The 57,671-nt window shown below is 60.1% G+C and carries 51 protein-coding genes (3 of these 51 cut by a window edge); 23 read left to right on the forward strand and 28 right to left on the reverse strand.

The features are described from left to right. Positions 1-645 carry the 5' end (the start) of a SulP family inorganic anion transporter gene (locus IB254_RS04365; protein WP_192416535.1) on the reverse strand. 1,017 nt of this gene lie to the left of the window's left edge, so only the first 645 of its 1,662 coding nucleotides appear in the window; it begins with the start codon at positions 643-645; its stop codon lies off the left edge, out of view. Between the two features lie 1,109 nt (positions 646-1,754). Next, positions 1,755-3,035 (reverse strand): HAAAP family serine/threonine permease, encoded by a 1,281-nt coding sequence (locus tag IB254_RS04370; RefSeq protein ID WP_008036815.1) that lies wholly within the window; start codon positions 3,033-3,035, stop codon positions 1,755-1,757. A gap of 374 nt (positions 3,036-3,409) precedes the next feature. On the opposite strand from IB254_RS04370, the gene IB254_RS04375 reads away from it, so the two are divergent. The 5 genes from IB254_RS04375 to IB254_RS04395 all read left to right on the forward strand — a co-directional run bounded on the left by IB254_RS04375 (position 3,410) and on the right by IB254_RS04395 (position 7,665). Beyond that, positions 3,410-3,793 carry a tautomerase family protein gene (locus tag IB254_RS04375; RefSeq protein ID WP_192416536.1) on the forward strand — a complete coding sequence of 128 codons (384 nt, stop codon included), beginning with the start codon at positions 3,410-3,412 and terminating at the stop codon, positions 3,791-3,793. Between the two features lie 29 nt (positions 3,794-3,822). Next, positions 3,823-4,407 carry a TetR/AcrR family transcriptional regulator gene (locus tag IB254_RS04380; RefSeq protein WP_192416537.1) on the forward strand — a complete coding sequence of 195 codons (585 nt, stop codon included), beginning with the start codon at positions 3,823-3,825 and terminating at the stop codon, positions 4,405-4,407. A gap of 111 nt (positions 4,408-4,518) precedes the next feature. Next, on the forward strand, positions 4,519-5,484 hold the full coding sequence (locus IB254_RS04385; protein WP_192416538.1) for a 2-hydroxyacid dehydrogenase: 966 nt from the start codon (positions 4,519-4,521) through the stop codon (positions 5,482-5,484). A gap of 143 nt (positions 5,485-5,627) precedes the next feature. After that, entirely contained in the window at positions 5,628-6,695 is a 1,068-nt protein-coding gene (locus IB254_RS04390; protein WP_008024825.1) for a phosphotransferase family protein, read from the forward strand. Positions 6,696-6,897: 202 nt separating this feature from the next. After that, positions 6,898-7,665 carry an SDR family oxidoreductase gene (locus IB254_RS04395; protein WP_008036792.1) on the forward strand — a complete coding sequence of 256 codons (768 nt, stop codon included), beginning with the start codon at positions 6,898-6,900 and terminating at the stop codon, positions 7,663-7,665. Between the two features lie 556 nt (positions 7,666-8,221). On the opposite strand, the gene IB254_RS04400 is transcribed toward IB254_RS04395, so the two are convergent. Beyond that, positions 8,222-10,744 (reverse strand): Ig-like domain-containing protein, encoded by a 2,523-nt coding sequence (locus tag IB254_RS04400; RefSeq protein WP_192416539.1) that lies wholly within the window; start codon positions 10,742-10,744, stop codon positions 8,222-8,224. Between IB254_RS04400 and IB254_RS04405 the strand changes: the two genes are divergently transcribed. After that, the gene (locus IB254_RS04405) at positions 10,743-11,246 is read left to right on the forward strand and encodes an SDR family oxidoreductase (RefSeq protein ID WP_263863960.1); all 504 of its coding nucleotides are present in this window, start codon (positions 10,743-10,745) and stop codon (positions 11,244-11,246) included. The two genes, IB254_RS04400 and IB254_RS04405, sit on opposite strands and share 2 nt — an antisense overlap. Positions 11,247-11,455: 209 nt before the next feature. Here IB254_RS04405 and IB254_RS04410 read toward each other — a convergent pair whose 3' ends face one another. The 5 genes from IB254_RS04410 to IB254_RS04430 form a co-directional block, all read right to left on the reverse strand. After that, a complete protein-coding gene (locus IB254_RS04410) occupies positions 11,456-13,120 on the reverse strand; it encodes a hypothetical protein (protein ID WP_192416540.1) in 1,665 nt (554 codons plus the stop codon). Positions 13,121-13,631: 511 nt separating this feature from the next. Then, on the reverse strand, positions 13,632-13,883 hold the full coding sequence (locus IB254_RS04415; RefSeq protein ID WP_192416541.1) for a DUF1652 domain-containing protein: 252 nt from the start codon (positions 13,881-13,883) through the stop codon (positions 13,632-13,634). Positions 13,884-14,059: 176 nt separating this feature from the next. Then, positions 14,060-15,556, reverse strand: coding sequence for a helix-turn-helix transcriptional regulator (locus IB254_RS04420; protein ID WP_192416542.1), 1,497 nt, complete (start codon positions 15,554-15,556; stop codon positions 14,060-14,062). A gap of 208 nt (positions 15,557-15,764) precedes the next feature. Beyond that, positions 15,765-17,048: a Zn-dependent hydrolase gene (locus IB254_RS04425; RefSeq protein ID WP_008036779.1), complete on the reverse strand. Its 1,284-nt coding sequence runs from the start codon at positions 17,046-17,048 to the stop codon at positions 15,765-15,767. A gap of 156 nt (positions 17,049-17,204) precedes the next feature. Further along, positions 17,205-18,689, reverse strand: coding sequence for an NCS1 family nucleobase:cation symporter-1 (locus IB254_RS04430; protein WP_192416543.1), 1,485 nt, complete (start codon positions 18,687-18,689; stop codon positions 17,205-17,207). A gap of 552 nt (positions 18,690-19,241) precedes the next feature. Here IB254_RS04430 and hydA point away from each other — a divergent pair. From hydA to preA, 3 genes are all read left to right on the forward strand, one after another. Then, entirely contained in the window at positions 19,242-20,681 is a 1,440-nt protein-coding gene (hydA, locus tag IB254_RS04435) for a dihydropyrimidinase (protein ID WP_192416544.1), read from the forward strand. A 154-nt stretch (positions 20,682-20,835) separates the two neighbouring features. After that, positions 20,836-22,203 (forward strand): NAD(P)-dependent oxidoreductase, encoded by a 1,368-nt coding sequence (locus IB254_RS04440; protein WP_192416545.1) that lies wholly within the window; start codon positions 20,836-20,838, stop codon positions 22,201-22,203. Further along, the gene (gene preA, locus IB254_RS04445; protein WP_192227454.1) at positions 22,204-23,478 is read left to right on the forward strand and encodes an NAD-dependent dihydropyrimidine dehydrogenase subunit PreA; all 1,275 of its coding nucleotides are present in this window, start codon (positions 22,204-22,206) and stop codon (positions 23,476-23,478) included. It abuts the gene before it with no gap. A gap of 116 nt (positions 23,479-23,594) precedes the next feature. On the opposite strand, the gene IB254_RS04450 is transcribed toward preA, so the two are convergent. Continuing rightward, a complete protein-coding gene (locus IB254_RS04450; RefSeq protein WP_008024841.1) occupies positions 23,595-24,215 on the reverse strand; it encodes a TetR/AcrR family transcriptional regulator in 621 nt (206 codons plus the stop codon). 146 nt (positions 24,216-24,361) lie between these two features. On the opposite strand from IB254_RS04450, the gene copC reads away from it, so the two are divergent. From copC to IB254_RS04480, 6 genes are all read left to right on the forward strand, one after another. Further along, positions 24,362-24,727: a copper homeostasis periplasmic binding protein CopC gene (copC, locus tag IB254_RS04455; protein ID WP_192416546.1), complete on the forward strand. Its 366-nt coding sequence runs from the start codon at positions 24,362-24,364 to the stop codon at positions 24,725-24,727. A 3-nt stretch (positions 24,728-24,730) separates the two neighbouring features. Beyond that, positions 24,731-25,588, forward strand: coding sequence for a copper homeostasis membrane protein CopD (gene copD, locus IB254_RS04460; RefSeq protein ID WP_192416547.1), 858 nt, complete (start codon positions 24,731-24,733; stop codon positions 25,586-25,588). A gap of 233 nt (positions 25,589-25,821) precedes the next feature. Further along, entirely contained in the window at positions 25,822-27,120 is a 1,299-nt protein-coding gene (locus IB254_RS04465) for an OprD family porin (protein WP_192416548.1), read from the forward strand. A gap of 259 nt (positions 27,121-27,379) precedes the next feature. Beyond that, the gene (locus IB254_RS04470; protein ID WP_192416549.1) at positions 27,380-28,198 is read left to right on the forward strand and encodes an NAD-dependent epimerase/dehydratase family protein; all 819 of its coding nucleotides are present in this window, start codon (positions 27,380-27,382) and stop codon (positions 28,196-28,198) included. Positions 28,199-28,250: 52 nt separating this feature from the next. Continuing rightward, positions 28,251-29,138, forward strand: a complete 888-nt coding sequence (locus IB254_RS04475; protein WP_192416550.1) for an SMP-30/gluconolactonase/LRE family protein — start codon at positions 28,251-28,253, stop codon at positions 29,136-29,138. Positions 29,139-29,255: 117 nt separating this feature from the next. Then, entirely contained in the window at positions 29,256-30,134 is an 879-nt protein-coding gene (locus tag IB254_RS04480) for an aldose 1-epimerase (RefSeq protein ID WP_192416551.1), read from the forward strand. Here IB254_RS04480 and IB254_RS04485 read toward each other — a convergent pair. The 13 genes from IB254_RS04485 to pedF all read right to left on the reverse strand — a co-directional run bounded on the left by IB254_RS04485 (position 30,119) and on the right by pedF (position 43,820). Further along, on the reverse strand, positions 30,119-31,846 hold the full coding sequence (locus IB254_RS04485; protein WP_008036767.1) for a NahK/ErcS family hybrid sensor histidine kinase/response regulator: 1,728 nt from the start codon (positions 31,844-31,846) through the stop codon (positions 30,119-30,121). The two genes, IB254_RS04480 and IB254_RS04485, sit on opposite strands and share 16 nt — an antisense overlap. Continuing rightward, complete coding sequence (gene ercA / locus IB254_RS04490) at positions 31,830-32,993, reverse strand: alcohol dehydrogenase-like regulatory protein ErcA (protein ID WP_008024858.1); 1,164 nt, start codon at positions 32,991-32,993, stop codon at positions 31,830-31,832. The genes IB254_RS04485 and ercA overlap by 17 nt, the downstream gene beginning before the upstream one ends. A 196-nt stretch (positions 32,994-33,189) precedes the next feature. Next, entirely contained in the window at positions 33,190-34,332 is a 1,143-nt protein-coding gene (pqqE, locus tag IB254_RS04495; RefSeq protein WP_192416552.1) for a pyrroloquinoline quinone biosynthesis protein PqqE, read from the reverse strand. Next, a complete protein-coding gene (pqqD, locus tag IB254_RS04500; protein WP_008036762.1) occupies positions 34,310-34,582 on the reverse strand; it encodes a pyrroloquinoline quinone biosynthesis peptide chaperone PqqD in 273 nt (90 codons plus the stop codon). The genes pqqE and pqqD overlap by 23 nt, the downstream gene beginning before the upstream one ends. Then, complete coding sequence (gene pqqC, locus IB254_RS04505; RefSeq protein WP_192416553.1) at positions 34,579-35,331, reverse strand: pyrroloquinoline-quinone synthase PqqC; 753 nt, start codon at positions 35,329-35,331, stop codon at positions 34,579-34,581. Before pqqC ends, pqqD begins: the two co-directional genes overlap by 4 nt. Positions 35,332-35,464: 133 nt before the next feature. Beyond that, positions 35,465-36,379: a pyrroloquinoline quinone biosynthesis protein PqqB gene (pqqB, locus tag IB254_RS04510; RefSeq protein WP_192416554.1), complete on the reverse strand. Its 915-nt coding sequence runs from the start codon at positions 36,377-36,379 to the stop codon at positions 35,465-35,467. Positions 36,380-36,434: 55 nt separating this feature from the next. Further along, positions 36,435-36,506, reverse strand: a complete 72-nt coding sequence (gene pqqA / locus IB254_RS04515) for a pyrroloquinoline quinone precursor peptide PqqA (RefSeq protein ID WP_003253598.1) — start codon at positions 36,504-36,506, stop codon at positions 36,435-36,437. Between the two features lie 260 nt (positions 36,507-36,766). Further along, on the reverse strand, positions 36,767-38,287 hold the full coding sequence (locus IB254_RS04520) for an aldehyde dehydrogenase family protein (RefSeq protein WP_008024867.1): 1,521 nt from the start codon (positions 38,285-38,287) through the stop codon (positions 36,767-36,769). A 252-nt stretch (positions 38,288-38,539) separates the two neighbouring features. Further along, positions 38,540-40,315 carry a PQQ-dependent methanol/ethanol family dehydrogenase gene (locus IB254_RS04525; RefSeq protein ID WP_008024869.1) on the reverse strand — a complete coding sequence of 592 codons (1,776 nt, stop codon included), beginning with the start codon at positions 40,313-40,315 and terminating at the stop codon, positions 38,540-38,542. Positions 40,316-40,769: 454 nt separating this feature from the next. After that, the gene (locus tag IB254_RS04530) at positions 40,770-41,702 is read right to left on the reverse strand and encodes a quinoprotein relay system zinc metallohydrolase 1 (protein ID WP_192416555.1); all 933 of its coding nucleotides are present in this window, start codon (positions 41,700-41,702) and stop codon (positions 40,770-40,772) included. A gap of 16 nt (positions 41,703-41,718) precedes the next feature. Continuing rightward, positions 41,719-42,480, reverse strand: a complete 762-nt coding sequence (locus IB254_RS04535; protein WP_192416556.1) for a quinoprotein dehydrogenase-associated SoxYZ-like carrier — start codon at positions 42,478-42,480, stop codon at positions 41,719-41,721. Beyond that, entirely contained in the window at positions 42,477-43,355 is an 879-nt protein-coding gene (locus tag IB254_RS04540; RefSeq protein WP_192416557.1) for a substrate-binding periplasmic protein, read from the reverse strand. Before IB254_RS04540 ends, IB254_RS04535 begins: the two co-directional genes overlap by 4 nt. A 3-nt stretch (positions 43,356-43,358) precedes the next feature. Beyond that, positions 43,359-43,820 (reverse strand): cytochrome c-550 PedF, encoded by a 462-nt coding sequence (pedF, locus tag IB254_RS04545; protein ID WP_192227441.1) that lies wholly within the window; start codon positions 43,818-43,820, stop codon positions 43,359-43,361. A gap of 254 nt (positions 43,821-44,074) precedes the next feature. On the opposite strand from pedF, the gene exaA reads away from it, so the two are divergent. Further along, entirely contained in the window at positions 44,075-45,967 is a 1,893-nt protein-coding gene (gene exaA, locus IB254_RS04550) for a quinoprotein ethanol dehydrogenase (protein WP_192416558.1), read from the forward strand. Between the two features lie 98 nt (positions 45,968-46,065). Continuing rightward, on the forward strand, positions 46,066-46,698 hold the full coding sequence (locus IB254_RS04555; RefSeq protein ID WP_192416559.1) for a pentapeptide repeat-containing protein: 633 nt from the start codon (positions 46,066-46,068) through the stop codon (positions 46,696-46,698). Between the two features lie 119 nt (positions 46,699-46,817). On the opposite strand, the gene IB254_RS04560 is transcribed toward IB254_RS04555, so the two are convergent. Genes IB254_RS04560 through IB254_RS29645 form a run of 3 tightly spaced genes read right to left on the reverse strand, consistent with a single transcriptional unit; the run spans position 46,818 to position 48,840 of the window. Further along, positions 46,818-47,456 carry a response regulator transcription factor gene (locus tag IB254_RS04560; RefSeq protein WP_192416560.1) on the reverse strand — a complete coding sequence of 213 codons (639 nt, stop codon included), beginning with the start codon at positions 47,454-47,456 and terminating at the stop codon, positions 46,818-46,820. Further along, positions 47,453-48,715, reverse strand: a complete 1,263-nt coding sequence (locus IB254_RS04565; protein WP_192416561.1) for a histidine kinase — start codon at positions 48,713-48,715, stop codon at positions 47,453-47,455. Before IB254_RS04565 ends, IB254_RS04560 begins: the two co-directional genes overlap by 4 nt. Before the next feature lie 2 nt (positions 48,716-48,717). Further along, on the reverse strand, positions 48,718-48,840 hold the full coding sequence (locus IB254_RS29645) for a hypothetical protein (protein ID WP_008024888.1): 123 nt from the start codon (positions 48,838-48,840) through the stop codon (positions 48,718-48,720). Between the two features lie 157 nt (positions 48,841-48,997). Between IB254_RS29645 and IB254_RS04570 the strand changes: the two genes are divergently transcribed. The 6 genes from IB254_RS04570 to IB254_RS04595 all read left to right on the forward strand — a co-directional run bounded on the left by IB254_RS04570 (position 48,998) and on the right by IB254_RS04595 (position 54,187). Next, the gene (locus tag IB254_RS04570) at positions 48,998-50,182 is read left to right on the forward strand and encodes an ABC transporter substrate-binding protein (RefSeq protein WP_192416562.1); all 1,185 of its coding nucleotides are present in this window, start codon (positions 48,998-49,000) and stop codon (positions 50,180-50,182) included. Positions 50,183-50,211: 29 nt separating this feature from the next. Next, positions 50,212-51,171 carry a YVTN family beta-propeller repeat protein gene (locus IB254_RS04575; RefSeq protein WP_192416563.1) on the forward strand — a complete coding sequence of 320 codons (960 nt, stop codon included), beginning with the start codon at positions 50,212-50,214 and terminating at the stop codon, positions 51,169-51,171. Next, a complete protein-coding gene (locus tag IB254_RS04580; RefSeq protein WP_192416564.1) occupies positions 51,168-51,899 on the forward strand; it encodes an ABC transporter ATP-binding protein in 732 nt (243 codons plus the stop codon). Before IB254_RS04575 ends, IB254_RS04580 begins: the two co-directional genes overlap by 4 nt. Further along, positions 51,896-52,705, forward strand: coding sequence for an ABC transporter permease (locus IB254_RS04585; protein WP_192416565.1), 810 nt, complete (start codon positions 51,896-51,898; stop codon positions 52,703-52,705). The genes IB254_RS04580 and IB254_RS04585 overlap by 4 nt, the downstream gene beginning before the upstream one ends. 202 nt (positions 52,706-52,907) lie before the next feature. Next, the gene (locus IB254_RS04590; protein WP_192416566.1) at positions 52,908-53,465 is read left to right on the forward strand and encodes a PQQ-dependent catabolism-associated CXXCW motif protein; all 558 of its coding nucleotides are present in this window, start codon (positions 52,908-52,910) and stop codon (positions 53,463-53,465) included. Between the two features lie 56 nt (positions 53,466-53,521). After that, complete coding sequence (locus IB254_RS04595; RefSeq protein WP_084320911.1) at positions 53,522-54,187, forward strand: response regulator transcription factor; 666 nt, start codon at positions 53,522-53,524, stop codon at positions 54,185-54,187. Here IB254_RS04595 and IB254_RS04600 read toward each other — a convergent pair. Next, positions 54,184-54,966, reverse strand: a complete 783-nt coding sequence (locus tag IB254_RS04600; RefSeq protein WP_192416567.1) for a hypothetical protein — start codon at positions 54,964-54,966, stop codon at positions 54,184-54,186. The two genes, IB254_RS04595 and IB254_RS04600, sit on opposite strands and share 4 nt — an antisense overlap. Before the next feature lie 79 nt (positions 54,967-55,045). Next, on the reverse strand, positions 55,046-57,671 hold the 3' portion of the coding sequence (gene nahK / locus IB254_RS04605) for a hybrid sensor histidine kinase/response regulator NahK/ErcS' (RefSeq protein ID WP_192416568.1). The gene runs 8 nt beyond the window's last position; 2,626 of the gene's 2,634 nt are visible here — the last part of the coding sequence; the start codon falls outside the window, past its right edge — the gene reads right to left on this strand; the stop codon is at positions 55,046-55,048. After that, positions 57,609-57,671, reverse strand: partial view of a nitric oxide-sensing protein NosP gene (gene nosP, locus IB254_RS04610; protein ID WP_192416569.1) — the 3' portion only. The gene runs 1,101 nt beyond the window's last position; only the last 63 of its 1,164 coding nucleotides appear in the window; its start codon lies beyond the right edge, outside the window; the stop codon is at positions 57,609-57,611. Before nosP ends, nahK begins: the two co-directional genes overlap by 71 nt.

The raw sequence follows: 57,671 nt of genomic DNA on the forward strand, positions 1-57,671 counted from the left end.
CCATTGGCCCGCCGCGATGCCGAGCGCCACTACCAGCAAACCGCCAGGCAAACGCCTGACCCGCGCGCACAGCCACAACACCAGCAACGCCACCGCCCCGACCAATGCACCGACTTTATTCCACTGCGGCCACTGCTCCAGCAGTTGCGGCAGGAAACGGATCAGGTTGCCGGTGCTCAAGTGGACGTCGACGATGCTCGCCACTTGCTTGAGGATGATGGTCACGGCCAGCCCCACTGCAAAGCCGCGCAATACCGGTTTGGCGATAAATGAAGTGACGCTGCCGAGTTTGAATACCCCGGCCAACAGGAAGAAACCTCCGGTCATCAGCACCAGGCCGATCGCCAGACTCATGCGCAAGGCCGGATCGCCATTGGCCAGCGTGACGGTGGCGGCAGCCAGAACGGCCGCTGACGACGAGGTCGCGGACACGATGGCAAACCGGCTGGTGCCGAAAAGTCCGTAACACAGCAGCCCGGCAAACAAGGCAATCACCCCGGCCTGTGGTGGCAACGCGGCAATGCTGGAATAGGCGACCGCCTCGGGCAGCAACAAACCCGCAATCGACAGGCCGGCCAGTACGTCCAGCCAACGGTCAGGTGTATTGGCACGGGGTTGCGCCGATGCGCCGGGGGCACGAGCCATGTTGCGTCTCCAGAGACGGCGCTTTACGGCGCGCCGATGCAGCCGCAGCTTAGCTGTTTATCCTTGGGGACAGGTGTTCTGGATCAGGTGCCATGTCATAAAAACGCTGGCCGTGTGCATATCCGTTTTTTGGGTTGCGGCGGCTGGCGGTTTCGCCCTTACGGCGAGTCACTTTGGAAAAGCCCCAAAGTAACCAAAGGGCTCTTGCCCCTTTCGTTCGGTGCCTCGCTAATGCTCGGCATGCCCTCGCTCCGGTCCTGCTCCGTGGGCCCGCCGCCATCGGCCATCCATGGCCGGGGGCGGCTAACCCGGCATCCATGCCGGGTTGCCCACTGCGCAGAACCTCCAATCGGCCTCTCGAGGGGGCGACTACCGCCACAGCCGCCGAGGCGGCCTGAAAGCCGACCTGGCTCATTTTGTGTACGCGTTGTCCTTCTCTGATGCGCTCACTCATTCCGGACATGTACACCGATCCCCTGTAGGAGCCGGCTTGCTGGCGATGGCGGTGGGTCAGTCGACGCATTTATTGACTGGGCGGACGCTATCGCCAGCAAGCCGGCTCCTACAAGGGATTGGGTTCACACGATTCAAAATTGTAGGAGCGGGCTTGCCAGCGATGGACGTTAACGATAACGCGTGCTGTCTGAATGAACGCGTCGCCCAGACGCTTTTCGCCGGCAAGCCAGCTCCTACAGGGAATCCCATACGCTTTTGATTCCCACCACTCATCAGGCCGAGCGTTAGCTCGCCTTCAGCTTTTGATCTTGAGGCACACGCCCCCTCGAGAGGCCGAGCGCAGGTTCTGCGCAGTGGGCAACCCGGCATGGATGCCGGGTTAGCCGCCCCCGGCCATGGATGGCCGATGGCGGCGGGCCCACGGAGCAGGACCGGAACGAGGGCATGCCGAGCATTAGCGAGGCACCGAACGAAAGGGGCAAGAGCCCTTGGTTACTTGGGGCTTTTCCAAGTGACTCGCCGTAAGGGCGAAACCAATAGCCGCCGCTACCGCAGCAACGGATATGCCCCCCTCAAAAAACCAACGCACAAAAAAAAACGGCCAACCCGCAAAGCGGATCAGCCGTCATCTCAACCAATCAAGCAAACAACAATCAAGCACTCAGCGAATAAATCAACGCCGAAATAGCCACCAGACCAACCGCCGTCACAAACACATTGGACGCTTGACCACGAAAGCGTGCCATCGCCGGCACCTTGCGGATCGCATACATCGGCATCAGGAACAGAATCGCCGCAATGATCGGGCCACCGAGAGTCTCGATCATCCCCAGAATGCTCGGATTCAGCGTCGCCACAATCCAGCACACCACCAGCATGAACGCCGCGGTCATACGGTCCAGCGTCTTGGCTGCCGGACGCTTGCCACTCTTCACGATCAGACCTTTCAGACCTTCACTGGCACCGATGTAATGCCCGAGGAACGACTTGGAAATCGCCACAAACGCAATCAACGGCGCCGCAAACGCGATGGTCGGATTACTGAAGTGGTTGGCCAGGTACGACAAGATCGACAGGTTCTGCGCCTTCGCTTCCGCCAGTTGCGCCGGCGACAGGGTCAGCACGCAGCTGAACACAAAGAACAGCACCATCACCACCATCAACACATGGGCGCGGGACAGGATCTGCGAGCTGCGCTCTTCCGCGTGGTCGCCGTAGCGACGCTTCTGGTCCACCGCGAACGCCGAGATGATCGGCGAGTGGTTGAACGAGAAGACCATAACAGGGATCGCCAGCCACAAGGTGTGCAGCAGCGCCGACGGCTCAGGCAGCGTCGATGCCGTGGTGAGGATGCCGCCGTTCCAGTGCGGAATCAGGAACACCGCCAGAAACAGCAACGCCACGATAAACGGATACACCATCAGGCTCATCGCCTTGACGATCACCTGCTCGCCACAACGCACCACCGCCAGCAGGCCGAGGATCAGCACAAACGACAGCACGGCGCGCGGTGGCGGCATGATGTGCAGTTGATGCTCAAGGAAACTGCCCACGGTGTTGGTCAGGGCCACGCTGTAGATCAGCAGGATCGGGAAGATCGCGAAGAAGTACAGCAAGGTGATCAGCGCACCGGCCTTGATGCCGAAATGCTCTTCCACCACTTCTGTGATGTCCGCGCCTTCACGACCGGACAACACGAAGCGGGTCAGGCCACGGTGCGCGTAAAACGTCATCGGGAACGCCAGCAGCGCCAGGACCAGCAACGGCCAGAAACCGCCCAGACCCGCGTTGATCGGCAAAAACAGGGTACCGGCCCCGATGGCCGTGCCAAACAGGCCGAGCATCCAGGTGGTGTCATGACGATTCCAGCCCTCAAGGCTGACGGGGTTCGCTGCTACATAGCGTTCGTTAACGCTATTGGCCTGATCATTCATCCGGTGGGATCTCCACATTCCGGTCAGTTGCTACCCGGCCAGGACGAGTCGGAAAAATCCGACAGGCAGCGCCCTGGCCGAAACAGGGGCGCGATTCTCCGGGATTAATGAACAGAAGCAAAGACTTAGCTGAGGAATGGTTGTGCGGATCAGCAAATCTGGAGCGAACACAACCCTGTAGGAGCTGGTTTGCCAGCGATGGCGGTCGGAAGAACACCGCAATATCCGAAATCTTTCGCCGGCAAGCCGGCTCCTACAATTTCGGTTGAGCCTCAATCACGCACAAACGCTTCATCGCCAAAGCCAGCTTCGACTTGATAAAGGTTTGCCATCATGTATTTTAAGTAAACCCGCATCCCTTCCGGAGACCTTCCATGCCACTGGTTCGCATCGACATCAAAAAGCATCAGGACCCCACCCACGCCAAACGCATCGGGCAGTTGATCTACGCCGCCATGCACAGCGCCATCGGCGTGCCGGAAAACGATAATTTCCAGATCCTCGCCGAACACGACGAGCAGCACTTCATCTTTGACCCGCAATACCTGGGGATCAACCGCAGCGACAAGCTGGTGGTGATTCAGATCACCCTGAGCGAAGGCCGCACCGTCGAGCAGAAGAAACTGCTCTACAAAACCATCGCCGAGAGCCTCAACGCTGAACTGGCGGTGCGCCTTGAGGATATTTTCATTAACCTCGTCGAAGTGAAAAAAGAGAACTGGTCGTTCGGCAACGGAATTGCTCAGTACGCCCTTTGATCGCCATCCTTTATCTATGTGAGCCGCCAATGCCCCGTGTTTCCCGCAAACAAGCCGAACTCAACCGCGAGATTATCGTCGAGGCGGCCACGCGGCTGTTTCGCGAACGGGGCGTGCATGGCATCAGCGTCATCGACGTCATGGCGGCAGCAGGCCTGACCCATGGCGGCTTCTATGGGCATTTCGAGTCCAAGGAAGCCTTGGCCCAGGAGGCCAGTGGCCGTGCATTCCAGCAATCGGCAGACCGCTGGAAAGACTGGATCGCCGCCAATGAAGACAAGAACGCCGCCCGTCAGGCCTTGATCAAACCCTACCTGTCGGCAGCCAGCCGCGACAATCCGGGCGACAGCTGCCCGGTGACGGCGTTTGCCGGTGACATGTGCCACGAAGCCGCCGAAAGCGGCCTGCGCCAAACGTTCATGGGAGGTCTCGACTCGCTGCTCGGCACGTTCGCCCCCCTGATGGATACCGGCGATGACGCCCGCGATCGACAGCAGGCGCTGGTGCAGTTCTCCTTGATGGTCGGCGCCCTGACGCTGGCCCGCGCGACCCGTGGCGAACCGTTGTCCGATGAGATTCTGGACGCGGCGCGCAGCTTTTTGACAGCGCCATAACCTCTCCCTCCTGTTCCGCTATGATCATCTGGTAGCGCTGCGACCTTGATCGTTGCCAATGCACTTTGAAGCCAGCAATCTCTAGGGATTTTCAAGTCACAGGAGCCCAGCATGCCCGCAACCGTTCTGGTACTGGTTGAAACAATCAATGATTACTTGCCGATTCTGGAGCATCAGGGGTTTCACCTGATTCTGGCACCTACCCCCGCCGAGCGCGCCGAGGCCATTGCCACCCACGGCGCCCGGATCGATGCGGTCCTGACCCGCGGCCCGTTAGGTTTGTACGCTGACGAAATAGCCGCGCTGCCGGCGCTGAAGATCATTTGCGTGATCGGTGCCGGCTACGAACACGTCGACCTGCAAGCCGCCGCCGACCGCGGCCTGACCGTCACCAACGGCGCCGGCGTCAACGCGTCTTCGGTCGCCGACCACGCGATGGCGATGCTGCTCTCGCTAGTGCGTGATATCCCGCGCTGCGACGCCGCCGTAAGACGGGGCGAGTGGCCGAAGATCATGCGCCCTTCCCTCGCCGGCAAACGCCTGGGCATCCTCGGCCTCGGCGCCGTCGGCATGGCCATCGCCAGGCGCGCGGCCAACGGTTTCGACATGACGGTCAGCTACCACAACCGCCAGCATCGCAGCGATGTGCCGTACAGCTTCTGTTCGACGCCTACCGAACTGGCCCGCGGCTCGGACTTCCTGGTGGTGGCCACGCCCGGCGGACTAGGCACCAGAAACCTGATCAATCGCCCGGTGCTGGACGCGCTGGGTCCCAACGGTTTTCTCGTCAACATCGCTCGGGCCAGTGTCGTGGTAACCGCCGATCTGATCGGCGCACTGGAACAGCGACGCATTGCCGGCGCGGCACTGGATGTCTTCGACCACGAACCTCAGGTGCCTGAGGCCTTGAAAGCCTTGAGCAATGTCATCCTCACGCCGCACGTCGCGGGACTGTCTCCGGAAGCGACCCAGGGCACGGTCGAACTGGTCGGGCGTAACCTGGTGGCGTTCTTTTCCGGCGAACCGGTGCTCACCCCCGTCGCCCTGCCGAGCAACGCGGATCAGGCAGCGTTGTGACAACATTCAAACAGGTGTATCAAAAGCAATGATTGCCCGGCAACACGCTCACCTATAAGGGCTGATCGTGGTTGTCGGTGCCGGGTGTGCACATTAGATTAGCCAATAGTCTCAGGCCTCCAGAATAAGCAGAAGGGATAAGCATGGCGCTTACTGACCAGTCCACCCGTATCCGCTCCGGCGAAGAACTCGATGCCAGCCTGATCGATCCGTACCTCAAGGCCCACATTCCGGGCCTCAGCGGTTTGCCGCAAATCAGCCAGTTTCCCGGCGGTGCGTCGAACCTCACCTACCTGCTGGAATACCCCGAGCAGGAATTTGTCCTGCGCCGGCCGCCGTTTGGCCACAAAGCCAAGTCCGCCCATGACATGGGCCGCGAATTCCGCATCCTCAATCAACTGCGCGACGGTTTTCCGTACTGCCCAAAAGCCTACGTGCACTGCACCGACGAATCGGTGATCGGTGCCGAGTTCTATGTGATGGAACGGGTCAACGGGATCATCCTGCGCTCCGAACTGCCGCCGGAACTGGGCCTGGATTCGGCGAAAACCGAAGCCCTGTGCAAGAGCTTCATCGACAAGTTCGTTGAACTGCACCAGGTCGACTACAAGGCCTATGGCCTCGGTGATCTGGGCAAACCCGAAGGTTATGTGGCGCGGCAGATCAAAGGCTGGAGCGACCGCTACGAAAAAGCCCTGACCCCGGACGCCCCGCAATGGGACGTGGTCAAAGCCTGGCTCAACGACAAGATGCCGGCCGATCACCCGACCTCAAGCATCGTGCATAACGACTACCGCTTCGACAACGTGATCCTCGACCCGAACAACCCAATGCAGATCATCGGCGTGCTCGATTGGGAACTCACCACCCTCGGCGATCCGCTGATGGACCTGGGCAACACCCTCGCCTACTGGATCGAAGCCGGCGACCCGGCCCCGGTGCAAATGATGCGCCGCCAGCCGAGCCACGCACCGGGCATGCTGACCCGCCGCGAATTCGTCGATTACTACGCCCAGCGTTCGGGCATCCAGATCGACAACTTCGACTTCTACTACACCTACGGCCTGTTCCGTCTTGCCGGCATCGTGCAGCAGATCTACTACCGCTTCTTCCATGGTCAGACCCAGGACAAACGCTTCGCGCAGTTCATTCACATGAACAAACTGCTGGAGCAGATGAGTTTGCAGGTCATCCAGAAATCCAGCCTCTGATTGGCCCCCTGTAGGAGCGAGCCGGCTCCGGGCGGCGTTCCGACGATGGTCGTTAACGATAACGCGTGTTTACTGGTTAAACGCGGCGCCCTTGGGCCCATCGTCGGAACGCCGCCCGGAGCCGGCTCGCTCCTACAGGGACCTTATTCGCTTAAGTGAACAGAATTAGCCTCTGATCCAGATCTCCAATAAGGAAAATCACATGTCCAAGACCCAGTTGTTCGACCTCGACGGCAAGATCGCTTTCGTCTCCGGCGCCAGCCGCGGTATCGGTGAAGCCATCGCCAAACTCCTGGCCCAGCAAGGCGCCCACGTCATCGTCTCGAGTCGTAAACTCGAAGGCTGCCAGCACGTCGCTGACGCCATCATCGCTGCGGGCGGCAAAGCCACCGCCGTCGCGTGCCACATCGGTGAAATGGAACAGATCAGCCAGGTCTTCGCCGGCATCCGCGAACAATTCGGCCGCCTGGACATCCTGGTCAACAACGCCGCGACCAACCCGCAGTTCTGCAACGTGCTGGACACCGACCTCAGCGCCTTCCAGAAAACCGTCGACGTCAACATCCGCGGCTACTTCTTCATGTCCGTGGAAGCGGGCAAACTGATGCGCGACAACGGTGGTGGCAGCATCATCAACGTCGCGTCTATCAACGGCATCTCGCCGGGGATTTTCCAGGGCATCTACTCGGTGACCAAGGCAGCCGTGATCAACATGACCAAGGTGTTCGCCAAGGAATGTGCGCAGTTCGGGATTCGCTGCAACGCCCTGCTGCCGGGCCTGACCGACACCAAATTTGCGTCGGCGCTGGTGAAGAATGATGCGATTTTGAAGACTGCATTGGCGCAGATCCCGCTCAAGCGCGTGGCGGATCCGAGTGAAATGGCGGGGGCGGTGTTGTATCTGGCGAGTGATGCTTCCAGTTATACGACCGGGGTTTCGTTGAATGTGGATGGGGGGTTCTTGTCCTGATGTTGAGTACCTTCGCCGCAGGCGGCGATGATGAAGGTCTGACTGAACAAGCGAAACTTATTCCAACAACCAACCGTTTGAAGGCAGCGCGTTAGTGCCTGCCTTCAAATACGGACTCAAACAAAACGAAGTTTGGGGACAAACAATCGGCAGCCAGGCTAACCCTGCCCCTCTTCATCAGGGTTAGCTTGAACCTAATGATCGTTTTCCGTTCTTCGGTCCCCCTCCAACTTTTAACAATACTGTTGCCGTAAGCCGTGTTCCGCCAGTCCTTGTAAGCCAGCATCAGCGTGTGTAACCGCCTCTGAAATAGAGTGTCCCGGCGACCACAACTTTTTCGCCCGTCTGCACCTTTGCCTCACCCGACAGACTATGCGTCAGCGCCCTGCTGACTGGTAGCGTTAAGCCCTTAATTGCCCTCTCTGCACTCAAACCAGGCTCAACGAGGCTCAACGAGGCTCAAACGAACCACCGCGATTGGAGGCCGTGACCGTCCACTCAAGTGGTCTGGTTTTAATCACAACCACGTCTCCAAGTTTCAGCGCTTGCTTGGATTCTAAGTGGGCAGCACAACTTTCAATCGAATCGTTTCCTTGTAGTCCGTGCCGCCCCGTGTCGCAACCGCAGAATAGTCATATGTGCCTGGTGCAAATCCCGTAATAACAGTCATGATGCCATTGCCGTTGGTCACTCCCGTAGTACCGCTATCAAGCGTCACTGACACGCCCTCAATGGGTGAATTATCCAACTCAGTCACTCGAACGGTTGCGGCAAAGACACCTGCCACCATTCTTGTCTCGACCGGAGAAGAAGGTAACTCCACATATCCCCCTGGCAACTCCAGCGCCAAAAACCTGATCTTATAGCCTGAAGTGCTGAGTCTGTTCGTCGGAGTAAGCATCGTCGCCATCTCTGCATCGGTGAAGAACTTCAGCTTGAACGCCCCCGACTTGTTCAGTGCACCTATGAGCTTCCATTGGTGTGTTAGGGTGAATTCGCTATAACGCGGTTGACTGAGCAAATCACTTGCTACAAGTCCCGTGACAGGCACGAAGGCCACGGCCAATGGAACGTCAATCAACACATTTGGAGTTTTGTAACTCAACGTGAGCGTCTTGGTTTGCCCCCCAGTGAAATCTGCACCGCTTGACGGTATCGCCACGCCATCCAGCAAAACCGTTACCTCATCGCCCAAATCCCGCGATAACAGTTTGTTGGCATCAAATTTTATATTACCCCCGCCGAAATGCTCGCCCGCGAGTTCAAAATGAAACAGACCGCTTTTGTCCGTCGCAAGCATGACTTTCCAAGTATGCACCCCCGTAAACGTTTCCGCCGGAGGGTCGCAGGTCACGAGCGGTGAGCCGCCCAGAAACAACCCGACGCGATGCGCCGCAATCGGGCTATCAGGTTTGGGAACCAACGTCAGCGTATGCTCCTCACTTCTGAAGTAAGTGCTGCCGGCCACCGCATCCTTTCCGTCAATCTGAACCGTGACCTCATCCGCCAAGCTGCGCGACAGCAGTTTGTTGGCCTCTATTTTTATGTTTCCCCCGCCGAAATGCTCGGCCGCGAGTTCAAAATGAAACAGACCGCTTGTGTCCGTCGCGAGTGTGATTGTCCAAGTATGTCGCTCGGTGAAGGTCTCTGGTGGAGGATTGCAAATCACGAGCGGTGAGCGCCCCAGCCACAACCCGATCATGTAACCCGCAATCGGACTATCGGGTTTGGGAACCAGCGTCAGCGTATGCACCCCTCCTCTGAAGTAAGTGCTGCCCGCCACCGCATCCTGTCCGTCAATCTGAACTGTGACCTCGTCCGCCAGAATGCGCGACAACACCTTGCTGACGGGCAGCGTAATGCCTTGGGCAAAGCCCACTCCTTCCAACTCCAGCTTGAATGTCCCGCTACGGTTGGAGGCCGCGACCGACCACGTATGACCGTTGCCCGGAGTCACCACCAGGTCGCCTGGTTGCACACCAGTGAGCGGCGTGCCTGTCAGCTTCAACGGGTAGCTTTGCAGGGGGCTGCCTGGCTTGTAGGTCACGGTGACGGTCTGCGGCTCATTCCTGAAGAACACGACACCATCGGACGGAGAAACGACACCACCAACAAGAATCTCGTCCACCTCATCAGCCAAGTCTGCCGACATCACCCAGCACGGAAGCTCCCAGGGGCGCTCCACATCCGGGCTGAAAATAACCAACGTAACAAGACCGCTTAGCCCATCGTCCGGCGTGACTGTCCAGGTGAACGTTTCGCCGACCGGACTAACGGAACTATCGAAAGGCGGGTTTGATACAAGGTTCAAGCCTCCATCCTCACCCACCCCCAGACGCAATACCTTCGCAATCTCCGGCGCTACGTCCACTCTTACAGCGTTTGCACTTCCGCGAGTCAGTACAATGGGATCACCCCACTTCACTTCTGCTTCATTGACGAACAACTTGGCCTCTTTCCAAGGGCTCGTCTCATAAACGTTGATCTCAAAAGACTCTTTCACTGTTTTATCGTCATACGGGCTGTGGAATTCCGCCGTGATCGTTTGCTCACCCAATGTTTGGACGGTATGGGTGAAATGGCTTACGCCCGACGCTGTTGTCGGTACTGTCACTGTCGTCCCATCAATCGACCACTTGACCTCAATGCCTTCCAGCACCTGTTTTGTGTAGTACGAGCAGACCTTGATTTCGGCCTTCACCGTATCTCCTTTCACCGGTGCACTGATCGGACCAAGGCTGCCCAGAATCTCACGACGATAATGTCCCAACCGCATCGGGATCTTGCAAGGCTCGGCGGTAAACTCACTTTGAAACCAGTATTCGAAGTCGCGGTCCATGCCATTGGCCGGGCAGATGAGCTTCCATTCCGCACCCTCGGCTCTAAGCGTCTGAAGTTCGCCATATCCGGGTTCGGCGGTGACCAACGATAAATCACCGGCCGCGTGATTGAGGCTCGCACCATGGCCGACCCAAGGACTTTCCTCAGCGCTTTTTATCCTGAGGGTATGGCTAGGGGCGCCGTAGCAGATGTATACGGGCTGAATTCCGGATAATCCGGATTTGATCTGGATGGTCATGGCGTTTCCTCGAACATCGACGGAGGTAGTGAAAAAAACCATTCGACTATCCAAAAGAAACTGGACTTGGGTAACTGTCAGAACTGACAGTCTTATAGAGCAATTTGCGATAAAGGCAGTTACATTGTTGCCGCCCGGACACCTGAACAGCAGCGGCAACAGCATGAACGTCGCGGCGATCAACGACATCTCGCCGGAAGTTTTCCAGGGCATCTACTCGGTGACCAAGGCAGCCGTAATCAACATGACCAAGGTGTTCGCCAAGGAATGTGCGCAGTTCGGGATTCGCTGCAAGGCCCTGCTGCCGGGCCTGACCGACACCAGGTTTGCCTCGGCGCTGGTGAAGAACGATGCCATTTTGAAAACCGCACTGGCACAGATTCCACTGAAGCGCGTGGCGGACCCGAGCGAGATGGCGGGAGCGGTATTGTATCTGGCGAGTGATGCTTCCAGTTATACGACTGGGGTTTCGTTGAATGTGGATGGGGGGTTCTTGTCCTGATGTTAAGTACCTTCGCCGCAGGCGGCGATGATTAAGGTCTGACTGAACAAGCGAAACTTATTCCAACAACCAACCGTTTGAAGGCAGCGCATTAGTGCCTGCCTTCAAATACGGACTCAAACAAAACGACATTTTGGGACAAGGAATCAGGTAACCAAACTAACCCCACACCTCTTCATCAGGGTTAGCTTGAACCTAATGATCGCTTGCTATTCTTCTGCCCCCTTTCCGACTTCAAGCAATACTGTTGCCGTAAGCCGTGTTCCGCCAGGCAGCGTGGCTTCTGCAGTGACCGTCTTCACCCCTGCCGTGAAAAACGTCATGTAAGGTGTACTGAAGAATCCATTAGGGCTGCCGGTTTTACCTGAGTAGGTACCTTTGTCAGGAACCACAATTGTTGCAGGCATTCCGACCACCGGGGCGCCCCCCGGAAATTGGAGCCTTACAACAATGGAGATCGGAAGGCCGATATTAACGAATGTCGTCTGAGGGGGCACAGGGGCTGGTTGGCTACCTGCTTGGAATTTTAGCGTGGTGCCCGTGAAATCCGGAGCCAACAATCGATTAACCGGCGTAAGCATTGCCCCGTCATTGGAATCGACGGCGGTGGATATCTTCAGCCTGAAGGTTCCCGACCCGTGCTTAGCGCTTTTAATCTTCCAGTTGTGCGACGTGGAGAGTTGGCTAAAGGACGGGGTGCAATCAAGGTCATTCTGTACGACCCCCGAGCCACTATCCCATTTGAGGGCTATGGGAACGCCATTCAACAAGCCTGCATTCTTGTAATCGAGGCTGAGTGTATTGATTTTCCACCCATCGAAGTCTGCTCCGGTTGGCGGAATCGCAACGTCATCCAACAGAAAGGATGTCACCTCATCCGCCAAATCCCGCGACAACAGTTTATTGGCATCAATTTTTATGTTGCCCCTGCCGAAATGCTCGGCCGCAAACTCAAAATGAAACAGACCGCTTCTGTCCGTCGCGAGTGTGATTTTCCAGCTGTGCACCCCGGTAAACGTCTCCGCCGGAGGGTCGCAAGTCACGAGCGGCGAGCGCCCCAGCCACAACCCGATCATGTAACCCGCAATCGGACTGCCTGCTGTGGGAACAAGCGTCAGCGTGTGCACCCCACCTCTGAAATACACCATGCCGCTTTCTGCATCCTGCCCGTCAATCTGAACCCTGGCTTCATCCGCCAGGTTGCGTGACAGCACCTTGCTGACAGGAACAGAAATACCTGAAGTAAAACCCGTCCCCGTCAAATCGAGCTTGAACGTGCCACTGTTGTTGGAGGCCGTGATCGTCCACCTATGCGGCCCGACCAAAGTCACCACCAGGTCACCCTCCTTCAATCCGCTGAGCAGGGTAGCCTTCAACTCCAGAGGCCAGTCTTGCACGGGGCTGCCTGGCTTATAGATCAGGGTGATGGTCCGAGGTTCGTCCCTGAACAACACAACATCGTCTGGATAAGCGACGCCGTCCACCCGAACGCTGTCCACTTCGTCCGACAGATCGGTTGCCATCACGCGGCAAGAGAGCTCCCACGGCAAATTCACTTCCCGACTAATAAATACCAAGGTGAGATGACCACTGTCGCCATCGTCCGGTGTAATCGTCCAGCTAAATTTGCCATCGACTGGATGCACCCATTCGCCAAAAACCGGCGATGCCACAGGATTTAGGTCGTTGTCTTCCGCCAATTCCACGCGTACTTGCTGCGCGATATCCGATGACACTTCGATCGTCACTTGATTTGGCTGACCTCGGAGCAAGAAAAACGCCTCACCTTGGCGGTACTCCTGTCCATTGATGAACAACCTGGCCTCATCCCAGAAGATTGGTAACGTAAATCCGGCTTGGAGATTTATGGTCATGGTGTACCCCCGAGAATCAGCAGTGCTATTGAAAACGTGTCTGCTCGACTATCGGGAAAAATCCGGGCTAATAGAACTGTCATAACTGACAGTTCTATTAGAAGAAGTGGCGATAAAAAATCAACCTGACATAGCAAAATGGATTTCAGGCCGAACCCGCATTGAGATCGATCCGAAATCAAATAGAGGTTTATTGAGTTATGCAGCGAGTCAAAGTGGTCTCCCTTGTCACCTGCCCTTCGGCTCTTGCGTCACCCAACACATCGGTTTTTTCAGAGGTGTCACACGTGCGTTGAGGTATAGGAGGCGGGGCGGCGGGAGGTGGCGGCGGTGGACTGGCGCAACCGCTGAGTATCGTTATGCAGAATGCAAGCGACAAAGACGCAAACGTGTATTTCCCAAGACTGTTCATAGGTTGACCCACGATAAGTGATCGACATATTCCGCGATAAACAGCAAACCCTACAAAAGGGTGGACCGATCACGGGAAACAAACGTTCACTTTTCCTGCCTATCGGACAGGATCGGAGCGATTCAGGGTGTTGCACTCAAGTTCGTAACGCAGTTCTTCGATCAATGCTTCTAGCGTTTGCGGGGGGCCGAGCGATGCCACGTTCAACCCGCTGACCACCAGGTCGACCTGCCCGGAAACCGGATGATAGAGCTTCACTGTGAGCGAATGATCTCCGGTAAGCGTGCACTCACAGGCCAGCGGCGAAAAACTGCGTTCCAGTTGCAGACGTAATTGCGCCAGGGAAATCATTGCGATTCACCTTGGCGACGGCGCATAAACCCGTGCGCTCTGAACGTGACCATGTGACGGTTCCTTTTCCTGTATCGAGGGGGACGCGAAGGCTCGTATCTCACCCTTACAGCCTAAAAACCGCCGAGCCCGATCAGAACATCCATTTGCACTGCCTCAACTAGTGCATTTGCACCTTACCTCTGCCCCTTCGGTCGGCGTTCGCTGGAAAACAATCCCCGCTCGCGTGCCCAGACAATCGCTTCGCTGCGACTGTGCACATCGAGCTTGGAGTAAACCGTCGATACGTGATTGCGCACCGTATTGGGGGCCAGTTTCAGGCGCGCGGCGATTTCCTTGTCGGCGAGGCCTTCGCAGATCAGGCCGAGTACATCGCGCTCCCGGGCCGTCAGGTCGGTAAACGACACACTGGGCAATTTCGGCGAATTGGCGCTTTTCACATTGGCGAGTTTTTCGATCAGCGTACGGCTGAACCAGGACGCGTCTTGCATCACTTCTTCGATGGCCGCCACCAATTCCAGCTCGGTGCGTTTGCGCTCGGTAATGTCCATCAACACCAGCAGGTAACAAGGGTTGTCCTGAATGTTCACGGTGTCGGCGCAAATCGCGCAATCGATCAGTTGAGCGTCTTTTTTTCGGATACGCACATCGATGCGATCCAGGCGGCCGGTTTTCTCCAGCGCCGCAAACAGCCGAGTACGGGCGCCTTGGTCGTGGATGAAATCGATCTCCGCGAGGGTCTTGCCCAATACGTCTTCGCTGGGGTACGCGAGCGTATCGAGGAAGGCTTCGTTGACGTCGATCACCACCTGATCGCCAGCCCCGCACACGAGGGTGGGCACCGGGGTCAATCGAAAGGCCTTGGCGAAACGTTCCTCGCTCTGGCGCAGGGCAACTTCAGCCTTGTGCCGTGGCTCCATGTCGACGAAGGAAAACAGCATGCAGTCTTCATCGTTCAGTTCCAGCGGCTGCCCCGCGACGATGACCTGTTTGCTGCTGCCATCGGCCAACTTCAGCTCGGCCTGCATTTGGGGAATGGTGGTGTGTTCGCGCAAACGCTCGATCGCCAGGTCTTTCTTCTCGGCGCCTTCAAGGATGTCCAGCTCATAGGTCGAAACACCGATGACTTGATCGCGGGCATACCCGGTCATTTCCAGAAAACCCGAGTTGACCTTTATGTAGCGCAAATCGCTGAGGCGGCAGATCACTGCCGGAGCCGGGTTGGCGTTGAAAGTCTTTTCGAAGCGCTGCTCGGCGCTGGCCCATTCGGTGACATCGTCCATGATCAGCACCAGCGACTCCGGCGCCCCTGCACTGTCGGCCAGGACCATGCTGCGCACGTTGTGAACCCAGGTGCGCTCCTCGTCGGCAGTCGGCGTCACCTCCACCAACACATCGCTGAAGGTCTCGCCCCGGGCAACCCGGCTGATCGGGTAATTGTCGGCTGTCACCGGGTGGTTATTGCGATAGCGCAAAGCGAAACGCCGGGCATACTCCCTGGCGTTGGCGCCCAACTCGCTGATCCGGCTGACGCCGTGCATGGCCAGCGCAGCATCATTAGCCCACACAATGGTCTGGTCGAGATCCAGCAGAATCACCCCGTCGGACAAACCGGCGATGATCTGCTGTAACTGGCGGCGATTGGTTTCGGTGGTCAGGACGTCCTGGCTCATTGGATCTCCACAATGGCGGCCGCGCCAACGTGTGGCGCTCTGTGAAGATTACGACCGCGAGGGGTAGGGATCGTGCGGCAAACATCCGAATCCGTAGGAGCGAAGCTTGCTCGCGAAGGGGCCATCGACTTCACTATCATTGTCGATTGAACGGGCGCCTTCGCGAGCAAGCTTCGCTCCTACATGGGCTTACGCGAATTTCTGACGTTTATGCCGCGAGCTGCCCCCCGGCAATCGCCGCCGAAGCCGCCAGCATCGCCCGCAACAACACCGCACACCCCGCCGCCAGGTCATCCGGCGCGGCGTTTTCGATTTCGTTGTGGCTGATGCCGCCTTCGCACGGGACGAAGATCATCCCGGCCGGGCCGAGTTCCGCGAGGAAGATTGCGTCGTGCCCTGCTCCGCTGACGATGTCCATGTGCGACAAGCCAAGCCCTTGCGCCGCACCGCGTACCGCTTCGACGCAGCCCTTGTCGAAGTACAGCGGCGGGAAGTCGGCGGTCGGGGTCAGTTCGTAGGTCAGGCCGTGTTCTTCGCAAGTGGTTTCGATCACCTCGCGGACTTCAGCGATCATCGAGTCCAGCCTCGCCGGTTCCAGGTGACGGAAATCGAGGGTCATGCGTACTTCACCGGGGATGACGTTGCGTGAGCCGGGATAGGCTTGCAGACAACCGACGGTGCCACACGCGTGGGGTTGATGGCCGAGGGCGGCGCGGTTGACCGCACCGACGATCACCGCAGCGCCGACCAGTGCATCCTTGCGCAGATGCATCGGAGTCGGGCCGGCGTGGGCTTCGACGCCGCGCAGTTTCAGGTCGAACCATTTCTGCCCGAGGGCGCCCATCACCACACCGATGGTTTTGTGTTCGTCCTCAAGGATCGGGCCTTGCTCGATGTGGGCTTCGAAATACGCGCCGACTGCGTGACCGCTGACTTTTCGTGGCCCGGCATAGCCGATGGCGTTCAGCGCTTCACCGACGGTAATGCCTTCGGCGTCGACCTTGGCGAGGGTTTCTTCGAGGGTGAATTTTTCCGCAAACACGCCAGAGCCCATCATGCACGGGGCGAAACGCGAGCCTTCTTCGTTGGTCCAGACCACCACTTCCAGCGGCGCCTCGGTTTCCACGCCGAGGTCATTGAGGGTGCGCAACACCTCGACGCCGGCGAGCACACCGAAGCAGCCGTCGAACTTGCCGCCGGTGGGTTGGGTATCGATGTGGCTGCCGGTCATCACCGGCGGCAGGTTCGGGTTGCGGCCGGGGCGACGGGCGAAGATGTTGCCGACGGCGTCGATGCTGACGGTGCACCCAGCCTCCTCGCACCACCTGACGAAAATGTCCCGGGCCTGGCGATCGAGGTCGGTCAGGGCCAGGCGACAGACGCCGCCCTTGACCGTGGCGCCAAGCCGGGCCAGGTCCATGAGCGACTGCCACAGGCGGTCGCGGTTGATGTGCTGATGGGTGGATTGCAGAACGTCTACGGCCGCGTTCATGGTGATCTCCTCAGGCAGTTGTTATTGGTTTTTTTCAGGCATTTTTTCGGTGTTTTTTAGGCCGCTATCGTCGGAACGCCGCCCGCAGCAAGCCGGCTCCTACAGTTGAAATGCGTTCCCCTGTAGGAGCCGGCTTGCTGGCGATGAGGCCCTCCGCTACACCGGAGATTTCGCGATGGACGGGCTGGGCCGCATCGAGCACAACCCGTAATAAATCAACCCGCCCAGCGCCGAGCCAGTGAACCAGCCATAACTGTAAAACCAGCTGAACGCATCGCTGCCCAACGACAGCAACGTCAGCACCACCGGCACGCCGAACGCGATAAATCCATACCAGTTCCACGCCGGGTACACGTCATCGCGATACAACCCGGCCAGGTCCAGTTGCTGTTTTTTGATCAGGAAATAGTCCACCACCATGATCCCGGCGATAGGCCCGAGCAGGCTCGAATAACCCAGCAGCCAGTTCGAATAGACCGTTTCCAGGCTCAGGTCCGAGACAATCAGCCCAAGCTTCTTCAGCAATTCATGGCCCATTAGCAACAACCCCACCAGACCGGTAAGCAACACCGCTTTGGTGCGGTTGATCACCTTTGGCGCGATGTTCTGGAAGTCGTTGGTCGGCGACACGATGTTGGCCGCGGTGTTGGTGGACAACGTGGCGATGATGATCAACGCCATGGCCAGCGCCACCCAGACCGGGCTCTGGATATGTCCGATCAACGTCACGGGATCGGAGACGGTCACGCCCACCAGTTTCACCGACGCGGCAGTCATCACCACGCCCAGCGAGGCGAACAGGAACATAGTCAGCGGCAAGCCGATGATCTGCCCGACAATCTGGTCTTTCTGGCTCTTCGCATAGCGGCTGAAGTCGGGAATATTCAGCGACAACGTCGCCCAGAACCCGACCATCGCGGTCAGCCCGGCGGCGAAATAGCTGACCACACTGGCGCCTTCCGGACGCTTGGCCGGGATCGCCAGCAACTCGGTCATCGACACATTCGGCATCGCCCACACCAGCAGACCGACACCCACCAGCACCAGCAGCGGCGCGGACAGCGTTTCAAGCCATTTGATCGAGTCGGCGCCGCGAATCACCACCCACAGGTTCAGCGCCCAGAAGACCATGAAACCGATGACTTCACCGGTGCCTCCGAGGGATTTCCAGCCCTCGAACACCGAGCCCAGAAACAGGTGAATCGCCAGCCCACCGAACATCGTCTGGATGCCGAACCAGCCACACGCCACCAGCGCACGGATCAGGCAGGGAATATTGGAACCGAGGATGCCGAAGGACGAACGCAACAACACCGGAAACGGAATGCCGTATTTGGTGCCCGGGAAAGCATTCAGGGTCAGCGGGATCAACACGATGATGTTGGCGAGCAAAATCGCCACCAGCGCTTCGCCCACCGTCAGGCCGAAATACGCGGTCAGCACACCGCCGAGGGTGTAGGTCGGCACGCAGATCGCCATACCGACCCACAGCGCGGTGATGTGCCATTTGTTCCAGGTTCGTTCGCGCACCTTGGTCGGTGCCATGTCGTGGTTGTATCGGGGACTGTCGAGGACATCGCTGCCGGCTTCGAGCTCGAACAAGCCGTCGCGTTCGGTCACTTGCGATCTGATCTGTTGCATGGCCGCTCCACTGTTCTTTGAATTATTTTTTGCTCATCGGGGGCTGGCGGCATCAATAAACGTGCCGGGCACTCCGAATACGCATCGGGCAGTTCCATAAAAATTTTGCAACTAACTGATGTTGATCAGTTTTATATCTATCTCCAGTGAGTACTCGGCGACTTGTCTGATCTCTCAGGCTAAAGGCCAGGCAAGTTGTCCGAACCGTCAGGTCTCAATCTGGTGCATCGATCTTTTTTTCAAAGTTGCGCATCAACCATAGACCATTCTCAAGCGGCTGATTTCACATAAGAAATCTCGTCTATTTTTGGAACCTGTCAAGTGCGTCAAAATGGTGAGAGGCCTCACCATTTTGGTGATTAATCGATTTAGTTATTATTTATCAATGAGTTAAAACGGTTATATGCTTATAAAAAATATTCTTGCTCAATCCTTGAACTCATACTAGCTTCTAATCCTGACAGCGTTGACAGGAATACGAACGTTGACGCCAGCTGCATATAAAACAGTTAGAACTGACACCAGTCAGTCATTGCCTGCGAGGAACTCGGAATGTCTCTGTTGATCCGTGGCGCCACCGTTATTACCCATGATGAAAGTTATCGCGCCGACGTCTATTGCGCCGACGGCGTGATCAAAGCCATCGGTGACAATCTTGATATTCCGGCGGGTGCCGAAGTGCTCGACGGTAGCGGCCAATACCTGATGCCCGGCGGCATCGACCCGCACACTCACATGCAACTGCCCTTCATGGGCACCGTGGCCAGTGAAGACTTTTTCAGTGGCACGGCGGCGGGACTTGCCGGTGGCACCACGTCGATCATCGACTTCGTGATTCCCAACCCGCAGCAGTCGTTGATGGAAGCGTTTCATCAGTGGCGCGGCTGGGCGGAAAAATCAGCGTCGGACTATGGCTTCCACGTGGCGATCACCTGGTGGAGCGAGCAGGTCCGTGAGGAAATGGCCGAGCTGGTCAGCCATCACGGGGTCAACAGCTTCAAGCACTTCATGGCCTACAAGAACGCGATCATGGCGGCCGATGACACCCTCGTGGCGAGTTTCGAGCGCTGCCTGGAATTGGGCGCCGTGCCGACCGTGCACGCGGAAAACGGCGAACTGGTTTATCACCTGCAACGCAAGTTGATGGCCCAAGGCATTACCGGCCCTGAAGCGCATCCGCTGTCGCGCCCTTCGCAAGTCGAAGGTGAAGCGGCGAGCCGGGCGATTCGTATCGCCGAAACCCTGGGCACGCCGCTGTACCTGGTTCACGTGTCGACCAAGGAGGCCCTCGACGAAATCACCTATGCCCGCAGCAAGGGGCAGCCTGTCTACGGTGAAGTGCTGGCCGGGCATTTGCTGCTGGATGACAGCGTCTACCAACATCCGGACTGGCAGACCGCCGCCGGTTATGTGATGAGCCCGCCCTTCCGTCCTCGCGGCCATCAAGAAGCGCTTTGGCATGGCTTGCAGTCTGGCAACCTGCACACCACCGCCACCGACCACTGCTGTTTCTGCGCCGAGCAAAAAGCCGCGGGGCGTGACGACTTCAGCAAAATCCCGAATGGCACCGCCGGTATCGAAGACCGCATGGCCGTGCTGTGGGATGAAGGGGTGAACACCGGGCGTTTTTCGATGCAGCACTTTGTGGCGCTCACCTCCACCAACACCGCGAAGATCTTCAACCTCTACCCGCGTAAGGGTGCGATTCGCGTGGGTGCCGATGCGGATCTGGTGCTGTGGGATCCCGAGGGCACACGCACGATTTCGGCGAAGACTCATCACCAGCAGGTCGACTTCAACATCTTCGAAGGCAAGACCGTGCGCGGTGTGCCGAGCCACACGATCAGCCAGGGCCGGGTGGTCTGGGCGGACGGTGATTTGCGCGCCGAGCGTGGAGCCGGGCGCTACGTCGAACGGCCGGCGTATCCGGCGGTGTTTGATTTGCTGAGCAAGCGGGCGGAGTTGAATCAGCCTGTGGCAGTGAAACGCTGAGAGCGGCCTTCGGCCTATCGCCAGCAAGCCGGCTCCTACAGTTGAAATGCATTCCCCTGTAGGAGCCGGCTTGCTGGCGATGGCGTCGGCCCAGGCGACAAAAAACCAATGCCCATCAGAGGCAGTTACCTCAAATAACCGTGAGGCCAACACCGTGATCAAGACCCTGACCCACCTCCCGCATCCCGTTGAGAATGCGGCCGCCCTCGCCGGCCACTTCACCGATCTGGCGCCGCCGCTCAACGACCGCCAGGCGCACCTGGAAGCCTCGCGTTGCCTGTATTGCTACGACGCGCCGTGCGTGAATGCCTGTCCGAGCGACATCGACATTCCCTCGTTCATCCGCAATATCCATCAGGACAACGTGCAAGGCGCGGCGCAAAAAATCCTCTCGGCGAACATCCTCGGTGGCAGTTGCGCCCGGGTCTGCCCGACCGAAGTCCTCTGCCAGCAAGCGTGTGTGCGCAACAACGAGCATGAATGCGCGCCCGTCTTGATCGGCCTCTTGCAACGGTACGCCGTGGACAACGCGCACTTTAGCGAACACCCCTTCCCGCGCGCGGCTGTAACCGGCAAACGCATCGCGGTGGTAGGGGCCGGTCCGGCCGGTTTGTCCTGCGCTCATCGCAGTGCCATGCATGGGCACGACGTGGTGATTTTCGAAGCGCGGGAAAAGGCTGGCGGCCTCAACGAGTACGGAATCGCCAAGTACAAACTGGTGGACGATTACGCACAGAAGGAGCTGGATTTCCTGTTGCAGATCGGTGGCATCGAAATCCGTCACGGGCAAAAGCTCGGTGAAAACCTGACCTTGAGCGACCTGCATCAGCAATTCGACGCGGTGTTTCTCGGCCTCGGCCTCAATGCCAGCAAACAGCTGGGACTGAATCACGAGGACGCACCCGGCCTGCTCGCCGCCACCGAGTACATCCGCGAGTTACGCCAGGCCGATGACCTGACACAACTGCCTTTGGCCGACCACTGCATCGTCCTCGGTGCCGGCAACACCGCCATCGACATGGCCGTGCAAATGGCCCGCCTCGGCGCGCATGACGTGAATCTGGTGTACCGCCGCGGTGTCGAGGACATGGGCGCCACCCACCACGAACAAGACATCGCCAAAGCCAATCAGGTGCGCTTACTGACGTGGGCGCAACCCGAAGAAGTGTTGCTCGATGATCAAGGCCACGTGCGCGGCATGCGCTTCGCCCGCACACACTTGGTAGAAGGTCGCCTGCAAACCACCGGTGAAACCTTCGAATTGGTCGCCGATGCGATCTTCAAAGCCATCGGCCAGGCCTTTGACTCAAGCGCCCTCAGCGATCCGCTGGCCCGTGAACTCAAGCGTCAGGGCGATCGGATTGCCGTCGATGAACAGCTGCGCACCAGCATCCCCGGCGTGTATGCCGGCGGCGACTGCACCAGCCTCGATCAGGACCTCACCGTGCAAGCCGTGCAGCACGGCAAGCTGGCTGCCGAGGCGATCAACGCTCAATTGATGCTCAACGTGGAGGCTGCGTAAATGGCCGATCTTTCGATTGTCTTCGCCGGCATCAAATCCCCCAACCCGTTCTGGCTGGCCTCTGCGCCGCCGACTGACAAGGCTTACAACGTGGTCCGCGCCTTTGAGGCCGGCTGGGGTGGCGTGGTCTGGAAAACCCTGGGTGAAGACCCGGCGGCGGTCAACGTGTCGTCGCGCTACTCGGCGCATTTCGGCGCCAACCGTGAAGTGCTGGGCTTCAATAACATCGAGCTGATCACCGACCGCTCGCTGGAGATCAACCTGCGGGAAATCACTCAGGTGAAAAAGGATTGGCCGGACCGCGCCTTGATCGTGTCGCTGATGGTGCCCTGCGTCGAAGAATCCTGGAAACACATCCTGCCGCTGGTGGAAGCCACCGGTGCCGACGGCATCGAGCTGAACTTCGGCTGCCCTCACGGCATGCCGGAACGGGGCATGGGCGCGGCGGTCGGGCAAGTGCCGGAGTATGTCGAGCAGGTCACCCGCTGGTGCAAGACGTATTGCTCGCTGCCGGTAATCGTCAAACTCACACCGAACATCACCGACATCCGCGTCGCCGCCCGCGCGGCCCATCGCGGTGGCGCCGATGCGGTGTCGCTGATCAACACGATCAATTCGATCACCAGCGTTAACCTGGAACGCATGGTCGCCAATCCCATCGTCGGTAGCCAAAGCACTCACGGCGGTTATTGCGGCTCGGCAGTGAAGCCGATTGCGTTGAACATGGTCGCCGAAATTGCACGCGACCCGCAGACTCAAGGCTTGCCGATCTCTGGTATTGGCGGCATCGGAAACTGGCGCGACGCGGCGGAATTCATCGCGCTGGGCAGCGGCTCGGTGCAGGTGTGTACGGCGGCGATGCTGCACGGTTTCCGGATTGTCGAGGACATGAAGGACGGCTTGTCACGCTGGATGGACAGTCAGGGTTACGCCAGCGTGTCGGAATTTTCCGGGCGAGCGGTGGGCAATACCACGGACTGGAAGTACTTGGACATCAACTATCAGGTGATCGCGAAAATTGACCAGGAGGCGTGTATCGGTTGCGGTCGCTGCCATATCGCTTGCGAAGACACCTCGCACCAGGCGGTGGCCAGCCTCAGGCAGGCGGATGGGACGCACAAATATGAAGTGATCGATGACGAGTGTGTGGGCTGCAATTTGTGCCAGATCACTTGCCCGGTGCAGGACTGCATCGAGATGGTGCCGATGGAGAACGGCAAGCCGTTTCTGGATTGGAATCATGATCCGAGGAATCCGTATCATGTCGCCGTTTGAGTGATGCGTTGTCTGGTCTGACGCCTTCGCGGGCAAGCCTCGCTCCTACAGGTACAGCACGGTACCTGTAGGAGCGAGGCTTGCCCGCGAAGAGGCCATCAGCAACACCCGAGATATCAGGGCTCCAACCCGATCCCCCGCAAAATCACGCTCGTCACCGTCTGCACCGCCCGCTCGAACTGCATGTCCGACAGCGGCTGGTGATCGTTCAGAATATTCACCTGATGATCAAAGTCAGCGTAATGCTGAGTCGACGCCCAGATCATGTACAGCAGGCTGGAAGGCTCCACCGGCAGGATGCGTTTGTCGTCCACCCACTGGCGAATTTTCGCTTCTTTCATCTTGGCCCAGTCGTACAGGCTGGCGTCGAGTTTCTCACCCAGCGTCGGCGCGCCGTGGATGATTTCGTTGGCCCAGACTTTCGAACCGTAAGGCCGGCTGCGCGAGTGGTTCATCTTGGCGCGGATGTAACTGCTGAGCACCACGCGCGGGTCATCGAACATCTCGAAGCACAGCGCATCCTGCTTCCACACTTCCAGCAAATCGAACAGCACGGCGCTGTAGAGCTCGGTCTTGGTGCTGAAGTAGTAATGCAGATTGGAGCGCGGCAGTTGCACTTCGGCGGCGATATCCGCCATGGCGGTGCCGCCGAAACCTTTTTCGGCGAAGACCTTTTCGGCCCCGAGCAGAATTTTTTCGACGTTACTGCGGCGAATCTCGATCTTGTGATTGCCCATGAGGGCTCCCTGACAACAGCGTTGCTCAAGACTAGCATCCGCCCTACATCGCGGCGACAGCGGAAAACGAAACTTCGTACACCCGCCCGCTCGCGCTCGCAGTTAAACTGTCGCCCTTCTTCGAACCTGCCTCTGAGGTATCCACGATGCTTTTCAAGAAAACCCTGACCGCCGCCGCCCTGCTCGGCTCGCTGCTCGCCACTTCGTCGGTGTTTGCCCATGCCCATCTGAAAAGCCAGACGCCGGCTGCCGACAGCACCGTGAGTGCACCGTCGGAATTGCGCCTGGTGTTCTCCGAAGGTGTCGAAGCGGCATTCACCAAAGTCACGATCAGCAAGGACGGCGCCAACGTTGCGGTGAAAAGCCTGGCCACCGAAGGCAGCGATAAAAAGACCCTGGTCGTGACCCCGGCTGCGCCACTGGCGGCGGGCGCCTACAAAGTCGAATGGCATGCGGTGTCGGTCGATACCCACAAAAGCGAAGGCGCCTACAGCTTCAAGGTTGGCCAGTAATTCATGACGAGCGCGATGGTGCTGTGCCGCTTCCTGCATTTCACCGTGGTGCTGATGCTGTTCGGGGTCTGGGTATTCAGGCCGCTGCTGTTGGGTCATGAGGCGTTGCTGGACAAAACGCTGGCGCGAGTCAGCCGCTGGCTCGCCTCGGTCGCATTGGTCAGCGGCATCGCCTGGCTACTGCTGATCACCGTCAGCATGGCCGGTGCGTGGGAGGCGGCGTTCGATCCGTCGACCTTGCGCCTGGTGCTGGGCAATACGTTTTTCGGCCAGGTCTGGCGCTGGCATCTGCTGCTCAATGGCTTGCTGATGGTTGTGCTGCTGACGCCGCTTCACGCCAGCCTGCCCTTGCGCCTGGTCCTCGGCGGCCTGCTGCTGGCGACGTTGGCGCCGGTCGGTCACGGCGCGATGCTCGATGGCCTCAGCGGCCAGTTGCTGATCCTCAATCAAATCATTCACCTGACCTGCGTCGGGGCCTGGCTCGGTGGGTTGTTGCTGCTGGTGATGATCCTGCGGCAACCGGCTGGCCATGCTGTCCGCGAAATACTGCAACGCTTCAGCGGTGTCGGTTATGCGCTGGTGGCGGGACTGGTGATTACCGGGCTGATCAATGTGCGGGTGTTGACCGGGCAGTTCTGGCCGACCCCGTTGCTGTCCGGGTTTGCGTTGATTCTGCTGATCAAGGTGCTGCTGGTGAGTGCGATGCTGGGGTTGGCGCTGTTCAATCGGCAGCGGATCACGGATTGCGAGCAGCGCATGGCGCCGCTCAAAACCAGCGTGATTATGGAGTGGCTGCTGGGCATTGGCGCTGTGGCGGCAGTCTCCCTCCTGGGCACCATGCCCCCGATGATTACCGGATAAACACCATTTTTGTAGGAGCCGGCTTGCTGGCGATCCGGGCGACGCGGTCTTCCTGATACACCGCGGTGCCTGCATCGCCAGCAAGCCGGCTCCTACAAGGATCGTGTGGGGCCATTCAAGTCATCGTATAACTTCTGATTGACATACCCTGAAACACTCGCAAATAATCGCCCCGATGTTGTACGACGACGTATGACAAAAATAAAAACAACAAATACCCAGGGAACGTCACAGTGAGCAAACTCGCCCGCAATTCCTCCAGCCGCACTTCTCGCCCTGTCTTCGCACGCCGGCATACCCTGAGCCTGATCAGTTGCAGCAGCCTGGCCGTACTCGCCATGCCTGTGATCGGCCACGCCGAAGGTTTCGTCGATGACGCCAAGGCCACGCTGAACCTGCGCAACTTCTACATCAACCGCAACTTCACCAACCCGACCTACCCACAAGGCAAGGCTGAAGAGTGGACGCAAAACTTCATCCTCGACGCCAAGTCAGGATTCACGCCAGGCCCGGTCGGTTTTGGTGTGGATGTGCTGGGCCTGTACTCGCAAAAGCTCGATGGCGGCAAAGGTACCGGCGGTACGCAACTGCTGCCGATCCACGATGACGGTCGCCCTGCCGACAACTTCGGCCGGATGGGGGTGGCGCTCAAAGGCAAAATCTCGAAAACCGAATTGAAGGTCGGCGAATGGATGCCGATACTGCCGATCCTGCGTTCGGATGACGGTCGCTCCCTGCCGCAAACCTTCCGCGGTGGCCAGGTGACCTCAACCGAGATCAGCGGCCTGACGCTCTACGGCGGCCAGTTCCGCCAGAACAGCCCGCGCAACGATGCGAGCATGGAAGACATGTCCATGAACGGCAAAGCGGCGTTCACCTCGGACCGTTTCAACTTCGGTGGTGGTGAATACCTGTTCAACGAGAAGCGCACGCAGGTCGGCGTCTGGTACGCAGAACTCAGCGACATTTATCATCAGCAGTACTTCAACCTGAGCCACAGCCAACCCATCGGTGACTGGACCCTCGGCGCCAACCTCGGCTTCTTCAACGGCAAGGAAGATGGCAGTGCCCTCGCCGGTGACCTGGACAACAAAACCACGTTCGCCATGCTGTCTGCCAAATACGGCGGCAACACCTTTTACGTCGGCCTGCAAAAGCTCACCGGCGACAATGCCTGGATGCGCGTCAACGGCACCAGTGGCGGCACCCTGGCCAACGACAGCTACAACTCCAGCTACGACAACGCCAGGGAAAAATCCTGGCAACTGCGTCATGACTACAACTTCGTCGCCCTGGGCATTCCCGGCCTGACGATGATGAACCGCTACATCAGCGGCGATAACGTGCACACCGGCGCTATCACCGACGGCAAGGAATGGGGCCGCGAATCGGAACTGGCCTACACCATACAGAGCGGAGTGCTGAAGAACCTCAACGTCAAATGGCGCAACGCGAGCATTCGCAAAGACTTCAGCAACAACGAGTTCGATGAAAACCGCATTATCATCAACTACCCGATTTCGTTGTTGTAATACGTTTCCCGACTGCTCCAAAACCTGTAGGAGCCGGCTTGCTGGCGATCCAGACGACGCGGTCTTGCTGATACACCGCGGTGCCTGCATCGCCAGCAAGCCGGCTCCTACAGGGGATAGCGTTCTTGCCAGGTAACCCTCCGTCTTTTTTGACCAAAGTTGCGTTGACAAGACCCGGAAACCCTAACGATACTTCGACACAGTCGTACGACAACCTACAACGAACTCAACAACAATAATTTCGCGCCCAGGAACTTCCATGACCACCACTTCCCAAGCCCCTTTCAATCGCCTGCTGCTGACCGGTGCCGCCGGTGGCCTCGGTAAAGTGCTGCGCGAACGCCTGCGGCCTTACGCCAAGGTCATTCGCCTGTCGGACATCGCCGACATCGCCCCCGCCATTGATGACCGCGAAGAAGTCGTGACCTGCGACCTCGCGGACAAGCAAGCCGTGCATCACCTGGTCGAAGGCGTGGACGCGATCCTGCACTTCGGCGGCGTGTCGACAGAGCATTCGTTCGAAGACATCCTCGGCGCCAACATCTGCGGCGTGTTCCACATCTACGAAGCCGCTCGCCGTCATGGCGTCAAGCGGGTGATTTTCGCCAGTTCCAACCACGTCATCGGTTTCTACAAACAGGATGAAGTGATTGACGGCCGATCCCCTCGCCGCCCGGACAGCTACTACGGTTTGTCCAAGTCCTACGGCGAAGACATGGCCAGCTTCTACTTCGATCGCTACGGCATCGAGACCGTCAGCATCCGTATCGGTTCGTCGTTCCCGGAACCGCTAAACCGCCGAATGATGAGCACCTGGCTGAGCTTTGGCGACCTGACCCAACTGATCGAACGCTCCCTGTACGCGCCGAACGTCGGCCACACCGTGGTCTATGGCGCTTCCGACAACAAGAACACTTGGTGGGACAACCACTACGCCACCGCGCTGGGTTACGCACCGCAGGACACCTCTGAAGTGTTCCGTGCAAAAATCGACGCCCAGCCGATGCCGGCCGCTGATGACCCGGCGATGGTTTACCAGGGTGGCGCGTTTGTCGCGTCCGGTCCGTTCGGCGATTGAGTCAGCGCTGTTCACTTGATCCCCACAACAAAAACCCAGGGAATGAGTTGCCATGCAAGCCGAATTGATTGTCGATGCCCGCAACACGGTCGGTGAAAGCCCGGTCTGGGTCCCGGAAGAAAACGCCCTGTACTGGGTCGATATTCCCGCCGGGGGCCTGCAACGCTGGAGCGCCGAAACCGGGCATGTCGAGGCCTGGACGGCGCCGGAGATGCTCGCTTGCATCGCGCGTCACCGCGATGGCAGCTGGGTCGCCGGGATGGAAAGCGGATTCTTCCGCCTCCAGCCGCACAATGACGGCAGCCTCGACAGTGAGTTGCTGGCCCACGTCGATCACCCGCGCACCGACATGCGCCTCAACGATGGTCGCTGCGACCGTCAGGGGCGTTTCTGGGCCGGCAGCATGGTGTTGAACATGGGCGCCAACGCGGCCGACGGTGCGCTGTATCGTTACGCCGACGGTCAGCGCGGGCCGCTCGACGCGCTACTTTCAGGATTCATCGTCCCCAACGGCCTGGGCTTCAGCCCGGACGGGCGCACGATGTACCTGTCTGACTCGCATCCCTCGGCCCAGCAAATCTGGGCCTTCGATTACGACATCCACAGCGGTACGCCGACAAACCGCCGGCTGTTCGTCGACATGAATCACTTCTGCGGTCGCCCCGATGGCGCTGCCGTGGATGCCGAAGGCTGCTATTGGATTTGCGCCAACGATGCCGGGCTGATTCACCGTTTCACCCCCGACGGACGCCTGGACCGCTCCCTCACCGTACCGGTGAAAAAGCCGACCATGTGCGCCTTTGGTGGCAGTCGACTGGACACCCTGTTCGTGACCTCGATCCGCCCCGGCGACGACCATGACGAACAGTCACTGGCGGGCGGTGTGTTCGCCCTTGATCCGGGCGTTAAAGGTTTGCCGGAACCCCTTTTCAGCCACTGATTGAAAACGCGTTACCTGTAGGAGCCGGCTTGCTGGCGATGGCTTACTTGAGACCGCCATCGCCAGCAAGCCGGCTCCTACAAATTATCCCCGTACTCATTCCTATCGCGGGTCACCATGACGCCAACACTGCTCGAACTCGAAGACGAATTCACCCACCTCACCCTCGCCCCCGAAACCGGTGGCAGCATCGTCAACTGGACCGTCAACAGTTCGGGCCAGCCGCTGTTGCGCCACAGTGACGCGCACGCGCTGAACACCGGTCTACCGGGCAAGCTCGGCTGTTTTCCGCTGGTGCCATGGTCCAACCGCATTTCCGACGGTGGTTTCGATCGCCCGGACGGCTGGCTCGCGCTCGAGCCAAACAGCCTCACCGATCCCCTGCCGATTCACGGCAGCGCCTGGCAACAACCGTGGCAGGTGGTTTCGCAGACCCGTGATGAAGTCGTCCTGCAACTCGACAGCATCAGGCCGTTCGCCTATCGCGCCCGGCAGCGTTTTCATTTGAGCCAGGGCAAACTGAGCATCGGGTTGCACGTCACGCATCTGGCCGAGCGCGCCGCGTGGCATGGTTTGGGGCTGCATCCGTACTTGCCGCGTACCGCCGGCACTCGGTTGCAGGCAAAGGCTGAGCAGGTGTGGTGGTGCGACGCCTCGAAACTGCCGACCCGACTCGGTTCGTTGCCTGCCGAGTGGGATTTTCGCCAGCTCAAGGCCCTGCCCGACACGCTGGTCGACAACGGTTTCTGCCAATGGGATGGCCATTGCCTGATCCAGCAACCCGACCTCGGTTATGAACTGGAATGCCAGGCCAGCGGCAGCGATTACTTCCTGCTGTACTGCCCGGTGGACCTGGGTTTTTTCTGCATCGAACCGGTGAGCCATCCCGTCAATGCGCACCACTTGCCCGGTCGGCCGGGACTGGTGTTGCTGGAACAAGGTCAATCCGCCGAGCTGGGTTTCAGCCTGCAATACCGCGCCTATCCCAACAACTGACTCAGCACCGCACGCAACTTGCCGGGTTTCACCGGCTTGTTCAGCAACGGCGCATCCAGTCGCTGCAAGGAGCGTCGGCACTGATCGGTGCGGTCGGCGGTGATGATCACCGCCGGAATCGTCTGGCTGAAATGCTCGCGCAAATGCCGGACCACCTCGCACCCCACCACCCCATGATCGAGGTGGTAATCCGCCAGAATCAGCTCCGGCGCATGCCCCTGCAACGCGGCCAGCGCCGAGGCTTCGTCGGTGGCGGTGACCACTTCGCAGCCCCATTGCCCGAGCAGCGCGCTCATGCTTTGCAGAATGCTGACCTCGTTATCCAGCACCAGCAAACGCCGGCCCGGCAGCGGGTTACCCGTGCCCGGCTGCGGCGCCGCGAGGCTGATGGGTAACGGAACCTCACGGGAAATCGGCACCTCAATGCTGAACATCGAGCCGCGTCCCGGCAGCGAATGCACCTGGACCCGGTAGTCGAGAATCTTGGCGATGCGCTCGACGATCGCCAACCCCAGCCCCACACCTTTGCGGTCGGCGGCGCGGCCGACGTCCAGTTGATTGAATTCAAGGAAGATCGAGTCGAGGCGATCCGCCGGGATCCCGCGCCCGGTGTCCCAGACTTCCAGACGCAACCTGTCACCGCGACGCCGGGCGCCGAGCAGGATGCTGCCCTCGTCGGTATAGCGACAGGCGTTGCTGAGGAAATTGCGCAGGATGCGCGTCATCAGGCGCAGGTCGGTGCGAATGGCGTAATCGCCCATGTGCACGCGCAAGCGCAGCCCGGCCGCGTCGGCCACTGACTGGAATTCCGACACCAGCGGCCCGAGCAATTCATCGAGGCGGTACAACGCGACATCCGGTTTGACCGCCGCTTGATCGAGCCGGGAGATGTCCAGCAAATCGGTGAGCAAATCTTCCGCCCCTTCCAGGGCCTGATGCGTACGTTCGACCAGTACCTGCTCGACGTCCGGGAGTTTGCGTTCACGCAAGGTCGAAATCAGCAAACGCGCGGCGTTGAGCGGTTGCAGCAGGTCATGACTGGCGGCGGCGAGGTATTTGTCCTTGCTGCGATTGGCGGCCTCGGCGGCATCGCGGGCATCGCGCAAGGCTTCGGCGATCTGTTTACGCTGGGTGATCTGTTGCTGCAGGTTGCGGTTGGCTTCAAGCAATTCGTCGGTGCGCGCGGTGACGCGTTGTTCCAGTTCGTCATTGAGCTGTTGCAGCCGTTGCTGGGCCTGTTTGCGCTCGGTGATGTCGGCGACAAAACCCTCCACCAGTTGTTCCTTATCGGGCCTGAGCAACAGGTTCATCAGCACATCGACGCTGCTGCCGTCCTGGCGGCGCAACTGGGTTTCGTAGCCGTGCAGGCTGCCTTGATGCCGAAGGATCTCGCCGATGTTTTCCAGCTCCTGCTCACCGCCGACGAACAGCTGGCTGGCCAGGTCTGCCTTGGAAAACATCACGTCTTGCGGGTCCTGATAGCCGAGCATGCGTGCCAGCGCCGTGTTGGCTGCCCGCATGCCGCCGTCGAGGCTGGCCTGGAAAATCCCGTAGACCGCGTGCTCGAACAACCACTTGTAGCGATTGCGCTCGGTTTCCAGGTCTTCCAGGCGGGCGGCCAGTTCCGGGTAATGGCTCTTGCGCGCCGAATGGCTGCCCAATCCGAGCAAGCCGGCCAGCGCCGCCTGTTGCTCGTCAGAGGGCTTCGCCATAGACGACCTCGACATCACGCTGACTGGATTCACGCGGGTTGGTCAGGATGCACGGGTCGTGCATGGCATGTTGCGACAGGAACGGGATGTCCGCCGTGCTGACGCCGTGCAAGCCAAGGGTTTCGTGGAAGCCGATGGCGTGTTTCAACGCGATCAGATGTTCAACCAGCCGCCCGCAGATCTGCCGGTGATTGAGGCCACGGCAATCGATGCCGAACGTCTCGGCAATCACCTTGAAGCGTTCCGGCGCAGAGCTGTAATTGAAGGCCACCACGTGCTCCACCAACACCGCGTTGCACAGGCCATGGGGCAAATCGAGGAAGCCACCGAGGCTGTGAGACATGGCGTGCACCGCGCCGAGGATCGCATTGGAGAACGCCAGCCCGGCCTGCATGCTGCCGAGCATGATTTTCTCGCGCAGGGCGATGTCCGTCGGGTTGGCGATCATCTGCACCAGGTTGCCGTTGATCAGGCGCATGGCTTCCAGCGCGTGGGGGTCGGTCAACGGCCCGTGGCCCGTGGAGACAAAGGCTTCGATGGCATGCACCAACGCGTCGATGCCGGTACAGGCCGACAGGAACGGGTCCATGCTCAGGGTGGTTTCCGGGTCGATCAGCGACACGTCCGGCACCACCGCTTTACTGACGATGGAGAATTTCATGCGTTCTTGCTGGTTGGAGATGATCACGAATTGCGAGACGTCCGCCGAGGTGCCGGCGGTGGTCGGGATCAGGATCAATGGCGGGCTGGGCACGCTGATGGTGTCCACCCCTTCGAACTCGAGGATGCTGCGCCCGTGAGCGACGACAATGCCGATACCCTTGCCGCAGTCCATCGGGCTGCCGCCACCGACGGCGACGATCACGTCGCAGTGGTTTTCCCGGTACAACTCGGCACCGAGCATGACTTCCTCGACACGCGGGTTGGGCGAAACGTCGCTATACAAAAAGTAATCGATGCCTTGGGCCTGCAGGCTGGCCTCGACATCGGCAACCCAACCGGCGGCAATGACGCCGGGGTCGCTGACCACCAGGACCTTGCGCGCGCCAAAGGTCTTGGCATAGTTGCCGACGTTGTGCCGGCAACCGGCACCGAAGATGATTTCAGGCGAAACGAATTTACGCAGCTGGCTGAGACTCTGGCTCATTGGAAAGCCTGTTTTTATTGTTTTGGAAGGTAAGAACCACACTAACCCATCCGGCTGTGAATGCAATCAGACCAATGGGTAGTCAGATTCCCTGTAGGAGCCGGCTTGCTGGCGATGAGGCCCGCGAGTTATGCGTCGCCAGTGCGGCCGCCATCGCCAGCAAGCCGGCTCCTACAGGGGGTGTGTGCAGGGTGGGTTATCCGCGGTAGATCAAGCGGGAGGCCTTCTCATTGCGCAAGGTCAGGTGCTCCATGCCCTGCCCCGGCGCATCGGCTTCCTCGCGAGCCTTGAGAATCACGCCATGGTGCGGTGACTTGCTGCACACCGGGTCGGCATTGGCGGCATCGCCGGTCAGCATGAACGCCTGGCAGCGGCAGCCACCCAGGTCCTTGTGTTTTTCATCGCAGGAGCGGCACGGCTCCTTCATCCAGTCGTCGCCACGGAAGCGGTTGAAACCGAAGGAGTCGTTCCAGATGTGCTCGATGCTGTGTTCGCGCACATTGGGGAATGTCACCGGCAGTTGCCGGGCGCTATGACAGGGCAACGCCGTGCCGTCCGGGGTGATGTCGAGAAACAGATTGGCCCAGCCGTTCATGCAGGTCTTGGGGCGTTCTTCGTAGTAATCCGGGGTGACGAAGATCAACTTGCACGGATGCCCCTGCGCCTCAAGCCGTTCGCGATATTCATTGGTGATGCGTTCGGCGCGCTGTAATTGCTCGCGGGTCGGCAACAGGCCCACGCGATTGAGCTCGGCCCACCCATAAAACTGACACGTGGCCAGCTCGACAAAATCCGCTTCCAGCTCCAGGCACAAGTCGATGATGCGGTCGATGCGGTCGATGTTGTGCCGATGGGTGACGAAATTCAGCACCATCGGATAACCCTGGGCTTTCACCGCGCGGGCCATGTCGAGCTTCTGCGCGAACGCCTTGCGCGAGCCGGCGAGCATGTTGTTGACCGCTTCGTCGGCCGCCTGGAAGCTGATCTGGATATGGTCGAGCCCGGCGACCTTGAAATCATGGACTTTCTGCTCGGTCAGGCCGATGCCCGAGGTGATCAGGTTGGTGTAGTAACCCATGTCCCGTGCGGCTTTGATCAGCTCCGCCAGGTCCTGGCGCACCAACGGCTCACCGCCGGAAAACCCCAGTTGCGCAGCGCCCATCGCACGCGCCTCGCGGAACACGCGAATCCATTCTTCAGTGCTCAGCTCTGCGCCTTGTTGGGCGAAATCCAGTGGATTGGAGCAATAGGGGCATTGCAACGGGCAGCGATAAGTCAGCTCCGCCAACAACCACAGCGGTGGCCCCGGCGGCGCATCATTCGATCCAGAATTGAGCATGGGCCACCTCCAGAAACGCCAGCACATCCTCGTCGATCCCCGGCACACCGGGAAAACTCGCGGAGAGCAAATCAATGATCGCCGCCACACTGCGTTGACCGTCCAGCAGGTCGAGAATCTGCCCGGCACTGGCGTTGAGTTTGATCATGCCTTCGGGGTACAGCAGCACATGGCAGTCCTGACGAGGTTCCCACTGCAGGCGAAAACCCTGTCTTAAGGACGGTGATTTTTCGCGATTAATCAAACTCACAGGGCGATCCCCCGATGCCAGACGCGTTCGGTGGTCACCGTGTGATACGGCGGGCGTTCCAGCTCGTAGGCCATGCTCATGGCGTCGAGCATGCTCCACAGCACGTCGAGCTTGAACTGGAGGATTTCCAGCATGCGCTGCTGGGCTTCGACGGTGACGTAGTGCGCCAGGGTAATGCGCAAACCGTGCTCGACATCGCGCCGTGCCTGACTCAGGCGTGTGCGGAAATAGTCGTAACCGGCGACGTCGATCCACGGGTAATGCGCTGGCCAGGCGTCCAGCCGAGACTGGTGGATCTGCGGGGCGAACAGCTCGGTCAGCGAGCTGCTGGCCGCTTCCTGCCAGCAGGCGCGCCGGGCGAAATTGACGTAGGCGTCCACGGCGAAACGTACACCGGGCAATACCAGTTCCTGGGACAGAATTTGCTCACGATCCAGGCCCACTGCTTCACCGAGGCGCAGCCAGGCTTCGATACCGCCTTCGCTGCCAGGCACGCCGTCGTGGTCGAGAATCCGTTGCAGCCATTCGCGACGCACGTCGCGGTCCGGGCAGTTGGCGAGGATGGCGGCGTCCTTGAGCGGAATGTTGATCTGGTAGTAGAAGCGGTTGGCGACCCAGCCTTGAATCTGCTCGCGACTGGCACGACCGGCGTACATGGCTTGGTGGAACGGGTGATGGATGTGGTAGTACGCGCCTTTGGCGCGCAGGGCCTGTTCGAATTCAGTGGGGGTCATCGCTGTATCAGTCATTGCAGGTCTCCTGGAGGATTTGCGGTGTCTGGTCTGGCGCCTTCGCGGGCGAGCCTCGCTCCTACAGGCGATGCGCGAACCTTGTAGGAGCGAGCGGTGCGGCGATCCGACTTGCCCGCGAAGGCGTCATCCGCTACAGCACAATGTCCATGCCGTCATAAGCCACCTCGATCACCCGCCGCTCCAGCAACGCCCGCTCAGCCGAGTCTTCGTCGAGGATCGGGTTGGTGTTGTTAATGTGGATCAGCACCTTGCGCTGACGAGTAAAACCCTCCAACACCTCCAGCATCCCGCCTGCCCCACTCTGCGGCAGATGCCCCATCTCGCTGCCCAGGCTCTGGCCGACTTCACAGACGCGCATTTCGTCATCGCGCCACAACGTGCCATCCAGCAACAGGCAATCGGCACGCTGCATCCAGCTCAACACCTCGTCATCGATTTGCCCGAGGCCCGGCGCATAGAACAACGAAGCGCCCGTGCGCCGGTCTTCGATGAACAAGCCAATGGTGTCGCCTGGCTGTGGGTTGCCCCGATTCGGTGAATACGGCGGAGCATTGCTGACCAGCGGAATGGCCCGAAACTGCAACTTTTCGCAGGCCGCGATGCTGAACGGCTGGCGATCGAGTCCGATCAGTTGCCACTGCAAACCGCCGTTCCAGTGCTTGAGCATGGTGAACAATGGAAAGCCGCTGCTCAGGTCTTCATGAACCCGCTCGGTGCACCACACCGAATGCGGGCAGCCTTCGCGCAGGCTCAACAGGCCGGTGCAATGGTCGATCTGGCTGTCCATCAGGACCACGCCGGCAATGGCCGTGTCGCGCAAGCGGCGTGCCGGTTGCAACGGCGCGAAACTCTCGAGTTGCGCGCGAATATCCGGGGAAGCGTTGCACAGCACCCAGTCCACACCGTTGTCGCTCAGGGCAATGGAAGATTGCGTGCGACGTTGCGCGCGCAGGCTGCCATTGCGCATACCGGCGCACTGGCGACAGTTGCAGTTCCACTGCGGAAAACCACCGCCAGCGGCGGAACCGAGAACGCGAATGTGCATGGGCGATGCTCCAGAAGGCAGGCCCGGCCAACGCAGCGGCTGGCCGGGTGGACGATCAGCGGTTGGCGAAATACATCGTCACTTCGAAGCCAATGCGCAGATCGGTAAACGCGGGTTTAGTCCACATGGGTCATTCCTCTTCTTGTGCCGGACGATTCCGGTAAAGCCATTAATGCACGGAGCAGCAGGCGCCCGAATGCTACTTTCGAAGGAGGTTGTGGGGTGCGTTGGTAGGGGGTATGGCGCGGTCGTCAGGCACACAAAAATCCAATGTGGGAGCGAGCCTGCTCGCGATGGCGGCGTTACAGTCAACATCAATGTTGAATGTAATGGCCTCATCGCGAGCAGGCTCGCTCCCACAGGGGGATTGTGGTGATTTTGCGGGGGTTAGAAGAACCCCAGCGGATTGATGTCGTAGCTCACCAGCAGGTTTTTGGTCTGCTGATAATGGTCGAGCATCATCTTGTGGTTCTCACGGCCGACACCGGATTTCTTGTAGCCACCGAACGCGGCGTGCGCCGGGTACAGGTGGTAGCAGTTGGTCCAGACGCGCCCGGCCTTGATCGCCCGGCCCATGCGGTACGCGCGGTTGATGTCGCGGGTCCACAGGCCGGCACCGAGGCCGAACTCGCTGTCGTTGGCAATCGCCAGGGCTTCGGCTTCGTCCTTGAACGTGGTGATGCCCACCACCGGACCGAAGATTTCTTCCTGGAACACGCGCATCTTGTTGTGGCCCTTGAGCAAGGTCGGCTGAATGTAATAGCCGCTCGACAAGTCGCCTTCAAGACGTTCCGCCGCACCACCGGTGAGCAGCTCGGCGCCCTCCTCCTGGGCAATTTTCAGGTACGAGAGAATCTTGTCGTATTGCTGCTCGGACGCCTGGGCGCCGACCATGGTGTCGGTGTCCAGCGGGTTGCCGCGTTTGATCTTGACGATCTTCTTCATCACCTCGGCCATGAACGGTTCGTAGATCGACTCTTGCACCAGCGCACGCGACGGGCAGGTGCAGACTTCGCCCTGGTTGAAGAAGGCGAGCACCAGGCCTTCAGCGGCTTTCTCGATGAACTGTGGCTCGGCGTTCATGATGTCTTCGAAGAAGATGTTCGGCGACTTGCCGCCCAGTTCGACGGTGCTCGGAATAATGTTCTCGGCGGCGCAATGCATGATGTGCGCGCCCACCGGAGTGGAGCCGGTGAAGGCGATCTTGGCGATGCGTTTGCTGGTGGCCAGTGCCTCACCGGCTTCGCGACCGAAACCTTGCACGATGTTGAGCACACCGGCCGGCAGCAAGTCGGCGATCAGTTCGGCGAAGACCATGATCGACAACGGAGTCTGCTCGGCAGGCTTGAGCACGATGCAGTTGCCGGCCGCCAGGGCCGGGGCGAGTTTCCACGCGGCCATCAGCAGCGGGAAGTTCCACGGGATGATCTGCCCGACCACGCCCAATGGCTCGTGAAAATGATAGGCGGTGGTCAGCTCATTGATTTCGGCGGCGCCACCTTCCTGTGCACGGATGCAACCGGCGAAGTAACGGAAGTGGTCGGCGGCCAGCGGCACGTCGGCATTGAGGGTTTCGCGCACAGCTTTGCCGTTGTCCCAGGTTTCGGTGACGGCAAGGATTTCGAGGTTTTGTTCGATGCGATCGGCGATTTTCAACAGCACCAGCGAGCGGTCCTGCGCCGAGGTTTTGCCCCAGGCATCGGCAGCGGCGTGGGCGGCGTCGAGCGCCCTTTCGATGTCGGCGGCGCTGGAGCGCGGGAACTCGGCGATCACTTCACCGGTTACCGGCGAGGTGTTGGTGAAGTACTCGCCATTGACCGGTGCGACGAACTCGCCGCCGATGAAGTTGCCGTAGCGCGGTTTGAAGGAAACGACGGCGCCGGGTGTTCCGGGTTGTGCGTAGATCATGATGGGCCTCTGTCTGGGTCGATGCCTGTCGGGCAAACAGGCGATGAACCGATAGTAGAGAGCCCCGCGTGCCAGACGAATGCGCCGTTGGCAGGGGGGGCTCTCGTTATTTGGTAGTAGGTTTCACGCATTCCCCTGTAGGAGTGAGACCGGCTTGCCGGCGATGGCGGTCTGACAGTTGACGCCATTGTTGAATGTACTGGCCCCATCGCCGGCAAGCCGGTCTCGCTCCCACAGGTTTTACGGTTGGAGTTAGTGCTTGGCCACCAGGTCTTTCGGCAACTTGAAGGTCCAGAGCATGCCGCCCTGGTTGAAGTCCTTCACGCGCTTGGCCACTTCACCGCCCCACAGCGGAACTGCGCCGCCCCAACCGGACAGCACCGAAACGTACTGCTCGCCGTCCATTTCCCAGGTCACGGGCGAGCCGAGTACGCCGGAGCCAGTCTGGAATTCCCAGACTTTCTCACCAGTCTTGGCATTGAATGCCTGGAGGAAACCTTCCGGCGTGCCGGTGAACACCAGGTTGCCTTTAGTGGTCAGCACCCCGCCCCACAGCGGCGCGAAGTTCTTGTGACGCCAGACTTCCTTGCCGGTTTTCGGGTCGATGGCGCGCAGCACGCCGATGTAGTCTTCGTTCAAGGGCTTGATGGTAAAACCGGCACCGAGGAACGCTGCGCCTTTCTTGTAGGCGATGCCTTCGTTCCAGATGTCCATGCCCCACTCGTTGGACGGTACGTAGAACAGCCCGGTGTCCTTGTTGTAGGCCATCGGCATCCAGTTTTTTGCGCCTAGGAACGCCGGGGCGACGAACACCGAACTGCCCTTGGCTTCGGTGCCCGGTGCGCCCGGACGGCTGGCTTCGTTGTAGATCGGCCGGCCTTGTTTATCGAGGCCAGTGGCCCAGGTGATCTTGTCGACGAAGGGGAAGCCGCGAATGAATTTGCCGTTGGTGCGGTCCAGCACATAGAAGAAGCCGTTACGGTCTGCGGTCGCGGCGGCTTTGATTTCTTTGCCGCCTTCGCTGTAGTTGAACGACACCAGTTCGTTCACGCCGTCATAGTCCCAACCGTCGTGGGGCGTGCTCTGGAAGTGCCACTTGATGGTGCCGTCGTCCGGGTTCAGCGCCAGGCGTGACGACGAGTAAAGGTTGTCGCCAGGACGCAGGTGCGAGTTCCACGGTGCCGGGTTGCCGGTGCCGAACAGCAGCAGATTGGTTTCCGGGTCGTAGTAGCCGCCGAGCCAAGGTGCGGCGCCGCCGGTTTTCCACAGATCGCCGGGCCAGGTCTTGCCTGCTTCGCCACCGGAGATACCGTTCTCTACCGCTTTGCCGTCCTTGTAGACATAGCCCATGTGGCCCTCGACGGTGGGTCGGGTCCACAACAGATCACCGTTTTTCGGGTCGTAGGCTTCGATCTTGCCCACCACGCCGAACTCGCCACCGGCCACGCCGGTAATCAGTTTGCCGTTGATCACCAGCGGCGCGGCGCTGATCGAATAGCCTTCCTTGTGGTCGGCGACCTTCTTGCTCCACACCACTTTGCCGGTGTCTTTGTTCAGGGCCACGAGCTTGGCGTCGAGGGTGCCGAAAATCACCAGGTCGCCATACAGCGCCACGCCCCGGTTGATCACGTCACAGCACGGACGGATGTCATCGGGCAGACGCGCATCGTATTGCCAGAGTTTCTTGCCGGTGCGTGCATCCACCGCAAACACTCGCGAGTAGGAGCCGGTCATGTACATCACGCCGTCCTTGATCATCGGTTGCGCTTGCTGACCGCGTTGTTTTTCGCCGCCGAAGGAGAAGGCCCAGACCGGCCGCAAGTCCTTCACGTTGTTGACGTTGAGGGTGTCGAGCGGGCTGTAGCGCTGACCCTGGACGCCCAGACCGTTGGTGACGACCTGCTCCGGGTTCTTGGGGTCCTGGAGAATGTCCTGGTCGGTGACGGCGGCCAATGCGGTGCCGGACAACAGCATGGCACTGAGCAACAGGCTCAAGACGAAGGGTTGGCGACGTGCGGGTTGGGTCATGACGGCTGCCTCTGCGGTTATTGTTATACCCGGGAAATTTTCCCGGTCTGGTGCAGATTCTTGGGCGCCGCCGCCCTTGCAACAATTGCCCGCAGTGCTGAGATTGCTAGTTCCTTAGTACAGGGTCGGACATAGAATTTTTGAACGCCCCAACCCTGTAGGAGCCAGCTTGCTGGCGATGGCGCCAATGAAATCGCCATCGCCAGCAAGCTGGCTCCTACAGGGTTTGCGAACACACCCGAGATCCGTAGGAGCCGGCTTGCTGGCGATCCAGGCAACGCGGTGTATCAAACAGACCGAGGCGTCCCGATCGCCAGCAAGCCGGCTCCTACAGGGTTTGCGTTACCCCCGATCCCGAACACACCCAAGATCCGTAGGAGCCGGCTTGCTGGCGATCCAGGCAACGCGGTGTATCAGACAGACCGAGGCGTCCCGATCGCCAGCAAGCCGGCTCCTACAGGTTTGAGTCAACGCGTTTCATTTGTGTGCGTTCGTAGCGCGGATAGAGATGGCTGACGCTACGGATCAGTTCATAGCGACTCAGGCTGATGCCGGCGAAACGTTCGGGAATGGAGCTGCGGATCATCTCGCTCATGTCGCTGCCGCTGGCGGCGCCCTCACGCATCAACTGATCTAGCCACGTCAGGTAATCGCGCATTTGTTCGAACGGTTTTGCATCCGTGGCCACCGGGCCGTGACCGGGGACGATGAGCGTCCATGGCAGCCCCTGAAGCGTGGCAATGTCCGCCAGCCACACCGACAACCCCGGACTGTTGGGCGTGGTCAGCGCCCGCTGGTAAAACACCAGATCCCCGGCAAACAGCACGCCGGTTTGCTGGTCGAGAATAGCCAGATCCGCGCCGGTATGCCCACCCAGGCTCAGCAGGCGCAGATCATGATTCCCAAAATTTCGCACGCCGGGCGTCAGCGTCTCGGTCGGCAACACCACTTCGGTGCCCCGCATCCAGTCGCCCACCAGCCGATACATGTTCTCGGCCATGGCGTCGCCCTGCTGCTTCAACAACTCGCAAGTGCCCGCGAGCGCGCCGATCGGCACATCGCTGAAGGCCTGATTGCCCAACACATGATCGGGATGATGATGGGTCAGCAGCACCTGGATCACCGGTTTGTCGGTGGTCGCGGCAATGGCTTTGCGCATCGCTTCGCCGTATCGCCTGGACGGCCCGGTGTCGATCACCACCACCCCGCGTTCGGTGACGATGAACGCGGTGTTGACGATGTTGCCGCCGTTGGTCTTGGCAAAATTGTCGGTACTGCCTTCCAGCAGCCAGGTGTCGGCGGCGATCTGCCGGGGCTTGAGTGAATAGTCGAGTTCGGCCAATGCCGGAAGGCTCAGGCTGATGAACAACAGCAGCATCCAGCGCATCGCGCGCTCCTTTGAGTCAGGGTATGGCCGCATCAAATTCGTTGCCGCTGTTGTCACGCAGCAACAGGCGCGTCTGCCCTGCCCCTTCGATGTCGAAGGCCAGGTTGGGGTTTTCGCTGACGGCGGGAAACAATTCGAGGCGGGCCAGCACTTGATCGTTCTGATCCCGCAGCTCGGCATGGTTGATGAAGAATTCCGGGATACCGCCGACCATGCCGTTATCCATCGGGTGAGCCACCTGCAAACGCAAGCGGCTGAATTCGCCACGGGGATAACGTCCGCCAAGCACTTCGCCGATGTGCTCTTCCCAGCCCGGCTGGGTGCGCACCACGCTCGGCGCTGTGCATCCGCCGCCCGCCGCATCGATCAGGGTCGAGCCGACATGCCACACACCGTCGCGAGTCAGGACGGCCGCGCGCAGCGGCGTGGCTTGTTCGACACGAATGCGGATCGACAGCCAGGGCAACACCCGATCCAGCGGCTGGAAATCGACAATCTTCGGCAAAGGATTGAGCTCGGCCCAGGCGAGGATTTTCACCACCTCGCCCTTGAACGCTCGGGCGTCGATTTCCAGCGGCACTTGCCGGGCGTCTTCGGCGAACGGCGGCGCCAGCAGCTTGACCCGCTCATCAAACACGAACGGCGCGTCGCCGAGCATCTGCTTGTGATAGAAGGCCCACATCACCGACGGCACCGGGTCTTGACCCGGCGCGATGTCTGCCGCGTGCGCGGCCAAGGGTAGCCAACAGGCCAACAGACAACACGCGCGCCAGTTCACTGTTGATACATCTCCGGGACGTCATAGCGCAGGCCATAACGGGCATAAATGGCTTTCACCGAACCCTCGCGGATCAAGGTTTCCAGCGCCTCTTCCACGGCATAGGCCAGTTGCCGGTTGCTCTCGTGCACGGCCATGCCGATTTCCCAGAGTTGCTTGCCCATGTTCGGGTAGGCGTTTTCCGCCAGCGCCACTTGCGGGTCGGCGGCTTCATGAACCTGCCAGTCGATCTCGCCGCGCATGGCCATGACCGCGTCGACTTCGCCCGCCTTCATCGCCGCGAATGCCTGGGGCACGCCGGGATAGTGATGGGTTTTGCCGGCGAGCATGCCGTTGAACACCGAGGTCAGGTAGAACGACGGCACACTGTCGACCTCGACGCCGATCGGGTGGTGCTCGAACACGGCGACGCTGGCCACCGATTCCAGTCGACGACGGTCATAGGCGACTTGCCATTGTTCGTTCTGATACGGACCGAACATCACCACATGGCTGTTTTCCAGTTCGCCCAGTTCGTTGCGCTTGCGTGCGTAATCCTGGTCATAGGGCACGCGCATCATCAGGTCGGCCAGTTGCAGATCGTGCAACGGACTGGCGCGCCAGATGTAGTCGCGCAGGTCGTCGTCGAGCTTCTCGCCGGCGGGCGCCCAGATCAGCGTCAGGCGCACGCCGAGCGCTTTGGCCAGCGCCTCGGCGAGGTCGACATCGACGCCACGGGGTTGGCCGGCGTTGTCGAAACTGTAGGGGGCGAAGTCTTTGTAGACCGCCACTTTCAGCTCCCCGGCAGCGATCATTTCGTCATAGCTGCGGACCTGCGCCTGCACCGTCTGGCAGCACAGCAACACAGCGCTGATCAACACCGCGAGCAGGCGCATGCATTACTCCTCGACGCGGACGCTGTCCAGGTAAGTGCGCACCGCCCACAGGGCTTCCTGGCTCAGGTAGTCCGCCATTTTCGGCATGTACACCCGGCCGTCACGCACCGCGCCATGGCGCACCCGTTCGACGAACCATTCATCACCGGCCTCGCCGACATCGAGCATGCGCAAATCAGGCGCGATGCCGCCGGATTTGGCTTCCAGGCCATGACAGGCCGCGCAGTTCTGGTTGTAGGCCGATGAACCGATCTCGACGGCCTTATCGTGTTCCGGGGAAGTGCGGTAAGGGTTCACCGCCGCCCATCCATCGCCATCGAGTTGCACGCCGGCGTCCTTGATCGGGGTCAGTCCCTGGGTTTCGACGGCTTGTGGCACGACATTGCCGTGAGCCCAGACCGAACCTGCACTGATGAAGCCGGCCAGCAGGCCGGCAACGAGCAAGACGTTGCGTTTTGTTGTCATTGTTATGCCCTCAGGATTGCACGCAAAACCTCTTTACAGAGGCTATGGCAGCCATCTTAGGAAGCGCTTCGCGCAAGCCCCATGCTGCTTTGGTGGCCGCCACCCAGTACCTTGGTAGTAGGGCTTGCGACGCACATCCAAATCAGGTGCCGCCTGGGAAATCTTCCCGGCAACAGCGGGACTTTTTCCGTATTCGCCACCCCGTCGGACGCACCACCCTGTGCAGGCCAAAACCTCCACTGGGAACTGCAACCATGACAATAAGATCGCTACCCGCCCTTTCCCCTTTGACCCTCGCCGTGCAAGCCTTTTTGCTGGTGAGCAGCCTGTCCCTGAGCGCTGCCGGCCAAGCTGCAACCGCGCCTGCCACACCGACGCACAATGTGAGCTGGGAAGACATTGCCAACGATCACCTGACCACCAAGGACGTTCTGCAATACGGCATGGGCACCAACGCCCAGCGCTGGAGCCCTTTGGCCCAGGTCAATGACAAGAACGTGTTCAAGCTGACGCCGGCCTGGTCCTACTCCTTCGGCGACGAGAAGCAGCGCGGCCAGGAATCGCAAGCCATCGTCAGTGACGGCGTGGTGTACGTCACCGGTTCGTACTCGCGGGTATTTGCCCTCGACGCCAAGACCGGCAAGCGCCTGTGGACCTACAACCATCGCCTGCCGGACAACATTCGTCCGTGCTGCGATGTGGTCAACCGTGGCGCGGCGATTTATGGCGACAAAATCTACTTCGGCACCCTCGACGCGCGACTGATCGCGCTGGACAAGAACACCGGCAAAGTAGTCTGGAACAAGAAATTCGGCGACCACGCCGCCGGTTACACCATGACCGGCGCCCCGGTGCTGATCAAAGACAAGACCAGCGGCAAGGTGCTGTTGATCCACGGCAGTTCCGGTGATGAGTTCGGTGTGGTCGGGCAACTCTATGCCCGCGACCCGGACACCGGCGAAGAAGTGTGGATGCGACCTTTCGTCGAAGGCCACATGGGCCGCTTGAACGGCAAGGACAGTACGCCGACCGGCGACGTCAAGGCGCCGTCCTGGCCGAACGATCCAACCACTGAAACCGGCAAGGTCGAAGCCTGGAGCCACGGCGGCGGCGCCCCTTGGCAGAGCGCCAGTTTCGACGCGGAAACCAACACCATCATTGTTGGCGCCGGCAACCCTGGCCCGTGGAACACCTGGGCGCGCACCTCCAAGGACGGCAACCCGCACGATTACGACAGCCTCTACACTTCGGGCCAGGTCGGCGTCGATCCGAGCACCGGCGAGGTGAAATGGTTCTACCAACACACCCCGAACGATGCCTGGGATTTCTCCGGCAACAACGAGCTGGTGCTGTTCGACTACAAGGACAAGGACGGCAAAACGGTCAAGGCCACCGGCCATGCGGACCGCAACGGTTTCTTCTACGTGGTCGACCGCAACAACGGCAAATTGCAGAACGCCTTCCCCTTCGTCGACAACATCACCTGGGCCAGCCACATCGACCTGAAGACCGGGCGGCCGGTCGAGAATGAAGGCCAGCGTCCGGCCAAGCCGTTGCCGGGCGAAACCAAGGGCAAACCGGTGGAAGTTTCGCCGCCGTTCCTCGGTGGCAAGAACTGGAACCCGATGGCCTACAGCCAGGACACCGGGCTGTTCTACATTCCGGGCAACCAATGGAAAGAGGAATACTGGACCGAAGAGGTCAACTACAAGAAAGGCTCGGCCTATCTGGGCATGGGTTTCCGCATCAAGCGCATGTACGACGATCACGTCGGCACCTTGCGGGCGATGAACCCGACCACGGGCAAAGTGGTGTGGGAGCACAAGGAACACTTGCCGTTGTGGGCCGGTGTGCTGGCGACCAAGGGCAACCTGGTGTTCACCGGTACCGGCGACGGTTTCTTCAAGGCTTTCGACGCGAAAACCGGCAAGGAGCTGTGGAAGTTCCAGACCGGCAGCGGCATCGTCTCGCCGCCGATCACCTGGGAACAGGACGGCGAGCAGTACATCGGCGTTACCGTCGGCTATGGCGGCGCGGTGCCGTTGTGGGGCGGCGACATGGCCGAGCTGACCAAACCGGTGGCTCAGGGCGGGTCGTTCTGGGTGTTCAAGATTCCGAGCTGGGATAACCAGACCGCGAAACGCTGATGCCCCCATCGCCAGCAAGCCGGCTCCTACAGACGTGCGCAACCTGTAGGAGCCGGCTTGCTGGCGATAACGCCCTCCCAGACAACGAGAACTCCGCCATGAAATACCTACCTCTAATGCTGTTTATCGCTGCCCTTCCGGTTTTCGCGGATGACAGCGACGACGCCCCCCTGCTCATCAACGGCTGCACCCTCGCCGAACACAGCCAGTGCCCCGGCGCCAATCTCAAAGGCGCCAACCTGAGCAATCAAGACCTGCGCAACATGAACCTCAGCGGCGCCGACTTGCGTCACGCCCGCCTCGACCTCGCCAACCTGGAAAAAGCCCAACTGCAAGGCGCCAACCTGACCCGCGCCAGCCTGCAACAAAGCAACCTGCGCCTGGCCGACTTCAGCGGTGCCACGTTGATGGCGGTCCAGGGCTGGGGCTTGTTCGCCCAGGGTGCGCAGTTTCAGGACGCCAACCTCAGCGGCGCCTACCTGCAATTCGCCCGCCTCTCCGGCGCCAAACTGCACAACGCCAACCTGCGGGCGGCCGACCTGGAAATGACCTGGTTGAGCAAGGCCGACCTCAAAGGCGCGAATCTCAGTGATGCCAATCTGCAGGAAGCCAAGTTCGGTGAAAGCAACCTGAAGCAGGCAAACCTCAGCGGCTCGCGTCAGCATTATGCGAATTTTCAGGATGCGAATATGGATGGCTGCATCGGTTGCCCGACGACGTGGGATAAATAACACCTCCCCCTGTAGGAGCCGGCTTGCTGGCGATAGCGGAGTGTCAGTCAGAATAAATGTTGACTGACACACCGCTATCGCCAGCAAGCCGGCTCCTACAGGGGAATGTGTGAATTCGATTATCCCGCCTTTCGCACCACCCCCATATCAATCCCCAGATGCACCAGCTCTGCATGGGAGCTCACCTGCAATTTGCTCTTGAGCAACGTCAGGTGATTGGAGACGGTCTTGCTGCTGATGCTCAGCTGCTCGGCAATCACACGGGCCGGAGTGCCTTTGGCGAGCATCACGAAAATCTCCAGTTCACGCTGGGTCATGCTCTGCAAACGCGGGTCGCTGGCGTCCTGTTGCGGGTGACACGCCAGTTGAGTGGCCAGGGGCTGTTCGATGTAGGCGTGGCCCGCGAGAATCCGCCGCACCGCCTCGATCAGCACTTCGGGCGCCGAGCTTTTGGTCAGGTAACCCGAAGCGCCCGCCTCCAGTGCCTGGCGCACCAGCGGCAGCTCATCGTGCATGCTGAAAAACAGCACGCGCAGTTGTGGCAGACGCTGTCGCAACCGGCGCGTGGTTTCCAGCCCGCTGATTCCCGGCAGGCCGAAATCCATGATCACCAGACTCGGCACGGCCTCCTGAACCCTGATCAGCGCTTCTTCACCCGTCGCGGCTTCACGCACTTCCATCGCCGGCAGCAACGCGCGCAACAAACTCGCGTAGCCCTGACGGACTACCGCATGGTCATCCACCAGCAGAATATTCATGACGCCTCCAAAGGCATGCTCAAGGCCAGCGCCCAACCGGCGCCGGGGTGGCTGATGATGCGTAACTCGCCGCCCAGACTGCGGGCGCGCTCGAACATCGAATACAAACCGACACCCGGCCGCTGCGGTTGATGTGCGCCGCAACCATTGTCACGAATCAGCAAACACAACTGCCCGCCACGATGGTGCAGGCGCACCCGCACTTCGCTGGCAGCGGCGTGGCGGGCAACGTTGGTCAAGGCTTCCTGCAACAGGCGGTAGAGATGGGTCTTGTCCGGCGCAGACAATGGCGGCAACGAAGCGCTGACGCGCAACTGACAATCGACACCCTGTCGGCCTTGCCACTGCTCCACCAGCAACGCGAAAGCCTCGGCCAGCGGCAGGTGTTGCAACACCACCGGATAAAGGTCGTGCACCAGCGCTCTGAACCCTTGTTGCAGGTGCTCGCAGTTGTGTTCCAGCTCACGCACTGTGCGCTCCACGGTGTCCGGCTGGTCGGTGACCAACCGCAACAGACAGGCCTGCGCACGAATCCCCGCCAGGTATTGACCTAGGTCGTCGTGCAGGGTCTGCGCCAGATGAGTGCGTTCCTGTTCCTGCACCGCCAGCAAGGTCTGGGTCAGTTGCGTGTTGTCGGCGCGCGCCTGTTCCAGTGCTTCGGTCATGCGATTGAAGTGCACCGCCAGTTGCCGCGCTTCCGGCATCCCTTGCGCGCGCAGTCGCACCTTGAGCTGGCCGCCGGAAACCTGGCGCAATGCGCGCAGCAACTCATCGAGCAGGCTCATGCCCCGGCGCACGGCCCAGCGAATGGTCAACAGACTCAACAACAACGCCAGGCCACACAGGCTCAGTAATTGCTGGAGGGAATCCCAGACTTCATCGATTTCATCCCGTGGGTCGACCGCAATCAGCACACGCCGGCCATCCTGCAGATCGAGCTCCCGCGCACTGTGCCTGGCCTCGGCAAACAGCAATCGCCCGAGCCAGGCGTCAAGCCCGTCCTGCATTGGCGGTTGTGCCGCTTCGCCCGGTTCGAGCCAGCGCACCCGCACGTGACGCAGACTTTGCGTCAACCGTGGTTGCAGACTGGCGGAATCGCGCGCGGCGGTTTCGCTCAAGTACTCGACCACCGCCTCGGCGGATTGCAGCTCTCGCTCCACATCCGCCAGCGCTTGGTGCACCAGTAAGCCCATGCACGCCAAAGTGACCAGCGCGAAAAATCCGCAGACCCAGAGGTTGATCCGCCACAGGGCCGACACGCCTAGCGCCCCGGTGTCGCAGGCATCACCAGCAGCGACGCGGGGCGCGGGCCGTGGAGTTTGTCGACGCCGATCAGACTGAGGATCAGCAGCAACGGCAGGAGCAGCGCCTTGAGAATACGCATGGTCGATCTCCTTCAGAGTGATGGCCGTTGTTGCCCATGCTAAAACCGCGCCGCCCTCGACGAGTTACTACCTTGGTACTGCCTCACTGGTACTTTCTGCATATTTCATCCCGTCCTCAGGCTTCCTATGCTGGCGCTACCCGTGATGGAGTGCCTTATGCGCCAGCTTGCCCCTTACGCCCTGATCTACCTGTTGGCGATTGCCTGCGCCGCCGGGCTGGCGACGCAAAGTCAGGCGGCCGATGCACCGCTGCAAGTGCAGATCGGTTACCTGGGTTATCGCCCCGACCCGGGGCCCTTGCTGTCGAACATCATTCCCGAGCCTGTCGATGCCGGCCTGCGTGGCGCCGAACTAGCGATCACCGACAGCAACAGCACCGGGCGTTTTCTCAATCACAGTTACAGCCTGGCCAACGCCAACGTCGACAACCCGCAGGCCTTGTTCGATGCGGCCAAGGCGCAACACGCGCAAGGTCTGCGTCTGTTTGTGGTAAACGCGCCGGTGGCCAGCCTGCGGCAACTCAGCGCCGCCCTGCCCGACAGTTTGCTGATCAACGCCGGCAGCCCGGATGACAGCCTGCGCACCACCGATTGCTTGCCGAACGTGCTGCACACGCTGCCAAGCCGGGCGATGCTCGCTGATGCCTTGGCGCAGTTTCTGGTGGTGCGCAAATGGCAACGGGCACTGCTGATTGTCGGCCCGACCGCCGACGATCAAGCCTATGCCGCCGCCCTGCGCCGAGCGGCGAAACGCTTCGGCGTGCAACTGGTGGCGGAAAAAGCCTGGAGTTTCGATAACGATCAACGCCGCAGCGCCCAGGCCGACATGCCGCTGTTCACCCAGACCGCTGAGTACGACGTGGTACTGGTGGCCGATGAACGCGGTGACTTCGGCGAATACGTGTCCTACCAGACCTGGTATCCGCGCCCGGTGGCCGGCACTCAAGGCCTGACCCCGGTGGGCTGGCACAAAACCGTGGAAACCTACGGCGCCGCGCAATTGCAGAAACGCTTCGAAGCCATGGCCGGGCGCTGGATGAACGACCGTGACTTTGCCGCGTGGATGGCCGTGCGCAGCATCGCCAGCGCGGTGAGCAAACTGCGTCAGACCGATCCGGTGGCGATCCGCAACCTTGAAGTCAGCGACCAATTGCCGCTCGATGGCTTCAAGGGGCGCAAGCTCAGTTATCGCCCGTGGAACGGTCAGTTGCGCCAGCCGATTCCCATCGTGCAGCCGCGGGCGCTGGTCAGCACTTCGCCACAGGACGGCTTTCTGCACCCCTTCAACGAAATGGACAGCCTCGGTTACGACAAGCCCGAGGTCAGCTGCCGCTTTCCCTGATTTTCCACAACAACAATAAGGAATCCGCCATGCGCCGCATCCTGCTTTCATGCGCCCTGTTGCTCGCTGCCGGGCACGCCGCGGCCAGCACCGCCTGGGTCTCCAACGAAAAAGACAACAGCCTCAGCCTGATCGACATGCAGACCCTGCAAGTCACCGACACCCTGCCCGTCGGCCAGCGCCCACGCGGTCTGTTGCTGTCCCACGACAACAAGCTGCTGTACATCTGCGCCAGCGATTCGGACCGGGTGCAGGTGATGGACGTGGCCACGCGCAAGATCATCAAGGAACTGCCTTCGGGCAAGGACCCCGAGCAATTCGCCCTGCACCCGAACAATCGCTGGCTCTACGTTTCCAACGAGGACGATGCGCTGGTGACGGTGATCGACACCGAAACCTCCAAGGTGCTGAGCCAGATCAACGTCGGCGTCGAGCCCGAAGGCATGGCCGTCAGCCCGGACGGCAAATGGGCGGTGAACACCAGCGAAACCACCAACATGCTGCACTGGATCGACACCGGCACCCAGACCCTGGCCGACAGCACGCTGGTGGATCAGCGCCCGCGTTTCGTCGAGTTCGCACCCGATGGCAAACAGTTGTGGGCCTCGGCGGAAATCGGCGGCACCGTGACCATTCTTGACACCGCCACCCGGCAGGTCCTCAAGACCCTGACCTTCCAGATCAAGGGCGTGCACCCGGACAAGGTGCAACCGGTGGGCATCAAACTCAGCGCCGATGGCAAGTACGGTTTCGTCGCGCTGGGCCCGGCCAACCACGTCGCGGTGATCGATGCCAAAACCTTCGAAATCCTCGATTACCTGCTGGTCGGCCGCCGCGTGTGGCAGATGGCATTCACCCCGGATCAGAAGCAATTGCTGGCCACCAATGGCGTCAGCGGCGATGTGTCGGTGATTGATATCGACAGCCTCAAAGTGAGCAAATCGGTGAAGGTCGGGCGCTATCCGTGGGGCGTGGTGGTGACGCCATGAACGCACTGGAAGTCAGCGACCTGAGTTTCGCCTACGGCGCGCGGGAGGCGTTGCGCCAAGTGAGTTTCAGCCTGGCGCCCGGTCGTTTTGCGGCGCTGCTGGGGCCGAACGGTGCCGGCAAATCGACGCTGATTGCCTTGCTGACCCGGCTGTACGATGTGCAACGCGGTGATATCCGTGTCGGCGCTTGTTCGTTGCGGGATGCGCCGCGCCCGGCGCTCAAGCAATTGGGTGTGGTGTTTCAGCAAAGTACGCTGGACCTGGACCTCAGCGTCGAGCAAAACCTGCGTTATCACGCCGCGCTGCACGGAATGTCGCGGCGTGAAACCGCAATTCGGGTCGATGCCGAACTGGCCCGTCAGTCGTTGACCGAACGCCGTCGCGAGCGGGTACGCGAGCTGAATGGCGGCCATCGTCGCCGGGTGGAAATCGCTCGCGCGCTGCTGCATGAGCCACGCCTGTTGCTGCTCGACGAGGCCAGTGTCGGCCTCGATCCGGCCAGTCGCCTGGCGCTCAATCAACACATCCGCAGCTTGTGCCGCGAGCACCGCCTCAGCGTGCTCTGGACCACGCACTTGCTGGACGAGGTGCAGCCGAGCGATGACTTGCTGATTCTCCATCAAGGGCGCTTGGTCGCCAGTGGCCAGGCCGATGCGCTGAGCCTGGAACACGGCGGCGATCTCGGCTCGGCCTTCGCTCGCTTGACCACCTCGGGAGCCGTGCAATGAATGCGTATTGGCAATGTTTCAGCGGCATCGTGCTGCGTGAATGGCTGCGGTTTGTGTTGCAGCGCACGCGGTTTCTCAGTGCACTGGTACGCCCGCTGCTGTGGTTGTTGGTGTTCGCCGCCGGTTTTCGCGCGGCACTCGGCATCGCGATCATCGAGCCCTACGACACCTACATTCCGTATGAGGTCTACATCATTCCGGGGCTGGCCTGCATGATCCTGTTGTTCAACGGCATGCAAGGTTCGCTGTCGATGGTCTACGACCGGGAGATGGGCAGCATGCGCGTGCTGCTCACCAGTCCCTTGCCCCGCACGTTTCTGCTGTGCAGCAAACTGTTGGCCACCTCGCTGATTTCGCTGTTGCAGGTGTATGCCTTTCTGGCGATTGCCTGGGTGTACGGCGTGCAGCCCCCGGCCATGGGCCTGTTGATCGCCTTGCCGGCGTTGCTGCTGGTGGCGTTGATGCTCAGTGCGTTGGGGTTGTTGCTGTCGAACGCGATCCGCCAGTTGGAGAACTTTGCCGGGGTGATGAATTTCGTGATCTTCCCGCTGTTTTTCCTGTCGTCGGCGCTGTACCCGCTGTGGAAGATGCGCGAGTCGAGCGAGTGGTTGTATTGGCTGTGCGCCGTGAACCCGTTTACGCATGCAGTGGAACTGGTGCGGTTTGCCTTGTACGAGCGCTTCAACCCGTTGGCATTGGCCGTATGCATCGGCCTGACGCTGTTGTTCTCGCTACTGGCAGTCCTCACCTTCAACCCCCAACACGCCGCCCTGCGCAAATCCAGCCGGCTCCTACAAGGGATGTGATCTGCCGTTATCGCGTGGACAACCTCAAACTGTAGGAGCCGGCTTGCCGGCGATCAATGCAACGCGGTGCGTCAGGCAAGCCGGCTCCTACGGTTGATCTCACCAAAATTACTACTTTAGTACTGGTTTCCCTGTCTATCGTCGCATTCCCAACGCACCGCGACTGGCATGTAATGGGCTCATAACTATAAGGACTGAACCCATGCCGCGTGCCCGACGTGTTCTGCTGCGCCCTTCCCTCGCTGTGTTTTCGCTGAGCCTGTTGCTGGGCGTCGCACACGCCGAAACACCGCTGTTCTCTGCTGATGGCTACCGCATCGGCCTGTACCGCAGCCCCACGCCGAACCAGGTGGAGGGTGCCGCCATCATCGACACCGCCGCCCTGCAAACCCTGCTCACCCAGACGCCTCGCCCGGTGCTGATCGATGTCTATCGCCGCCAATGGCTGCAAGGGCGTTTCATCGAAGACCAGCCCCACGAAAACCTGCCCGGCAGCCACTGGCTGGCCAACACCGGCGACGGCGACCTGACACCCGACTGGCAGGAATACTTCACGCGCAATCTGCAAAAATTCACCGCCGGCGATCCCCGGCAACCGCTGGTCTTTTACTGCCGGTCCGATTGCTGGTTGAGCTGGAATGCGGTCAAACGCGCCGCCGCCATGGGCTATAAGACTCTGTATTGGTATCGCGATGGCCTGGATGCCTGGCAAGCGGCGAACCTGCCCGTGACACCCGCCCTGCCCGAACCTTTTCCCTGACCTTTACGCGTGCGTGTTGTTGCCACACCATAATCAAAATAATGAGGTGAAAGGCTATGTACAAAATTCTGATTGCCGACGATCACCCGCTGTTTCGCGAAGCCATTCATAACGTCATCAGCGATGGATTCCCGGGCAGCGAGGTCATGGAAACCGCCGACCTCGACAGCGCCCTGGCGCTGACTCAGGACCACGACGACCTGGACCTGATCCTGCTCGACCTGAACATGCCCGGCATGCACGGCCTCAATGGCCTGATCAACCTGCGCAACGAGGCGCCGACCATTCCAGTGGTGATTGTCTCGGCGGAACAGGACAAGCAGATCGTGCTGCAAGCCATCACCTATGGCGCGGTGGGTTTCATCACCAAGTCCTCGCCACGGGTGCAGATGACCGAGGCGATCCAGCAGATTCTCAATGGCAACGTCTACCTGCCGCCGGACATCATCCGCACGCAGAAAAGCGGCACCCACCGCCGGATGAACGACACCCCGAGCTTCCCGCCTGAACTGCTCCAGGCCCTGACCCGCAAACAGTTGCTGGTGCTGGAGCGCATGACCAAAGGCGAGTCGAACAAACAGATCGCCTACACCCTGGAAATCGCTGAAACCACGGTCAAGGCCCACGTTTCGGCGATCTTGCGCAAACTCAATGTGCACAATCGGGTGCAGGCGATCCTGAGTGCCGGGGATATTGATTTCGGCTCTTATCTACGACGTTAAACCGCGTCGCGCCCATCGCCAGCAAGCCGGCTCCTACAGGAACAACGATCCCCTGTAGGAGCCGGCTTGCTGGCGATGAGGCCCTCAACATCAACAAAAATCTCAAGGCCTGCCGAGCAAATCGCCAGCAAGCTGGCTCCTACAGGAACAACGCAACCCCCTGTAGGAGCCGGCTTGCTGGCGATGAGGCCCTCAACATCAACAAAAATCTCAAGGCCGGCCAAGCAAATCGCCAGCAAGCTGGCTCCTACAGGAACAACGCGATCCTCTGTAGGAGCCGGCTTGCCGGCGATGAGGCCCTCAGCATCAACAAAAATCTCAAGGCCTGCCGAGCAAATCGCCAGCAAGCTGGCTCCTACAAGAACAACGCAATCCCCTGTAGGAGCCGGCTTGCCCGCGATGAGGCCCTCAACATCAACAAATATCTCAAGGTCTGCCGAGCAAATCGCCAGCAAGCTGGCTCCTACAGGAACAACGCGATCCCCTGTAGGAGCCGGCTTGCCGGCGATGAGGCCCTCAACATCAACAAATATCTCAAGGTCTGCCGAGCAAATCGCCAGCAAGCTGGCTCCTACAGGAACAACGCGATCCCCTGCAGGAGCCGGCTTGCCGGCGATGAGGCCCTCAACATCAACAAAAATCTCAAGGCCGGCCGAGCAAATCGCCAGCAAGCCGGCTCCTACAAGAACAACGCAATCCCCTGTAGGAGCCGGCTTGCCGGCGATGAGGCCCTCAACATCAACAAATATCTCAAGGCCGGCCGAGCAAATCGCCAGCAAGCCGGCTCCTACAGGAACAACGCGATCCCCTGCAGGAGCCGGCTTGCTGGCGATGAGGCCCTCAACATCAACAAATATCTCAAGGTCTGCCGAGCAAATGACTCATCGCCGTCTTCAGTTTCATCGGCCGCACCGGCTTATGCATCAAGGTGTGCCCCAGCTCTCGAATCTGCAATTTGAGCTCATTGCTGTAGTTGGCGGTGATCATCATCGCCGGAATGGCTGAGCCGCGCCGGGCGTTGATCCGCGCCACGGCATCCACGCCGTTCTGATCGTCATCCAGGTGGTAATCGGCAATCAGCAAATCCGCCTCGGCGTGATAATTGTCCACTTGCCGCGCCAAATCCTGCTCCGACAGCGCCGTCACTACCAGACAACCCCAGCCTTCGAGCAAGGTGCGCATGCCGGCACAAATCGCCGCATCGTTGTCCAGCACCCATACCCGTGCACCGCGCAGACGTTCGAGCATCGGCTCACTCATCAACAGGCTCGGCAGTGCCTTGGGTGCCGTCGCGCTCAAAGGCACCTCGACGGAAAACACCGAGCCCTTGCCCGGCCACGAACGCACGTGAATGCGGTGCCCGAGAATCCCGGCAATTTTCTCGACGATTGCCAGCCCCAGCCCCAACCCGCGATCCTGATCCGGACGTTGCACATCACCGCGTTTGAATTCCTGGAAAATCTCTTCCAGACGGTTTTCGGCGATGCCCATGCCGCTGTCCCAGACCTCGATCGACAGCCGCTGATGATGCCGCCGACAACCGAGCACCACGCGGCCGCTGTAGGTGTAGCGAATCGCGTTACTCAACAGGTTGCGCAAGATCCGCGCAAGCAACTGAATGTCGCTGCGCACCAGCGCCGAACACCCGATGAAATGCAGCTCAAGCCCTTCGCTACGCGCGACCTGGGTGTACTCGGCGGCGAGGTTTTCCAGCAACTCGCTCAAGGCGAACGGCGCAATGTCGGCTTTGATCACCCCGGCATCGAGTTTGGAAATGTCGACCAGCGTGCCGAGCAGATTCTCCACGTCTTCCAGGGAATTGCTGACGTTGCGCACCAGAATCTCGTTGGCCAGCGGCTCCCGGCGTTCGAGCAAGGCGCTGGTAAACAGGCGCGCGGCATTCAGCGGTTGCAGCAAGTCATGGCTGACGGCGGCAAGAAACTTGGTCTTCGACAGGTTGGCCTGCTCGGCTTCAAGCTTGGCCTCGCGCAGGCGTGACTCAACTCGCCGACGTTCGTCGATCTCGCGCAGCAACTGGTCATTGAGGGTCGTCAGTTCCGCCGTACGTTCGCGCACCCGCAGTTCAAGGTTCTGATAGGCCTGGTGCAACGCCTCGGCCGTGCGGCGGCGTTCGGTGATGTCGCGGATCAACACGAAAATCCCCACCACTTCGCCAGTTGCCAGCCGATTGGGCACGTAGGAGCGCAACATGTAGCGCTCCTGGTTGTTGATGTTGGTTTCGGCGAACTCGAACGTCACGCTCTCACCGGCCAACGCCCGCGCCACATAGGCTTCCAGGCGCTGGTAATGCTGCTCGCTGTGCACTTCGCGCAGGCTCTGCCCGAGCATCACGCCGCGTGGCCAGCAGTACCATTCTTCGTAGACCTTGTTGGTGAACTCGTAGACCAGATCGGCATTGAGGTAAGCGATCAGCGCCGGTACATGGTCGGTGATCAGGCGAATCCAGCGCTCGCTTTCGCTCAGCGCTTCGGCGTGCTGGTAGCGTTCGGTGATGTCGGTGAAGGTGTTGACGAAGCCGCCGGTGGGCAGCGGATGCGTGCGGATTTCCAGGACCCGGCCATCGTACAGTCGCTGCTCGCATTCCCGCACCGGGCGCCCGTTGCCGTCGCGGCTGGCCGGGGTCAGCAGGTTCAACTCGCTGTCGGCGATCACTTCGGCGAACGGTCGATGCGCCGCCACCGGCGCCAGGCCACTGAGTTCCAGGAAGCGCCGGTTCCACAACTCCAGAATGCCCTCGGCGTTGACCATCGCCACGCCTTGGGACAGGTTGTCCACGGCCCGTTGCAACAAATGCGATTTCTGCGCCACGGCCTGCTCGCGGCGCACGGTTTCACTGAGTTTGACGTCGGTGATGTCCGTGAACAGAATCACCCGCCCGCCTTCCTGGGTCGGCCGTTCGCTGACTTGCAGCCAGCGACCGTCCTGCAAGCGGAACAGCAGGTTCTCGTCGGCCTGCCCGCGCGGTTCTTCGGTGAACAGGCCGGTGGACAGCATCAGCCGCTTGACCTCGACCAGGCGCATGCCGGCGTTGATTCGCACCCGGCTGTTACCCCAGAACGCCTTGAAGCGGCTGTTGAACAGCACGATCCGCTGCTCTGCGTCGAACAATACAAAGGCGTCGGAAATGCTCTCGATCGCGTCGATCAGGTGTTGATGCGCGGTTTCCGCGCGCAGACGTGCTTCGCTGAGCAAGTGATTGCCTGACTTCAGTTCAGCCATAGCCTGGTTCAAGGCATCGGTGCGCTCACGTACCTGTTCGGCCAGCACCACCGAATGCTGGAACGCCGCGTACGGGTCGTTGCCGCGGGTGATGCCGGACTCGATCCGTTCGATCAGCGCAGCATTGATGCGCTGCAATTTGTGGTTTTCGTGCCGCAGGCTGGCGACTTGAGCCGCAAGCTCAGCGATGTCCAGGGGAGCGGCCTCGGGCAATGGCAACCCCGGTGAAGGTCTGGTTGATGTG

This window comes from Pseudomonas sp. PDM03, from assembly GCF_014852385.1.
Taxonomy (GTDB): Bacteria; Pseudomonadota; Gammaproteobacteria; order Pseudomonadales; family Pseudomonadaceae; genus Aquipseudomonas; species Aquipseudomonas migulae.

Bases quoted from the DNA above. Each gene is read 5' to 3' on its own strand.
- pqqB (WP_192416554.1), bottom strand. From the start codon at position 36,379: ATGCACATTCGCGTTCTCGGTTCCGCCGCTGGCGGTGGTTTTCCGCAG.
- IB254_RS04580 (WP_192416564.1), top strand. From the start codon at position 51,168: ATGAACGCACTGGAAGTCAGCGACCTGAGTTTCGCCTACGGCGCGCGG.
- IB254_RS04520 (WP_008024867.1), bottom strand. From the start codon at position 38,287: ATGATCTACGCACAACCCGGAACACCCGGCGCCGTCGTTTCCTTCAAA.
- pedF (WP_192227441.1), bottom strand. From the start codon at position 43,820: ATGACAACAAAACGCAACGTCTTGCTCGTTGCCGGCCTGCTGGCCGGC.
- IB254_RS04430 (WP_192416543.1), bottom strand. From the start codon at position 18,689: ATGCAACAGATCAGATCGCAAGTGACCGAACGCGACGGCTTGTTCGAG.
- IB254_RS04400 (WP_192416539.1), bottom strand. From the start codon at position 10,744: ATGACCATCCAGATCAAATCCGGATTATCCGGAATTCAGCCCGTATAC.
- IB254_RS04590 (WP_192416566.1), top strand. From the start codon at position 52,908: ATGCCGCGTGCCCGACGTGTTCTGCTGCGCCCTTCCCTCGCTGTGTTT.
- ercA (WP_008024858.1), bottom strand. From the start codon at position 32,993: ATGAGCCAGAGTCTCAGCCAGCTGCGTAAATTCGTTTCGCCTGAAATC.
- IB254_RS04570 (WP_192416562.1), top strand. From the start codon at position 48,998: ATGCGCCAGCTTGCCCCTTACGCCCTGATCTACCTGTTGGCGATTGCC.
- IB254_RS04425 (WP_008036779.1), bottom strand. From the start codon at position 17,048: ATGAACGCGGCCGTAGACGTTCTGCAATCCACCCATCAGCACATCAAC.
- IB254_RS29645 (WP_008024888.1), bottom strand. From the start codon at position 48,840: ATGCGTATTCTCAAGGCGCTGCTCCTGCCGTTGCTGCTGATCCTCAGT.
- IB254_RS04575 (WP_192416563.1), top strand. From the start codon at position 50,212: ATGCGCCGCATCCTGCTTTCATGCGCCCTGTTGCTCGCTGCCGGGCAC.
- IB254_RS04385 (WP_192416538.1), top strand. From the start codon at position 4,519: ATGCCCGCAACCGTTCTGGTACTGGTTGAAACAATCAATGATTACTTG.
- IB254_RS04470 (WP_192416549.1), top strand. From the start codon at position 27,380: ATGACCACCACTTCCCAAGCCCCTTTCAATCGCCTGCTGCTGACCGGT.
- copC (WP_192416546.1), top strand. From the start codon at position 24,362: ATGCTTTTCAAGAAAACCCTGACCGCCGCCGCCCTGCTCGGCTCGCTG.
- IB254_RS04415 (WP_192416541.1), bottom strand. From the start codon at position 13,883: ATGATTTCCCTGGCGCAATTACGTCTGCAACTGGAACGCAGTTTTTCG.
- IB254_RS04530 (WP_192416555.1), bottom strand. From the start codon at position 41,702: ATGCGCTGGATGCTGCTGTTGTTCATCAGCCTGAGCCTTCCGGCATTG.
- IB254_RS04480 (WP_192416551.1), top strand. From the start codon at position 29,256: ATGACGCCAACACTGCTCGAACTCGAAGACGAATTCACCCACCTCACC.
- IB254_RS04420 (WP_192416542.1), bottom strand. From the start codon at position 15,556: ATGAGCCAGGACGTCCTGACCACCGAAACCAATCGCCGCCAGTTACAG.
- IB254_RS04450 (WP_008024841.1), bottom strand. From the start codon at position 24,215: ATGGGCAATCACAAGATCGAGATTCGCCGCAGTAACGTCGAAAAAATT.
- IB254_RS04395 (WP_008036792.1), top strand. From the start codon at position 6,898: ATGTCCAAGACCCAGTTGTTCGACCTCGACGGCAAGATCGCTTTCGTC.
- IB254_RS04410 (WP_192416540.1), bottom strand. From the start codon at position 13,120: ATGACCATAAATCTCCAAGCCGGATTTACGTTACCAATCTTCTGGGAT.
- preA (WP_192227454.1), top strand. From the start codon at position 22,204: ATGGCCGATCTTTCGATTGTCTTCGCCGGCATCAAATCCCCCAACCCG.
- IB254_RS04485 (WP_008036767.1), bottom strand. From the start codon at position 31,846: ATGGCGAAGCCCTCTGACGAGCAACAGGCGGCGCTGGCCGGCTTGCTC.
- copD (WP_192416547.1), top strand. From the start codon at position 24,731: ATGACGAGCGCGATGGTGCTGTGCCGCTTCCTGCATTTCACCGTGGTG.
- IB254_RS04560 (WP_192416560.1), bottom strand. From the start codon at position 47,456: ATGAATATTCTGCTGGTGGATGACCATGCGGTAGTCCGTCAGGGCTAC.
- IB254_RS04595 (WP_084320911.1), top strand. From the start codon at position 53,522: ATGTACAAAATTCTGATTGCCGACGATCACCCGCTGTTTCGCGAAGCC.
- IB254_RS04540 (WP_192416557.1), bottom strand. From the start codon at position 43,355: ATGCGCCTGCTCGCGGTGTTGATCAGCGCTGTGTTGCTGTGCTGCCAG.
- hydA (WP_192416544.1), top strand. From the start codon at position 19,242: ATGTCTCTGTTGATCCGTGGCGCCACCGTTATTACCCATGATGAAAGT.
- IB254_RS04405 (WP_263863960.1), top strand. From the start codon at position 10,743: ATGGCGTTTCCTCGAACATCGACGGAGGTAGTGAAAAAAACCATTCGA.
- IB254_RS04585 (WP_192416565.1), top strand. From the start codon at position 51,896: ATGAATGCGTATTGGCAATGTTTCAGCGGCATCGTGCTGCGTGAATGG.
- IB254_RS04375 (WP_192416536.1), top strand. From the start codon at position 3,410: ATGCCACTGGTTCGCATCGACATCAAAAAGCATCAGGACCCCACCCAC.
- IB254_RS04555 (WP_192416559.1), top strand. From the start codon at position 46,066: ATGAAATACCTACCTCTAATGCTGTTTATCGCTGCCCTTCCGGTTTTC.
- IB254_RS04475 (WP_192416550.1), top strand. From the start codon at position 28,251: ATGCAAGCCGAATTGATTGTCGATGCCCGCAACACGGTCGGTGAAAGC.
- pqqE (WP_192416552.1), bottom strand. From the start codon at position 34,332: ATGCTCAATTCTGGATCGAATGATGCGCCGCCGGGGCCACCGCTGTGG.
- IB254_RS04370 (WP_008036815.1), bottom strand. From the start codon at position 3,035: ATGAATGATCAGGCCAATAGCGTTAACGAACGCTATGTAGCAGCGAAC.
- pqqC (WP_192416553.1), bottom strand. From the start codon at position 35,331: ATGACTGATACAGCGATGACCCCCACTGAATTCGAACAGGCCCTGCGC.
- IB254_RS04390 (WP_008024825.1), top strand. From the start codon at position 5,628: ATGGCGCTTACTGACCAGTCCACCCGTATCCGCTCCGGCGAAGAACTC.
- IB254_RS04525 (WP_008024869.1), bottom strand. From the start codon at position 40,315: ATGACCCAACCCGCACGTCGCCAACCCTTCGTCTTGAGCCTGTTGCTC.
- exaA (WP_192416558.1), top strand. From the start codon at position 44,075: ATGACAATAAGATCGCTACCCGCCCTTTCCCCTTTGACCCTCGCCGTG.
- IB254_RS04380 (WP_192416537.1), top strand. From the start codon at position 3,823: ATGCCCCGTGTTTCCCGCAAACAAGCCGAACTCAACCGCGAGATTATC.